Source organism: Azotobacter armeniacus (assembly GCF_054779355.1).
The window spans coordinates 1-50,708 of record NZ_BAAGYK010000045.1; the positions used below are offsets into that span (position 1 = coordinate 1).

A 50,708-nucleotide genomic window follows, 5' to 3' on the forward strand; every position below is an offset into this window, starting at 1 on the left:
TGGAGGGCGTGGTGGTCGATTGCCCGACCATCGGAGTTTCGTTTGCATTTCATGGAGGTATTGTCTCTCAATATGACAATACTTTCGATAGGCTTAGTAAGTGACACTAATTCGGCGTACCGAAAATCTAGCAAGCTACTGATTTTTATTGTCTTTTTCATTGGCTCTCTCATGAAAATCAAAGGCTTAGGTGAAGTCCTGACCTCATTCGTAATGAGAAGGTCGAGGGTTCGATTCCTTTCACCGGCACCAGTAAAATCAAGCACTTGGCGTTTTTCTCGATAGGTGCTTTAAGTCTCATGGGTGCATAGCGGGTGCAAACCAGCAGCACAGCAGACAAAGAAAAGCCCCGCCAGACTCACTCTGGCGGGGCTTATTGTTCCTGGCCATCTTCCGTTTCAAACGGAGGAAGTGAAAGGCGCTGCAGCCAGGGCTGCGGGCAGGAATACTCCGGTTTGAAGCCGGAGAACTCACTTAGCCCATTCAAACCAGCTCTAACCTTGGGCCATCATCGAACCATCGGTAGTGCACGTCGATCTTTTCACCTTCTGCCGGGATGAGATGCAGCACGCCATCCGGCACTACTTCGTTGATAATCCTCGTCCCATTACCCAGGACTATCTCTACCTCGATCCGCTCGCCGGTATCGTTGTTCAGCCGCCAATGCTTTCCTTCCACGATCTGGGTGAAGGTCGGTTTCTTCCTGGCCATATCAGCGCCCTTGTCTCTGCATTCCATACGAACGCTCAATGACAGTCCCTAGCCTGGAGTCACCGGAGGCGATGCCACCGACGAGACTGTCCTCGACTGCCTTGATGATCACTCGCAGCCGGCCGTCCTCTCCGAGCTGGGTCGTTACCTTGTCGTTGCCGTAGTTGTGGATCTCCACGTTCAGCCCGCTGCCTTGCATGTCCCTTGAGGCGCGGTCTAGCATCGCCGCGGTGTCCATGCGGCTCGTGACATTCGCCGGACCCTTGACGATCTCCGGACCCAGCTCGCCGACAATGCCCCACTGGCCAGAGCCGATCGATCCTCCGTTGTCGAAGAAGCCAGCGAACGCCAGACCCTGCGCCGTGGTGGTGGCGGCGGTCATGCCGGCAATGGCCGGGCCAGAGTTCGCACCGAAGGACGCCAGCGAGGCCATCGCCGCGGCCGGCGCGTAGGCGCTCGCCATGGCCGTGCCGGTCGTCGCCGCTCCGGTAATCGCCGATGTCTGGGAGCTCTTGCCGAGCACGAGCTGGACAGCCTGAAGGGCAACCCACTGAGCAGCCATCTGGCCAAGCGCGTTGATGACCGATTGGACGGTGTTCTGCGCGAGGTTTAGCAGCGCCTCGTCCAAATCCTTGGTACCGGTCAGCATGCCCTCGAAGGCGCTGCCAACGCCGGCGCCAAAGTTCTCGATAACACTGGCGGACAGTTCGTCGAAGCTGGTCAGGTTCTCTTCTGCCGCGACCAGCCATTCCTCCCAGAACGTGCCGGTGGTCTCGCCCAGCTCATCCAGTCGCTGGGTGAGTTGCGAGTCGAGCAGGCCCACGGCCTGGCTTGCCGCATCCTCGGTAATGACGCCAGCTAGAACCCCCTCGCGCAGCGTCTGCACCTTCTTCTGATACTCGTCCAGGACCCGCTGCTGATCCGTCCATGTCGACTCGACGACTCCAGCCACCTCTGCCGCCAGGGCGAGCTGGCTCCGGTATGACTCATCCCAAACCCGCTGGGCTTCACGCGCTGCGGCTTCGCGCTCGCGTTCGGCCTTGGCCGCCTCTTGCGCGGCCTTGGTAGCCTTCTCTGCCGCACCGGTATCGATGCCAAGTCCCTTGCCTCCATTGGCCGGAGGAGTCGTCGCTGGGGGCAAAACAGAAGCAGCCTTGGCGTTCCGCTCCATGCGCTCGTAGGCTTCGTCGAGTTGGGCCGAGACCTTCTCGAGCGACTGGGTGATGTTGTCGTAGACGGCAGTCCCTTCGCCGTAGCCCTGGGCGATCAGCTTCGCCTGAATGGATTGGAGCCGACTGCCTTCTTGCTCCAGGTGATCGATCGAGGCGGCATCCGCATCGCCGAAGGCCCGGCGCATCTCGGTTATCGCCCAGCCCACCGCCTTGGCGGTCGAGGCAATACCGTTCAGGGCGCCGATGACTCCCTGGGCCATAGCCTTTGCCGCTTCGGCGGTCGCAGGGTCTTTCAGCGTCTCGGTAAGATCCTTGAGGTGCGGAAGAAGCTCGGCAGCAACCTGCGTTCCCACGCCATCAACGACCCGGCCCAGCAGTCCCAGATCATCCGAGAATTGCTTGGCTGCTTGGATGGTCTCGTCGCTCAGGATCAGGCCGAAGCGCTCGGCTTCGTCGGCCGCTGCCTTCATGCCGGCGCCGCTATTGGCGAGCAGGGGGATCAGCTTCGACGAACCAGACGCCATGCCCTCCATGAGGAAGGTCAGTTCCTGGGTATTTGCCCCGGCCTTCTCAGCGCTTGAGTAAAAGAGCTCAAGGGCTTCGCGCCCACCCAGGCCCCGGAAGGCTTCTGCGGTAAGGCCGATCTTGGGCAGGACAACATCAAAGAAGTCCTTGAGCTCTCCGCCGCCAGTCGTGAAGAAGTCGCCCATCTTGTCGTTCACGTCGACGAAGATCTGCGACAGCTCATCACCGGCAATGCCGACCTTGTTCGCCCCGGCGGCAAACTTCTGGAACTCGGTGGTGGATACGCCTGCGGCCTGGGCAAGCTTTCCAAGTTCCGCTGCGGTATCGATGCTCGACTTGACCCACAGGGCCATGCCCCCCGCAGCAACGCCGGCCGCGGCAGCGACTGCCGTTCCTGCTGCGGCCATGCTCGAGGCAACCTGCCTGCGCCACTTCTCAGATGCGCGCTCGGCTTTTTCCAGAGGGTCAGTGAAGCTCCCCACCTGAGCGACGACGTCCAGCGTAAGCTGGCCTAACGATTTACTGGCCATGTCGGCCTCCTGTTAACTGTTAACGACTCCGGTTAACGGGGATTTAATGTCTACGTGAGGTCGGGCGCGGTCTAGAAAACATTGGCATGATAATTTCCAGATACCCCCCAGCCTTGGCTATTGCAGGCCGGCTCGCTCAGCTCCCGAAACCGCTGTCCTCGGTCGCAGTCTTAGCCGAGTGGCACGGCTTGCAGAGCCCCTGCCAGTTCGACTGGTCCCAGAACAACGTCATATCGCCACGGTGAGGGATGGCATGGTCGACTTCTGTCGCTTCCTCTACTCGTCCGGCCTTCTGGCAATGGACGCAGAGAGGATGTTTGGCCAGATACCCTGCTCGGGCCTGCTGCCACTTGTATCCGTAGCCGCGCTGGGTTGAGTTCAACCCGGAGCGCCAACTGTCTGCCGATACCTGCTTGAAGCGGTCATCCTTCAGCGGCTGAATCCTTGGCTTGAGAGTATTGAGTCTTGCCACTTCCGATTCTCCTGTTTTGTTGATTGGTGCCTGCCACCGCGCTTGCGATATCGCGCTTGAAATCGCTAGGAGGGCTGCGCGCGCAGGCTGTCGCGGTTGTTGTGGACACTCACGACTTGTCCGCTGAATTGCTGCTTTAGTGGTGCTGCTGATCGAGAGCGTCGAGCTTGACCACCATGAGGAAGGGGTCCGGATCCCCATCCAGTACAAGGACAACTAGCCGGTCCGGCTCCTCTTTCACGACTCGGACTTCTCCACACACGGCCCGAATCTCTGCGAGGCGCTGAGCAAGTGCAGGGGTCATCGCTTTTCCTCCACGCTGGCGAGAAGGTCGGTCAGCAGCTTGATGTCGCCCTCCAGGCGTTCGATGCGCCCAATGGATTTCGCCAAATGGGCGCAGATGATGCCGACGGCCGCAGTGGTATAGGCATCCTTGAGCCCTTCCTTCCTGAACTCGGCAGCCTCTTCGTCAATTCGCCGAAACAGCCTTTCGGCCATCGGCATGAAGTCGTCCGCAATGTGATGCTGCGAGCCGCTCATCACGCACCCCAGTTCACGCCAGTGAGGACAGCAACACTGCCGGCGCGCTGGACTTCCCAGTTGGCGGACATGATCGACTTGTAGCCGACCAGGTTACGCTGCCAGAGGCTGACCAGCACCGGGTCCGACTCCGGCGTGTCGCTCATGGCCAGGGTGGCGTGCTCGGCGCTTTCGAAGGTCAGGCCATCCGCGCCGTAGGCAATGCCGGTGGGGTCGATCAGCGCCAGTTGACCGCCGCTGGAATCGCGCGGCGAGGCGCGGCTGATCAGTAGGGGGATGCCCAGCACGGAACCACCGCGTGGGCTTGCATCGGGGAACAGCAGGCCGCCGGAGGGGTCGCGGGCTAGCGCCATCTCAGTCGCAACGCGAGCGTCGGTGACGAAGTAAGCGGCCCCCAGGTCGCCGCCGAACAGGTCGACCAGGACGGCGATGTCGGCGGCTGCGTCACTGGTGGCCGCATAGGATGGGGCGCCGTAGGTGAGGGAAGCGGGACGCTCACCGGCAACGCCGGCATTGCTGGCATCGAGCAGGGCGATATCGGTGGTATCCACCACGGCGCGCTCCAGGTCGCGCTGAAAACCATTCTCGGCGATGGCGCCCCCGGTCTTCAGTGCCTCATCAGTGGCCACGATCATCGCGCACACCTTCAGCGGCGGCAGGCTGGAGCCGTCGAGGGCCGGCTTGCTCAGCGGTACCGGATTGCTCTCGGCCACCCAGTAGCCGTTCGTTCCGGCGGTGATCTTGAGCATCCGGCGGTTGAAGGGGATACGGCGCAGACCGGCAAGGCGGCCGAGCAGCGTGCGCTCCATCACTAGGTTGAAGAACTCGACGGCCGCCTGATCGCCAACATCGCTTTGCATGATCGGCGCTACAGCGGACTTGGCGATCTGCTCGCCTTGGTACTGACCCCAACGGGTAGTCGCGATATCGCGCGCGGTTTCGTAGGTCATGTTCTTGGTGGTGGCGCGAAGGATCAGGGCGCGGGCCAGGGTCTGCCCTTTCGGGGCGATGGATACTTGGGGCATCAGGTTCTCCAGATGGGTTGACTCTGGGGGCCATGGTCCACTCCATGGACCGTAGGGGCGAGGTAGGTTCGGGAGGGTTCGGGAACTATCGGGAAGCGACGAACACGGCCAGGTCGCGAATCTCGTAGTAGGCCCGGCCATTCAGTCGGCGCACCGGAATCGGGCTGTCCACCGCCGCCCAGTTCGACAGGGTCTTCTCGGACCTGCCAAGGAAGGTGGCGGCGTCCGAGCGCCGAACGCAGTCACCGAGGAGGATCGGCACGCCGTTGTCCCGGCACCATGTCCGGATTGCATCGGCCTGGGCTTCGACAGGATCGATCGGCAGAGGCTGGCCACAGCAGGGGCACAGGGTCATGGCTGAACCTCCGCACCAGGCCAGATCCCGCAGGCATACTCCAGCGCCTCGGCGCGGGTGCATGGCTCGCCGATCATCCGGCGCACGCCGTAGCCAGGAATGAACACGTCCCAGGCTGCGCGGCGCTCCTGGCCATCGTTCGCCGCCAGTTCGGCCAGCAGCTCCAGGCGGTGGCTCTTGATGTACTGGCGAACATCCGGGGTCAGTTTCGAGGCAGGGGAGACAACGATGCGCTGACCGTTGGTCTTGGCGGTCAGTCCGTGAAGGCGAAGAAAATCGATAGCAGCACCCATCAGATTTCCTCCACGTCGGCTTCGTCGAAGGCTGGAAGCGCCACGAAGGTGCTCATCGATTCTCCGAAGGTGCTCACGTTTTCCCGAAGGTGCTCATCCTCTAGAGCGTGAGCATCTTCGAGATTCTTTGAGCACCTTCGGGACTCTTGAGCATCTTCGGCGACAAGCTCCCAAGACCATCCGCCATCCATTCCGCCTTTTTTGGCGCGGGCGCCAACGATCTTTTGAGCGCGCCGAACGGTTGCCCAGGACAAGCCGGCCCCGCTCGCGTCTGCCTTGAGCTGCTTGGTAGGCGCCGGGCCATCCTTGAGTGCGTCACGCAGGAAATCACATGCTTCATCGAGCTCGGTGCGCTGCTCGTCATCACCGGATCGCTCGACATCGGCCAGGATCTCCCTGGCGCTGCCCTCGATGAAGTCGCCCCACAGCACCCGGGTGGTTTCGATGCCGTCGCCGACCGTGCACTCCTCGATGCTGTAGGAGCATCCGCCGTTGTCGTTGGAGATATTCGACTTGGCGCGGGCCAGGACACGGACTTCCGAGTCCTCCTGCTTCGCAGCCACCAGCACGGTCCTGGCCAGCGCGCCGAAAGCCTGGCTGCCGATCACGCGATCCGCCGGAGAGGAGCCGCCGCTACCCTTGGAGAAGTGGCTGATGCCCAGGACGGCGCATTCGTGCTGCTCGGCGAAGTCCACCACGACTTGCAGGGAGCGGCGAACATCGTTCGCCTTGTGCATGTCGCCCTTCACCAGGTTGACCACCGGATCGAGGATCAACAGCGACACTCCGCCGATGGCCTCCACGGCTTCGCGCAGCAGATCGAAGTCGGTTGCCGGGTCGAAGGGCTCCCGCTCGCCCTCATGGTTTATCCGCCCCTCGATGATGTGAACGCGAGACAAGTCTGCTCCCGCTGCCATCAGCCGCGGCACCAGCGTATCGGCAGGATCGTCCTCGCTGGTCCAGATCAGGACATTGCCGCACTCGGTGCAGATACTGCCGTCAGGCCAGCGCCCGCCGCTGGTCAGGGTTGCCGCAAGCCCGATGGCCAGGGTGGTCTTGCCGGCGCCTCCCGCGCCGGCCAGTACAGTGAGTTTTCCCTTAGCAATCCAGGCCGGCCACAGCCAGCGGATAGCTATAGGCTTGATAGTTGAGGCCGGCGTTAGCACAGCACGCCACTTCGGCAAAGTCCGATTTTCCGACTTTTGAGGCTCGGCGAGTTGCCGCTCGATCTGCTCTATCCTCTCCTGCGCCAGCACCATCCTGGCGATATCGTCGCCGGACAGCTCCTGGCCGTTGGCTACCGTACCGTTCCCAGCCTCGATGATCAGGCGCTCGAAGTGACGCTCCTTCTCCAGCTTCTCGCGCCGGTACTGCTGGCGCTGCTCTGGGCTAAGACCGCCCGGGAAAAGGTCTTTCAGTTCCAGGCCGACCGCCGCCAGCACGTCGCGGGTTTCGCAGCCGGCATGGCAATGGACCAAGACGCGGCTGTCCTGGCCACGCGACAGGCTCAGGGAGGGCGACTTGTCCTTATGGGCCGGGCAGCGGGAGATATAGCGCTCGCCGTGCTTCTTCACGCCCTGCAGACGAGACAGCAGCAGTTCCAGCGGATCGCAATGACTGTTCATGCGGACCCCTTCGGCGGGGTAAACCGCTCGGCCAGGCGCTCCAGCTGCCGGGTCAGACGCTCCAGCTCGGTGATATCCCGCCCTTGGTCCCTCTCCTTGATGCACAGCTCGAAAAGGCCGATCAGGGTGTCGAGCAGTTGCGTATAGCTCCCGGAGTCGATGTGGGGCGGCTCCCCGCCGTTGCCGCCACGCTTGAACGGGAGGATGGTGGCTTTCTCTGGGCAAGCCGATCCCGTCGCCGCCTTCTGGCAGCGTTGAAAATTGCTCATGGGTTAAGCCCTCAGCTTGGCGTGTGGCAGTGGCTTGGCGTCTGATCCGAAGTAGCCAATGAGTCGAAGGAACTCATGGCCAGGACGATGCGTTCCGCGTAGGCGGATGACTAAATCCTTCACACGGTCGGACTTGCGCTCAGCGTCGGGAAAGTCATGCAGTTCGCGGAGTATGCGGCAGATGCTCAGTTTGCACTCAGGGAACTCGGGCGCGAGCATCCCGAGCAGCTCACCAGCAAGCGCTCCGCTGATAACGCCGGGCATCGTTCGCCGGAGGCCGTCAGGGAAATGGATGGCTACGTAAGCCTGAGCAAATCCCGCATGGGCGACTGTCACCAACTGGCCGCTACCGAGTCGGATTTGCTTCATGCTTCACCCCCTACGGCTTCCAGGGCAGCCAGAGCGCGGACCTTGGCCATGTGCTCGTTGTAGCGCTTGAGGCGGACGGACAGGGAGGAGTCGGCGCGCAGGGCGGCCAGGGCCATTGCTCGATGCGCGGCGGCGCGTGCTTTGGACGGATTGAGGGTAAGGGCGATGGGCTTGTTCATCGAGCGTTCTCCTTTGCCAAGCGATTCAGCCAGCTTTCCAGTTCCTTGATGAGGATCAGGCGGCGCTTGCCGGACTTGAACGAAACGAGGTCACCGCGAGCGATGGCCTCATAGACAGCGGAGCGGGAATGGCCAGTCATGCGGCCGGCTTCTTCTGGGCCGACAGCAAGCACAGCGCGGGATACGTCTTGGGTCATGGTTATCTCCCAGTGGCTAAAATCCACCCGTACTCAATCGGATGTTGTAAGCATCCTAGTTGTAAGTAACAATGCGAGAAAGCGTGTTTTTGAGCTTTCTAAATTGGCGCTTACCATGGCGCACAAAAATGGGAGGTAGGCGAGATGGCGAACAGATCAAAAAAGACCGTTCTTTCCGTGCGGATTTCACCGTTTTTCAAGAGTTCGCTAGATGTACTGGCAGCGCTTCAAAGCAGGAGCCTGCCTGACCTAGTGGAAGACCTGATCGATCAGGCCTTTGAGCGTCAAGAAGTGATGCCGCCGGCTTTTATCAAGCAGGAACGGCTGACAGAGCGTGGAACGGTTAGGCTTGCCGAACTGATGCGTTTTATTTGGATAGATGATGCGGTGTTGTTCAAGATTCGGCTCCACCTTTTGGCGCCTGATGCTTTGAGCGAGAGGGACCGGCTGATAACTGGGTCTGTTTTCAATAACCTTCAGATCTTTAAGGGAGAGGATCGGGTATTTGGTCGTGAGGCTTCAAGCTTCGTTATGGATAGCCCGAAAATACCTAAATTGAATTTGAAACTTATCTCGCTTTTCTGGCCTCTGCTGACCGACTATGCCAGATTTCTCAGCCTGAACGAGCTGAAGCTCAGCCTGCCTGATTACATGGATATGCTGAGGAAAAGCGGAGAGCTGGACGAAATCTATGATGTGCTCTAGATAAGCTCCACTGCCGCGGCCTTGCTGTCCGGCGCTAAGTGGGCATAGCGCAAGGTCATTTTGATATCGGTATGCCCAAGCAGCTCGCGCACAGTGTTGAGCGGGACACCAGCCATAACCAACTTCGACGCGAATGTGTGGCGCAGATCGTGCCACCTGAAGCTGGTTATCTTCGCCATCTTCAAAAGTCCATCCCAGGACTTGCGCACGTTATCCAGCCTGCTGCCATTTTTTCCGGGGAACACTAAGCGGGAATCGCCGCTTTGGCTCTTCCAACTGCTCAAAGCTTCCAAGGCTTCCCGGTTGATGGGGATATGCCGGGTCTGTCCAGACTTTGCCCCGTCTCCCTCAATAGTCAGAACTTTGTTCTTCAAGTCGACATCGGCCCAAGCTAGATTGAAAACTTCTCCCTGGCGCATTCCGGTATTAATCGACAACAGAACCAGTGGCTTGAGGTGATCGACGAATGCAACGGCGCGAAGATCCGGCAATAGCTCTTTCTTGCGATCGGCTCGCCACTGGTTGGCGCTGTCGCGCTCGATCCGGGCTTCCTCCTGCCGGCTGTTCAAGGCTTCGCGCAAGCGCTTTTCTTCGTCCAGTGAGAGGTAGCGCACCCGGCTTTTCGTGTCGGTCTTCAGCTGTTTCAGCTTGACCATGGGGTGGGCATCAAGGAATCCCCATTCCACAGCCCGACTGAAGACACCGCGGAGCGAGGCCATTTTCCTGTTCGCGCTTGAGTCTGCGAGTCCATTGGCCAGCCAGTTGACGCGCAGGCTCTCTAGATCCCGCTGGCCGATCTCATTCAGGCGGTAGTCGAGTAGGGGCTCGAAGCTGTGCTCGAGGGCGTGTTTATTCTTGTCGTGGCTCTTGTGGTGCGCCTTGCTCCAAGGGAGGTAGGTATCCTCGAGGAACTGGCGCAGGGTAGGGGAAGCGGCGCTTCTGCGGCCCTGAGAGACCGCCAGCGGCTCGCCGTGCTTCCTGGCCTCCGCGAGGTACTGCGTTGCCTCTTCGCGGGCTTGGTCGAGCGTCAGGATGCCTACGCGGCCCAATGTCTTCTTTTTGCCTCGGGCCCAAGTGCAGACGTAGGACTTAGCGCCAGCAGCCGTCACCCGGACGAACAGGCCGGGCACAGCGGTATCATGGATCTCGTATTCCTTGCCGGTTACTTCCAGGGCATTCAGGCGCCGCGCCGTCAGCTTCTCTTTCACGTCGTCCCCATGGGTGCATGGTGGGTGCAAAAGTGACTATATCGACATGAATAACCGGATTCAATGGGACTGTAAGCCCTTGTTTTTTAAGGTAAGTACTTGATGCGAAAGGAGCTGTTATCCCTTTCGTAATGAGAAGGTCGAGGGTTCGATTCCTTTCACCGGCACCACAAACATTATCCCGCCTTCGCCCGAGTTCTCCCGAGCAAGGCGGGAAACCCAGAGAAACCGGCCCTAGAGCCGGTTTTTTTGTGCCTGCGTTCTCCCGCCTTCGCCTGGATACCCCCAAGTTTTAGGGGTACATCGGTTCGATTTGGAAACGTACCCCTATGGCACGCACTGTCACCCCGCTGACCGACCCCAAATGCGAGGCCGCCAGGCCCCGCGACAAGGATTACAAGCTGTTCGATGGGCAGGGGCTTTTCCTGCTGATGAAGGCATCCGGCGTAAAAACGTGGCGGATGAAGTTCACCCGCACCGATGGCCGGGAAGGATTGGCCACCTTCGGCAACTATCCGGCGCTCGGCTTGAAAGCCGCCCGCGACCGTCGCGCCGAAGTCTTGGAACTGCTGGCCCACGGGCATGACCCCATCGAGGCCGCCAAGGTCGCCAAGATCGAAGCGGCGAACGCCAACGCCAACACCTTCGAGGCGCTGGCGCTGGAGTGGCACGCGGCCTGCGCCCGGAAATGGTCAGAGGGGCACGCGAGGACGGTAATGCGCCGACTGGAGACGCACCTGTTTCCCGCCCTTGGCGCCCGGCCTGTGGCCGATCTGAAAGCACGCGACCTGCTGGCGCCGCTCAAGGTTGCCGAGAAGCGCGATTCCCTGGAGCTGGCGGCAAGGCTGCGCCAGTACGAGGACGGCATCATGCGCTACGCCGTCCAGCACGGGCACATCGACAGCAACCCGGCCCGCGATCTGGTGGGCGCCACGGCAACAGGAAAGGTTCGGCACCGCCCGGCGCTGCCCCTGGAGCACCTGCCCGAGTTGGTGGGGCGCATCGATGCCGATGGCGGGCGCTCTCTCACCCACCTGGCCATACAGCTAACCCTCCTGGTGTTCATCCGCTCCAGCGAACTGCGCTTTGCCCGCTGGGAGGAAATCGACTTCGAGCGCGCCCTGTGGACGATCCCAGCCGAGCGCCAGCCCATCGAAGGCGTTCGCTACTCCCACCGGGGGGCCAAGATGGCCACGCCGCACCTTGTCCCCTGAGTCGTCAGGCGCTGGAGCTGCTGGCCGAGGTGCGCCAGCTGACGGGCCGCTTCGATCTGGTCTTTGCCGGCGACCACCACCATTGGAAGCCCATGTCCGAAAACACGGTAAACAAGGCGCTGCGCCGCATGGGGTACGACACACAGAAGGACGTATGCGGGCACGGCTTCCGGGCAATGGCCTGTTCCGCCCTGGTGGAGTCGGGGCTGTGGAGCCGTGACGCGGTAGAGCGGCAGATGAGCCACCAAGAGCGCAATGGCGTGCGGGCCGCCTACATCCACAAGGCCGAGCACATGGAGGAACGCCGGCTTATGTGCCAGTGGTGGGCGGACTATCTGGACGCCTGCCGGGAGCAATTCGTGCCCCCCTTCGAGTTTGCCCACCGGGGCGAGGATGCCGGCAACGTGGTGACGATCAAGCGCAAGGTTTGATCCGGTAGCACGGCAGATTCCCAACCTGTCCCAACACGGTGCAACCCATACGAAAAGTATGGGTATAATGCGCCATCACTGTTGATTCATACAGGAATCGAGTTTCCGGCCAGCCTAGCCCGACGGGGCGAAAAGCGGGTTCCCCATCCTCCCGGCTGGTCGATCTATTCAATGGGGAGCGCCTGGGGAGGCGAGGATGGGACTGCCAGCAGGCCGCATAGCACTGGACCGGATTGCCAACGAGTGGTCTGAGAATCAACCGCTGAACCCTCGCTTGCTGGCTGCCGAGGTAGCGGACGCCATCCGCTCCATGAGCCAGCCAGGAACGCCAGTTCCGCCTGACTGCGCCGTAATCGTTGGGGTTCTTGATGCCACTGCTGGCCTCAACAGCGTGACCATGTGGGCTGTGGCCGACTACTTCGATGGCATGAGCATGGGGCAGGCGCCTGCAACCATTGCCACCACGAACGGAGGGGCCCGCGCTGGCACCGTGCTGCTGGCACGCTACTGGATCGACAGGCTGGCTACAGAGGCGACCGAGCGAGCGGCTGTCGCAACTGGACTGGCGCAAGCCATCGAAACACCACCAACACGTTCCAATGGCAGAGCAGCACTGGCCTACATTGAGCCGGAGCCGCTATCTGGAAGCGATCCTGTGTGCCTGGCGATACGCCAGGAGCAGCAACGCCAAGAAGGTGCAAAAAACCTACTCGAGCAATTGGAGGCCGCGCAGGCAGCGCGCCAGTATGCTGAACAGGAAGCAGTAGGATTACGCGCTGAACGTGACGCACTTGCCGCACAGCTACAGTATTTCCAAGAAGAAACAGAGTTATGGCGCCGAACGGCAAACGAAGAACTCCGCGCCAAGCTTGCAGCTGAGGAGAGAATGCGCGAGGAGTGCGGCGCTAAGCTGCTGGCCGAAGAAAAGATCGAGAAATCAGAGAAACGAGCAGAAACCGCCGAGTCTGCTCTAGATGCTCTGCCGAGCAAATTTCCTGAGTTGGGGCGCCAGCTTGCTGAGGTATTGGCATTGTTCGGCAAAAAGCCGGCACAGCGGCGCACGCCATCAAGCAAGGTTCTGCTGTTGACTGTGGCGGGACTGCTGGAGCTGCTGCTAGACCGCCGAAGGCCGCCATACGATCAAGGTGCCGCCGCCGCCGCTATCGCCCTGAGAGGCTGGCGCGGCGCTGGAGCGCGCCAGGTGAACGACGTATTTGCAGAGGCCCGAAAGGAGGCGAAGGAGGCACGCAAAGAGGCCGTAACCAAGGCCATGGACATGCAAGACAACAACGCCACGCCACCAGACTGACCTGGAATTTTGCAATTGCAAAAATGGGTTTTGCAGTTGCAATGACCGGTGGCAGTTGCCCCCGTAACGTGCGTTCCACGGATCAACCGAGGAGCACACGACATGCCCCATACCAACCCCGCCGCAACGCCCTACAACACCCAGACGCCAGCCCTTCCCGAGCTGTGGACCATGGCCGAAGTAGCCGCCCGCCTGCGCCGCACCCGCTCCGGCGTGGACAAGCTGCGCGCCCGTGACCCGAATTTCCCGAAGCCCTTGAAGGACGGCGACAACCGTCGGAGTCGCATCTACTTCGTTCGATCGGAAATCGAGGCGTACCTGTCCGCCCGGCTGGAAGCGCGGGAGATTGCCTGAATGACGGACAAAAAGAAGGCCGACCAACAGGCCAGCCCCAAGAAATCACGCATCCATGATACCAACGCCGACGCCCAGCGCGCCCGACTGTTGGCGCGTCTGCAAGCCGGCCCGGTGGACACGATCACCGCCCGGCGCGAGCTGAACATCATGATGCCGGCAGCCCGAGTAAAGGAGCTGCGCGAGCTGGGGCACGCGATCAAGACCCACCGCACCACCCTGACCGACGATCACGGACGCATCCACCGAGGCGTGGCGCTGTACTACATCGGCACCTTGCCAGAAGAACGCCAGGAGGCCGCCGCATGACGACCTATACCGGACACCGCGTCGAGGACCATGAGGATTTCATCCTGGAACAGCTCCTGCCGCTGATCGTCGACTACGCCGGCGCCAGCGACACCCCCACAGAGGTAGTCACCTTCGCCGCGTTCCTGAGCCTGGCGACGATCCTGCAAGCCAAGGGGCTGGGCCGTGACGTGCTGATGCGTGCTATCGACGCAGCCCGCTTGCAGAGCCATGAAGCGCTGGAGGGTTTGCATTGATGCCGCTTGCCACCGTATGCCCCAGCCAGCGCCTGAACAATGAAAAACGCGGGGCCACGGCTGATCGCCGCCCCCGCGCTACTGGCTCAACCTGGACGGGAGCCAGATTCCTGCCGGCTGGTGCCGGTGACTACAGCGGTATATCCGTTGGCGCGTGCGTTTTCAACCAATCCGCCAGCGCGGCATCCATCCGCGTCTGCCAGCCGGGGCCAGACGCCCTGAAGGCGCCCAGAACATCGGTCGATAATGTCAGCCGGATAGGTATTTTCCGGCTTTGGGGATACCGGCCCCGCGGTCGTGAGCGGCTCCGCAGCCTGGCGGCTTTCATCTGGCGGGCAGACTCCAGCAGGTCAGCGTGGTACCACCTCTGCTCGTCATCCATGCCCGATGCCCTATGCCGGACGGGCAGGTACAAGCTCGGCGTGGAGCTTGATGCCCAGCGCTCCCATCACCTTCATGATGGTGGCCAGGCTGGGATTGCCGTCTGCGGACAGCGCTTTGTACAGCCCCTCGCGGGTCAAGCCGGTGTCACGGGCGAGCTGGGCCATGCCGCGGGCACGGGCAATATCGCCCAGCGCAGCGGCCAGCAGCGCGGGGTCGTTCTCTTCGAGGCAGGCCTCCAAGTACAGGGCCATGTCCTCTTCGGTCGCCAGGTGGTCAACGGCGTCCCATTGGGTCAGCGTGGTTTTCGTCATGGTGTCCTCCTACAGGTCACGCGCCAGCTTGATGGCTGTCTTGATGTCTTTGTCCTGGCTGGACTTGTCGCCGCCTGCCAGCAGGATGACCAGCTCATGGCCACGCTGGACGAAATACACCCGGTAACCTGGGCCGTAGTCGATCCGCAATTCCGACACGCCTTCGCCCACCGGTTTGCAGTCACCCAACGCGCCAAGTCCGACCCGGCGCAGCCTGGCGTTTATACGGGCTCGCGCTCGCGCATCCCGCAAGGCAGAGAACCATTTGCTGTAGGTGTCGGTTTGAATGAGTATGGGCATAGGCAAACTGTAAACCACAGTTCACGATTCATCAATCTGAAACCGGGGGTTGCACCGGCAAGTCCCCGGCGCTACTCTGCGCCCGTCACGGTAAGTCCCGTGGCCGGGCGTGAGAACCCGTTGAGCAAAAGGCGCAACAGCGCCCCAACCGATGCAGGCGCTTTTTTTGTGCCCAGCATCCGGCTATATGGCGGCTGTGCGTGGGCAGGTTTCGGCCTGGCCGGGTTCCTTTTGCCCCGGTTTCTCACCCCGCGTACAGTCCGCCACCAGTCGCGTGAGAACGACTCTGGCGGTTCCCCAGCAAAAGGAGAACCACCCCATGACCCAGCGACACACCCTTACCCTCAATCCGTCCAAAGCACGCGCTGCTGCCCACCGCGCCATGGCCCTGGCCGCCCTGCGCGCCGACTCCTCCCTGTCCGTCCGCCTCAAGCGCTACAACGACCAGATGGCCAAGGCCCGCGCCCTGGAAGCGGAGGTGCTGGCATGAGCGTCATCATCCGCACCGCCGACACCATCGCAGACGAAGCCGTCGAAACCCTCGGCTATGGCCGCGAACAATCGACCTGGCTTTCCGCCCTGATGGTCGCCATCCGCCTTGATGCCGAGCACAACAAAGGCCGCCGCGTGGCCGATCTGGCTACCTTGGGGCAGCACCTGGCCAGCGACTGCGCCAACTACCTGGACACGCAAGCCAGCGACCTTCGCCGCGAGCTGGACGCGCAGGAGGTGGCGAAATGTTCCGCTCCGACTGGAATGCCCTGCTTCCGAACCACGAAGCCATCGTGGCCATGCCCCCGGAGAAGCTGGCAGCCGCCGGCCAAGCCGCCGACAACTACGGCATGAACATCGGCTTCGGCATCGCCGCCATCGGCAACCTGCTGGCCGGCACGGCGCTGAACGAAGATCACGGCCTAGACCCTGACGCCATAGCCGACCTGGGCTGGCTGCTGGAGTCGCTGGGCAAACTGTCCGCCAAGCTGGCCGACACCGGCAGCGGTATCGCCATCGAGCGCAAACGCCGCCGCACCAAGCGCGAGGGATAACCCATGACCCACTCGAAAAGCTGCCGTAAGGCGGCAGTGGCCCCGTTCGGCCTCAAGAAAGCCGTCGCCTACCTGGAGGGCAGCCCGGTTGCCGTCCTGATCCTCGCGCACCTGCTGATGCTGGTCGCCCTGGTGCTGGTGGAGGTGGCCCGCCATGCCTGACGCCCACCTGATCCCATTCACCGACGACCAGCTGGTGAAGGTCCGCACTGCCGGGCAGGCATTCCGCCGCCTGTCCGGCATGACCGCCGAGTCACCCGACTGGAGTCGCGCCTATGCCGAGTGGCAGGCGCAGGCCGAGGAAGTGGCCGTGCTGCTGATCGCCAAGACCGAGGAGGACCGCCCATGACCGTTGTCCCGTTCAAGCGTGGCGGCAGTGGCGGAGAACCGCCCCACATCGACGCCGAAAGCTACACGCAACTGCTCGATACCCTGATGGGCCTTTTCGAGCTGTGCATCAAGGAAGGCGACCAAGGTCGGAGCATCACCGAGCTGGAACGCCTTACCCGGCAACTGGAACGTCTGGTCGAGCGGTTCACCCCGCCCAAGGGGGCCGCATGACTATCAGCTTCGATATCGAGCAAGTAGCGCGGCACCTGCTGGGCGAGCCTAACGCCAACATGAGCAAGCCGACCGAGCTTCGATTCGGCACTCGCGGCTCGCTCGCCGTGGACCTGGACAAAGGCACTTGGTTTTCCCATGAGGAGCACGTCGGCGGAGGCGTCCTTGATCTGATCGCCAGGGAGACCGGTATCACCGCCCGCGCCGAGCAATTGGCGTGGCTGGAATCGCAGGGGCTGCGAGAACAGAAGCCGACTCAATGTCCTGCAAGTCCTAATGTCCTGGTCAAACCCAAGATCGACACCACCTACGCCTACAAGAACGAGAAAGGCCGTCTGCTGTTCGAGGTGGTCCGCTTCGAGCCGAAGGACTTCCGCCAACGCAAGCCGGACGGCAAAGGCGGCTGGATCTGGTCCGTGAAGGACGTGCGGCAGGTTCCCTACCACCTGCCGCAACTGCTGACCGCCGATCCCGGTGCGTGGGTGTTCATCGTCGAGGGTGAAAAGGACGTGCTCCGCCTGGAGTCGGTCGGCCTGGTCGCCACCTGCAACGCGGGAGGCGCCGGCAAGTGGCCCTCCGAGCTGTGCAAGCACTTCGCCGGCCGCCGCGTGGTCATCCTGCCCGACAATGACGAGCCGGGGCGCCAGCACGCCGACAAGGTGCGCTCCGGGCTGTCCGGCGTGGCTGCCGAGGTGCGCGCGCTCTGCCTGCCCGGCCTGCCGCCCAAGGGCGACGTGTCGGACTGGCTGGACACGGGCGGCACCGCCGAGCGCCTGATGGAACTGGTCAACGCTCCCTGCAACGGATTGCCCGAAGATCCGCAGCCGCAGGAGGAAACCTTCGCCCCTGGCGACGATGAAGACGACGAGAAGCAGAGCCAGGCGTCCCTGCTGGTCAAGTTCGTCGAGCAGCGCTTCGAATTGTTCCACGACACCAACAAGGACGTGTTTGCCCGCGACCGGAAAACCGGCGAGGTGCGCAACCTGGCCGGTCGGCAGTTCCGCGACTGCCTGCTGGCCGGCTTCTACACCGACACCGGCAAGGCCCCGCGTGACCAGTCGCTGCGCGAGGCGCTGGCGACCCTGGCCGGGCTTGGCCGGTTCCATGGCGAGTGCCTGGCCGTTCAACTGCGCACGGCGGGCGCCGCCGGCGAGTATTTCCTCGACCTGGCCGTGCCCGGCAGCAGTCGTGCCGTCCGCATCCGCGCCGGCGCCTGGGAGATCGTCGAGTCGCCCGACGCGATGTTCGTCCGCCCCGAATCGATGCAAGCGCTCCCCGAGCCGATCCCCGGCGGATCGATCGAATCGGTCTGGCGCGTGGCGAACATCCCGCCTGGATCGCGGCTGCTGGCGCTGGCCTGGCTGGTCGAGTGCCTGCGCCCCGACACGCCCTATCCGGTGCTGGAGCTGCTGGGCGAGCAGGGCAGCGCCAAGAGCACGACGCAGACGGCGCTCCGCCGGCTGATCGACCCGAACGCCTGCGACCTGCGCGGCTCGCCAAAGTCGGTGGAGGACATCTTCGTCTCGGCGGGCGCCTGCTGCCTGGTGAGCTACGAGAACGTCTCGCACCTGCCGGCGCCCATGCAGGACGCGCTGTGCGTACTGGCGACCGGGGGCGGCTTCGCCAAGCGCAAGCTGTACTCCGACAGCGAGGAGAGCGTCATCAGCGTCAAGCGGCCCATCGTGCTGAACGGGATTTCCGCCGCAGTCACGGCGCAGGATCTGGTAGACCGGACGATCACCATCGAGACGCCGGTCATCGGCGAGCGCCTGGAAGTCACGGCGCTATGGCAGGCGTTCGAGGCCGAGCGTGGGCGACTGCTGGGCGCGCTGCTGGACATCGCGGCGAAGGCGCTGGCGCTGCTGCCGCAGATGCACATCCCCGCCGACGACCGCCCCCGCCTGGTCGAGTTCGCCCGCCTGGGCATGGCCGTGGCCGCCGCCGTCCGCCAGGAGCCGGAGGACTTCATGCGGGAGTTCAACGCCTGCCGACAGGAAAGCCTATCGCGCACCATCGACGCCAGCCCGGTCGCCGCCGCCGTGGTGGACATGATCGAGGCCCGCCCCAGCGGCATGACCGCACCGGCAAAGGAAATCTTGCTTGTGCTGGAGCAGTACCGCCCAACCGGCTGCGACTCGTGGCCGAAGTCTCCGAAGGGATTGGGGGATGCCCTGCGCCGTGCCGCTCCCGCCCTTCGCCAGATCGGCATCGACTGCAAGTGCCTGGGCAAGATCGGCAGCACCGTTAAGTGGGAGATAAAAAGAAACTTCCCGACCCAATGTCGTGAAAGTCGTGAAGTTGTGCAAAACGATCAAAAAATAGCCAATCAGCACGACATTACGACATTCACGACTTCGAGTCGGGAAGTTTCCTCCGCCGACTCCGCCCAAGACTGGGAGGACTTCTGACCATGGCCGCCCTGGACTACCTACGCCGGGCCGGCCTGGTCGCCGAGATCAATGGCGACGGTCTGCGCCTGCGCCCCGTCGAGCGGATCACCGATGCCGTGCGCCAGTTCGTGCGCGATCACCGCGCCGAGCTGCTGGCCGAGCTGATCGCCGCCAACGACTCGCAGCCCGCCCCGGAGCCGCCACAAGCGACGACAGCAGCACCGGCAGTACCAACCCCAGCGCCAGCAGCGGAACGCCCGGCAGAGGCCCGCCGCAACGCCTGGACGATCACCCGAGGCGGCAAGCCGATCTGCACCATGGTCGGCGAGCTGTCCACCCGTACCGAAGCCTTGGCCGAAGCGCGCTGGCGCTGGCCGGATGCCGACATTCTGGAGAACTGACCCAATGACCATGAGCCACCCGCAAGCCGTTCTGATCCTGGCCGGCATCGCGCAGAAGCCGGGCACCACCAAGCGCGACAGCCTGACCATTGCCCGCCGTGTGCTGCGCCGTGTCTGCGCCTACCGCGAAGCCATCCACGACGAGCGCCGCGCCCTGCGAAGGGAGGCGGCCCTGCTTCGCCAGTTCGAGCCGTTCACCAAGCAACAGGCCGATGCCCTGGAGCAGCAGGCGCGGGACTATGGTGCCGCCCAGCTGGAAGCTGTCCGCCCGGTGCTGCTGGCCTATGGCGGCGACCTGATCCGCGACCATTCCGGCTATATGGAAGCCCTGGGCTTCGACGGGGTGTGCGATCTGCCCTGATCTTTGTTCGCAACCTGGAGGACAGTGCCAGCCATCGGGGAGAGGACTGCAAGCGCGGCCCGCTGTTCGAGGCGTGTTTCGCTGCCATGGGGCACTTCATCCGCACCGCGCCCAAGGGCACGCTGCCCGATCCGTTCTGCCCTGGTGGCCCGCTGTACGGCGCCCCGGTCCGCATGGTCCGGCCGGACGGCACCGTGACCGTCAAGCGCCCCGATCTGACCGTGCATGACGCCAGCGGCTCCCGCGTGGTGAAGCGCTGAACCCTGCCGGCTGCCGGGGTTCGCCCTGGTAGCCAGTCACAACGATGGAGCAGACATCATGAGCGAATCGAAAGACAACCTGGCGCTAAGGGTGTCGCAGAAGGAAGGCGAGACACCCGAACAGGCGATGGCCCGCGCCCGCGTCATGCCGGAGAACCTGGCGGCGTCCATGCTGGTTTGCACCAAGCTGGTAGACGCCCCCGTCACCGATCTAGCCCGCGAACTACGCCAGCAGACGGCGGCGATCAACAGCGGCGACCTGACCCGCGCCGAGAACATGCTGATGGCTCAAGCGCACACCCTGGATGCCCTGTTTGCCAACCTGACGGCACGGGCCATGAATGCCAAGCACATGGACAACCTGGAGGCATTCATGCGGCTGGCCTTCAAGGCGCAGAATCAAGCCCGCGCCACGTTGCAGACCCTGGGAGAGCTGAAGGCGCCCAAGCATGTTGCCTTCGTGAAGCAGGCGAACATCGGCCAGAACGTGCAAGTGAACAACGGCACGACCGGGCAACCCACGCGCACGCGGAAAGCGAAGAAGGCGCAGAACGAACTATTGGAGGTGGAGCATGGCGAACGGCTGGACGCCCGAGCGGCGGGCACGGCAGGCGGCGTTGATCCGGCAATGGCGACCGTGGGAGAGCAGCACCGGCCCATGCACAGCAGAGGGTAAGGCCACGGCATCGCGCAACGCCTGGCAAGGCGGCTTCCGGCCATTCGTGCGTGACCTGGCAAAGCGGCTTCGAGAACAGGACAAGGCCCGCCGTTCACTCACTTAGAATGGTCCGCCCCTACCCTGTAAGCCATCGCTTACAACAGATCGAGAGTTCTCCCAATTTGCTCAAGGCGGCTGTCCCGGTAGATTGGCTCCCACAAAGACGTCGAAGGATCGACGTAGGCTGACCAGGATGGCGGCCAGGGACAGTCGCAGGATAGCGACCTCATCAGGATGATGACCCCGAGGACGTGGTGGTGACACAAAGCGGCGAGGCTAACCCCTCGCTGTTTTTGTTGTGCCGAAGAAAGGCACTTCAGCAATCTCTCGCAGTGGCCGCCGTTCCTCGCGAGCAAAGTCCGAAAATCTGACATTATCCAGCGTCAACCGTGGGCCTGATGATCCAGAACTGGATCATGCCAGGAGAGCCGGGAGATCGGCCCAAAACTCGGCCGATTCGGCCTGGAGGACAAACCGACTCGGTTCCGGCTGGGGGTTCTCCGGTTTCAAACCGGAGTATTCCCACCTGCGGACGCGCTGGGCTGACTGTCCGAAAACTGGACTTTGAGCCCGCCTCGGCGCTAGCACATACCCGGAAAGCCGGGAATGATCGCTGGCCAAAGGTGTCTCCGAGACGGAGATTCCCGGCGCTGCGAAAACACCCCATGCAAGCCACCTGTAAAGCGCGTTTACAGTCATGCCCTGGCTTTGCGAAAACAAACCCCATGCAATCCCTGCGTCAAGCCCCTGGAGGGCATCTAAAGTAGACCCGAGTAGATCGCCCGCAAGGCCCCTAGAAAGCAGCACAGCAGGCGCCAGCGATCCGGCAGCCAATGGCCCGGCCTGATCCTGTTCGAACCTGGTGCTGGTGCTGGTGCTGGTGCTGGTGCTGATGCTGGCGGGAGGGGGGACTGTTGAAATTCGGGAGGCGCCGAAATGTAGACCGCACCAGACCGCACGCGCAGATTATTTCCCCGTTAACGAAATCGGTTTACTTAACACCTTACCGGGCAGGGGGTAGGGGGTAGGCAAAAACTCCAAGCCCATGCCGAACTAGACCGCGCCCGAAGTCTTTTTTCCGCTTCCCCAAAATTCGCATTCCGAAAAATCACCAGCAACCGAGGAAGGGAAGACCGCCCCCGCCTTGCCTTTGCATCGCTAACTGCCGAAACGAGCCGCCGGAGCACACGCACGACTGCCACGCACCCGAGACAAGATGGCCTCCCGCCAGTTCTGGCGTTTGAAACGGATCAACCTGCCCGACTTTCCGCAGCAGTACGCGCACGCACGCGAGGGGCCGGGGGAAAAGGGGAAATTTCTCCCCTTTTGGTGAAGCCAGTACGCGCACGTGCCGGGGGCCGGGGAATCACCGCCTCCTTGGTTGCCCCCCTGGGGCCGATCACCGCATCACCACCAGCGGTGGAAACGTCATCCCCCACCGGGGGAGCACTACCCCGAGGCGAGGGGCTGACGACGATCACCAGCGCTAGCAGTGCGTCATCCTGGCAGGCTGGGATGGGGGTACTTTCCTGTTTAGGGGTACGTTTAGGGGTACGCCTGCGACTTTGAAATGCTGGAAGCTAGTATTTATGCGGCCTGTGCTGGTGGTGTTCGATTCCTTTCACCGCACCAATGAAATCAAGGCTCGCAGCGATGCGGGCCTTTTTCGTTTTTTAGCTGGGGTTACGCCGGGGTTACGTTTCTTATCGTGATCTTCTGCCCCAGCTCATGTTGTGCCCGCCGAAGCCAGCGCCTTTGATAGCGACCTGCCAGAGCAAGGCTGTTCGAGTCTCAGTCTCAACGGGTAGGCTTGCACCTCTGCTTTTTCCCGCCAAGGATCTGTTTCGTGAATACGGAGAACCACTCCCAGACTGCCGCCTTCCTCTGGTCGATTGCCGACCTGCTGCGCGGTGACTTCAAGCAGTCGCAGTACGGCCGCATCATCCTGCCATTCACCCTGCTGCGGCGCATGGAATGCGTGTTGGCGCCGACCAGGGAGGCGGTGATCAGTGAGTCCTGTGCCCAGGAAGGGCGGCCTGATCTGGTGCGCGAGAGGTTGTTGCTGCGCGCCGCCGCCGGGCAGCAGTTCTTCAACGCCTCGAAGCTGTCATTGGCAACGCTGTCCGACCAGCAGACCGCCGCCGACCTGATGAGCTATGTGCAGTCGTTCAGCAGGGACGCCCGCGAGATCTTCGAGCATTTCCACTTCGAGGACTTCGTGCAGCAGCTGGCTTCCGCCGACCTGCTCTACCAGGTGGTGCAGCGCTTTGCCGCCACCGACCTGAGCCCGGAGCGGATCAGCAACTTCGGCATGGGGATCATCTTCGAGGAGCTGATCCGCAAGTTCGCGGAAAGCTCCAACGAAACCGCCGGGGAGCACTTCACCCCGCGCGACATCGTGCACCTGACCACCTCGCTGGTGATCACCGGCCAGGACGCCAAGCTCAAGCCCAACAGCATCGTCACCATCTACGACCCGACCGCCGGAACGGGCGGCTTCCTGTCCGAGGGCGACGAGTACATCCAGTCGATCAGCGAGAAGGTCACCGTCTCCCTGCACGGCCAGGAGCTCAACCCCGAGTCCTTCGCCATCTGCAAGGCCGACATGCTGATCAAGGGCCAGGAGGTCGGCAACGTCAAGCTCGGCAACACCCTGTCCGACGACCAGCTGGCCGACAGCAAATTCGACTTCATGCTCAGCAACCCGCCGTTCGGCGTGGAGTGGAAGAAGGTCCAGAAGCAAATCACCGACGAGCACGCCAAGAAGGGCTTCGACGGCCGCTTCGGCCCCGGACTGCCGCGGGTGTCCGATGGTTCGCTGCTGTTCCTGCTGCACCTGGTCAGCAAGATGCGCGACCCGCGCGACGGCGGCTCGCGGATCGGCATCATCCTCAACGGCTCGCCGCTGTTCACCGGCGGCGCCGGCAGCGGCGAGTCGGAGATCCGCCGCTATCTGCTGCAGAACGATCTGGTCGAGGCCATCGTCGCGCTGCCCACCGACATGTTCTACAACACCGGCATCGCCACCTATGTCTGGCTGCTATCCAACCACAAGCCCGCCGAGCGCAAGGGCAAGGTTCAGCTGATCGACGGCACCCAGCACTTCAGCAAGATGCGCAAGTCGCTGGGCAGCAAGCGCCAATTCATCACCGACGAGCAGATCGAGGAGCTGGTGCGCCTGTATGGCCGCTTCGAGGCAACCCCGCAGAGCCAGATCTTCCCGGTCGAGGCCTTCGGCTACCGGCGCGTCACCGTCGAGCGTCCGCTGCGCCTGGCCTTCCAGACTACCCCCGAACACATCGAGCGGGTGCTGGAGGAAAAGGCTATCCAGAAGCTCGACAGCGCCGCCCGCCAGAACCTCGCCGCCGCGCTGCAGGCGATGGATGCCGGCATTGTCCAGCGCAATCGCGAGCAGTTCGCCAAGCTGCTGAAGAAATCCCTGACCGCACACGGCATCAGCCTCAGCGCGGTGGAGCAGAGGGCCGTACTCAACGCCCTCGGCGAGCGCGACCCCGAGGCCGATATCTGCATGACCAAGGGCCAGCCGGAGCCGGACAGCGGCCTGCGCGATTACGAGAACGTGCCGCTCGGCGAGTCGGTGTACGCCTACTTCGAGCGCGAGGTGAAACCCCACGTGCCGGATGCCTGGATCGACGAAAACAAGCGCGACGAACAGGACGGCGAGGTCGGCATCGTCGGCTTCGAAATCCCCTTCAATCGCCACTTCTACGTGTTCCAGCCGCCGCGCCCGCTGGAAGAGATCGACCGCGATCTCAAGGCCTGCACCGAGCGTATCAAGCGGATGATCGAGGCGCTGTCGGCATGAGTGGGTTCTGCGAATGCCGTGGCGAGGAGAGAGTCTCACCACTGGCGCGACAATTACCGGACGCGGACGAGAAAATGTCAGCACTGCCGACACAATTGACAGGCTCAGAGGAAATAGTCTCATCACTGCCGAAACAATTTCTCCGGCCCCATCACGCGCCCCTCGGTCCGAGCAAACACCCGGAAGAGTGCAGTGTGCTCAACCCGGCAAAAGTGACACCGCTGGTGGCACAAACTCACTCCGCCGCGCTGGAACTGTTCGCCCTCAACCGCAGCCTGTCGCCGGCGCTGATCGCCGAATACCAGACCCGCCTGCCGGACAAGGCGCTGCTGCAGGCCAAGCTGCACGAGTTCTATGCCCTGAATACGGCGCAAGGAGAGGAGCCATGAGCCAGTTCAAGCCGTACCCGGCGTACAAGGATTCCGGGGTGGAGTGGTTGGGGGAGGTGCCGGAGCATTGGGTGGTTTTTTCTCTGAAACGCTCGGTGGATGGTTGTGCCAACGGCCTTTGGGGTGATGAACCAGACGGAGAGCATGATATAGCGGTCATTCGGGTTGCGGATTTTGATCGTGGCACATCCCGAGTCGGGCTCGATAAGCTTACCTATCGCAGCATTACGCAGAAGGAACGTGCTTCACGACTTCTTGAGCCTGGGGACTTGCTGATCGAGAAATCCGGTGGTGGTGAAAAGACACTGGTTGGTTGTGTCGTTCTGTTTGAACATGAGTTTCAGGCTATAACCTCAAACTTTGTTGCGCGGATGCGCCCGCTGACGGAATTCGATAGCGGCTTTCTCTGCTACGCCTTCGATAGTCTTTATCAAGGGAAGGTTAATTACCCTGCGATCAAGCAGACCACAGGCATCCAGAATCTTGACTCTGAGGCCTATCTGCAAGAGCGATTCTGCTTCCCACGGCGAGCCGAGCAAACCCAAATCGCCCGCTTCCTCGACCACGAAACCGCCCGCATCGACGCACTGATCGAGGAGCAGCAGCGGCTGATCGAGCTGCTCAAGGAAAAGCGCCAGGCGGTGATCTCCCATGCCGTGACCAAAGGCCTCGACCCGACGGTGCCGATGAAGGATTCGGGGGTGGATTGGCTGGGGGAGGTGCCTGCGCATTGGGAGATGACCCGGATAGGGTGGCAATGCTTGGTCGGCAATGGCTGCACCCCATCGAGAGACAATCACTCATATTGGGATGATGGAAATTACCCTTGGCTCAACAGCTCAAAAGTAAATTTGGAAAGAGTTCTTGAGGCAGACCAATTCGTTACAAGCAAGGCGCTAAAAGAATGTGCGCTTCCAGTTGTTAAACCAGGCAGTGTTTTGATGGCGATCACGGGTGAAGGTAAAACCCGTGGCATGGTGACGATTACTGAAATTGAAGTGACGATCAATCAGCATGTTGCTTTTATCCAGCCCAGGGATGCTGGCTTGTCTCCGAAATACCTTCACGACTGGTTGAGTGCAAATTACTTGAGAATACGCCACGAGTCAGCAGATTGGGGTAGCACCAAGGCGGCTATTACTTGCAGTGATATACGGGCTTATCCACTTCCGCTCCCTTCGATTAATGAGCAGAAAGACATTTGCCGGTTCGTCAGTTCGAAGTCGTCATTTATTGATAGGCTAATTTCCTCTGTCCAAGAAAATGTAACCCTTCTCCAAGAGCGCCGCTCCGCCCTGATCTCCGCCGCCGTCACCGGCAAGATCGACGTGCGCAACTGGCAAGCCCCGGCCTCGTCCGCTTCGTCACAGCAGAAGGCAGGAAGTGAGGCAGTGGCATGAACCAGGGCCGCAGCATCCGCCTGTTTCTGGTCGACGGTTCGCCCAACGGGTTGCTGACCGCCGAGATCATGAACTGGACCGGCCATGTGCTGACCGGCCCGCGCAGCAGGCTCTCGGAACTGGTCCAGCGTCCCGAATGCAGCCGCACGGGCGTCTATTTTCTGGTGGGGCCGGACCCGGAGAACAGCCTTCGCCCCCTGGTCTACATCGGGGAAACCGACGATGTGGCCAACCGCCTCAAGCAGCACAACCGCCCGGAGAACCAGGGCGGAGTCGGCGGCAAGGATTTCTGGGAGCGGGTCTGCCTGGTCACCAGCAAGGACCAGAACCTCACCAAGGCCCATGTGAAGTACCTGGAGAGCCTGCTGATCAGGCACGCCACCGAGGCCGGCCGCTGCAAGCTGGTCAACGGCACCGCCCACGACTACATCAATCTGCCCGAGTCGGACCGGGCGGACATGGCCTTCTTCCTGGAGCAGATTCGAACCGTCCTGCCGGTGCTGGGGTTCGATTTCCTGCGCGAGCGTCCGTCGCCTTCGACGCGACAGCCCGATATGCCGACTGCCGAGACGTCGAAATCCTCCCGCTTCGTCGCCGAAGTGCCGCGTTTCGGCGTCAAGGCGTACGGACAGGAGATCGACGGAGAGTTCTTCGTCCTCGCGGGATCGCTGGCGCGCGGGGAATGGAAAGGCATCGAGGGCGGTTACCAGAGCCTCTACCAGCAGCTCTGCGACGATGGTGTCCTGGTGCTGAAGGAGGAGGGGTTGCGTTGCTTTGCGAGCGATTACGCCTTTACCAGCCCCAGTGCGGCCGCCGCCGTGGTATCCGGGCGCAGCGCCAACGGACGCGAGCAATGGAAGGTCGAGGCGACGGGCCAGAGCTACGGTGCCTGGCAAGATCAGCAGGTCAGTGCTGTCACTTTGCTATTACTCGGTGACGAGAGCGCATAATCGGCACGACATGAAGCGTCGAGCGGGTATTCCGGGCCAACGCCGGGGTAGCCGTCGTTTTACTCGAAGGGGGAAGAGCGGGAATGGCCGACAGCCGGGAATCACAGTTTCAGCAGGACATCATCACCGCCATGACCGCCCAGGGCTGGCTGACCGGGCCAGCCAGCGGCTACGACCGGCGCACGGCGCTGTATACCGAAGACCTGCTGGCGTACTTCAAGGAAGCCTGGCCGGAGCGCTGGGACAAGTTCGCCAAGGCTAATCCCAACGACCCGGAAACCGTGCTGGTGCAGAAGGTGGTGCGCGCGCTGGAGCAGGACGGCACCCTGGATGCGCTGCGCCACGGCTTCAAGCTGCCGGGGGTGAAGGTCGAGCTGTGCAGCTTCCAGCCCGACCATGGCATGAACCCGGACACCCTGCGCCGTTACCAGTGCAACCGCCTGCGGGTGGTGCCGGAGGTGTCCTATTCGGCGCATTTGCGCGAGGGCGGCAGCTCCTCGCAAAGCTATAACCCGCGCCTCGACCTGGTGCTGTTCGTCAACGGCATTCCCACCGCGACGCTGGAGCTGAAAAGCGAGTTCAAGCAGTCGGTCGAGAACGCCAAGCGCCAGTACCGCCACGACCGCCCGGTCAAGGACCCGCTGACCCGCAAGCCCGAGCCGCTGTTGACCTTCAAGCGCGGCGCGCTGGTGCATTTCGCCGTCAGCCAGCAGGAAGTGGCGATGACCACGAAGCTGGCCGGCAAGGACACCTTCTTCCTGCCGTTCAACATGGGCAGCGAGGAGGGCGGTGCCGGCAACCCGCTGCCGGAGGACGACAGCCAGTACGCCACCGGCTACCTGTGGCAGCGGTTGTTCCAGCCGGATGCCTGGCTCAGGGTGCTGGGCCGCTTCCTGCACCTGGAGAGGAAAACCTCGGAAGGTTTCGACGGCACGCTGACCACCCGGGAAAGCATGATCTTCCCGCGCTTTCACCAGTGGGAAGTGGTCAACAAGCTGATCGAGGCCACCAGGCAGGAGGGCGCCGGCCGGCGCTACCTGATCCAGCACAGCGCCGGCTCCGGCAAGTCCAACTCGATCGCCTGGAGCGCCCACCAGCTCGCCTCGCTGTACGACGGCGAGGGCCAGAAGCTGTTCAGCTCGGTGATCGTGGTCACCGACCGCACCGTGCTGGACAGCCAGTTGCAGAACACCATCTACCAGTTCGAGCACGCCCAGGGCGTGGTGCGGCCGATCAGCCGCGACATCGGCAACCAGAGCAAGTCCGAGCAGCTCGCCGAGGCGCTGGCCGAGCAGACGCGGATCATCATCGTCACCATCCAGACCTTCCCGGCGCTGTTCGAGGCGCTGGACAAGTACCCCAGGCTGGCGTCCGGGCGCTATGCGGTGATCGCCGACGAGGCGCATTCCTCGCAGACCGGCTCGTCGGCCGGCAAGCTCAAGGCGATTCTCGGCAGCGACCTGCCGGAAGGAGAGGAAGTCAGCGCCGAAGAGCTGCTGGATGCCGCCGTGGCGGCGCGCCGGCCGAATGAGCGAATCAGCTACTATGCCTTCACCGCCACGCCCAAGGCCAAGACCCTGGAGCTGTTCGGCCGCCCCGCCAACCCGGCGCTGTCGCCGGGCAAGGACAACAAGCCCGAAGCCTTCCATCTGTACTCGATGCGCCAGGCCATCGAGGAGGGTTTCATCCTCGATGTGCTGCAGAACTACACCACCTATGGCGCCGCCTGGAAGATCGCCCACCCTGACGGCGGCGACGAGGAAGTCGACTCGAAGAAGGCGCGCAGCAAGCTGGCCCGCTGGGTACGCCTGCATCCCTACAACATCGGCCAGAAGGTCGAGGTGATTGTCGAGCACTTCCGCGAGCACATCCGCCACCTGCTGGACGGCCAGGCCAAGGCCATGGTGGTGACCAGCAGCCGCCAGGAAGCGGTGCGCTACCAGCTGGCGGTCAAGGAATACGTCAGGCAGCAGGGCTATGCTGACGTGCACCCGCTGGTGGCCTTCTCCGGCAGCGTGCTACCCGATGAGGTGATCCCCGAGGAAGTGACCGAAAGCAGCAGCCTGCTGAATGCCGGCGTCAATGGCCGCGACCTGGCGGAGGCGCTGGACAGCCCGGACTTCAACGTGATGATCGCCGCCAACAAGTACCAGACCGGCTTCGATCAGCCCAAGCTGTGCGCCATGTACGTGGACAAGAAGCTGCAGGGCGTGGACTGCGTGCAGACCCTGTCGCGCCTGAACCGCACCTTCCCCGGCAAGCAGACCTTCATCCTTGATTTCTTCAACGAGCCGCAGGACATCCTCGACGCCTTCCTGCCGTACTACAGCAGGGCCGAGCTGACCGACGTGACCGATCCGCAGATCATCTACGACCTGCAGAAGAGGCTGGATGCCGAGGGCATTTACCACTGGCAGGAAGTCGAGGCGTTCGCCCTGGCCTTCTTCGATCCCAAGGCCGCGGCCAGCAAGCTCAGCTACTACTGCCAGCCGGCCAGGGAGCGCTTCGCCAGGCGCTACCAGCTCGCCGGGGAAGCGCGCCGGCAGGCCAGGGACTTCAAGCGCACCGCCGAAGCCAATGGCGACGGCGCCGGTTTGAAAAAGGCCGAGCACGCGCTCAAGGAGGCCGGCGAGCAGGTCGACCAGCTCGACCTGTTCAGGAAGAACCTGCAGAGCTTCGTGCGTCTGTACGAGTTCCTCTCGCAGATCGTGCCCTACGAGGACCGCGAGCTGGAGCAGCTGTGCGTCTACGCCAAGCACCTGCACCCGCTGCTGCGCATCGACCGCCTGCAGGAGGACGATATCGACGTTTCCGAGCTGCAACTGACCCACTACCGCCTGACCAAGCGCGCCGAGCATAAGCTGCGCCTGAGCGAGGAGGAGGGTGAGTATGGCCTGGAGCCTGCCAGCGCGGTCGGCACCGGCAAGGCCCACGATCCGCAGAAGAAGCGCCTGTCGGAAATCATCGAGGCGCTGAACGGCATCTTCGGCGCGGAAACCAGCGACGAGGACCAGTTGCATTTCCTCACTGGCATCGCCCAGCGCATCCGCCGCCAGGAAGACGTGATGGCCCAGGTCAACAGCCAGCCGGCCGATCAGGTGATGCACGGCCTGTTGCCCAAGCGGGTGCTGGATACCGTGCTGGACGCCATGACCGACCACGAGAAACTGTCGCTGGAGGTGCTGGACAACGAGGCGAAGAGCCGGGCGTTCGCCATGGTGATTTACAAGATGCTGACGACCATGGAGGAGCAGGCAGTTTGATGTCTTGATTGGTTATAGCTGTCGGGTGGAGCGCCTGATCAAGCAGCGCATAAGGTTGTACTTCAGGGAGATACAGCAAGGAATGTCGACATACCAAGCGGATCTGTTCGAAACCGAGGCGGCACGTTCGCTGCTGGATCAACTGCTGGAGGATTCACGCCTCTATCACGGCAGTAAGGACTATCGGCAGTTACTGGGCTTTGTCGTAAAGCTCAGGAACTTCGCGCCGCTCAATGCGATGTTGTTGCAAATCCAGAAGCCTGGTCTGAGCTACGCCGCTTCGGCATTCGATTGGAGAGAGCGCTTCAACCGCCGGCCGAAACGAGATACCCGCCCTCTGCTGATCTTGTGGCCCTTCGGGCCGGTGGCTTTGGTTTATGACGTAGACGATACGGAAGGAGATGATCTGCCGCCTGACGTCAAATGCTTTCAGGCAAGCGGTGAAATCACCGAGGAGCGCATGAAGCGCTTTCTGCCTCTGATGGAGCGCAAGGGTATTGGCCACCATTTTTTCGATGGCGGTGACCAGAAAGCTGGCTCCATTGAAGTTGTGCGACGACCGTCCATACAAAAGAACAAGAAAGCCAAAGAGAAAGGCTATGTCTGAGTTAGCTGTTGCAACAGGCTAAGCTGGTCATGACGTCTCCACATGTGGGAGGTGGATCATGAAAGCGAGTCAGTTCAACCACTGGATCGCTCAGCTTTCCAGTCTCACCCCGGAGCAGCGTGAGCAGTTGAAGGCATGCCTGTCGGCACCAGGCCCCCTTCCACAGGACATGATCACTACGCCAAGTCGCTGCCCATTGCCGCTCCGGTGAGTTACGACCGTGGGGTTCCAGTGGCGGTCTGCCGCGGTATCGCTGCCAGTCCTGCAGTAAAACCAGCAACCCGCTGACCGGCACACCGATGGCACGACTGCGAAAGCGTCATCCCTGGCAAGCCTATGCCGAGGCGCTGACCCAGAGCCTGACCGTACGCAGGGCGGCGAAACACTGCGGTGTCAGCAAGAACACGGCCTTCCTGTGGCGACACCGGTTCCTGTCTCGGATTGCCGACCATCAGGCCCAGCATGAATCCGGCATCGTCGAGGCCGACGAGACCTTCTGCCTGGAGTCGTTCAAGGGACGACGAGACTTGCCGCGCCCGCCTCGCAAACGCGGAGGAAGCGCGAAGCGACGTGGTTTGTCCGCCGAGCAGATTCCTGTCCGGGTGGTGCGGGATCGCAGCGGCCAACAGGCCGACTTTCAGTTGGAGAAGCTCAATGCGCTGCATGTCGGGGAGCGGCTACGGCCTCTGATCGATGCCGATGCGATTCTTTGCACCGACAGTGCTGCCGTTTATTCCCGCTTTGCCAAGGCGCAAGGCATCGCCCACCAACCGGTCAATTCGAGCCAGAAGCGCAGGGTCGACGGGCCCTTCCACATTCAGAACGTGAATGCCTGCGACAGCCGGCTGAAGCGCTGGATGATCCCCTTTCATGGTGTGGCCACCCAGTACCTGGCCCATTATCTGGGTTGGCGCCGCATGCTCGAGCGCTACAAGACGCAGCTCGATCCATTGATTTGCCTGAGGGAATCGCTGGGGAGCTCTGCCATACAACAGCTAACTCAGACATAGCCTATTATTTTCCCCCGAAAAAATCGGTGATTCATCAGGCTTCAATCTACCGCTTTTGAGTGCCGAGATAAGCGCAGACAAAGCGGCTTGAAAATGTGGGTCCTTGCTGGATGGATGATCGCCGAATGAATCGGCCGCAAGGTAAACGCCATCCGTTATGTTCTTATCGAGAACCGATGATGGCCTATCGCCAACGATCAGGGCAGCAGCATCGGGCAATGTCAGTGACTCACATAGCCGTCAGTAGTCCAGCTCCTCCAAATCAAGCCCTCCCGGGCATTTATCCACTTTGGATAGGTCAGCGCCAGGCGGGCGGATAGTCCGCTTTTCGCCCCGTCAGGCTAAGTGCTCGAAGAAGAAAATCCGATATTTTTCCCCTGCATTGCCCGCGCAAGCCTCTGAAATACAGGGGCTGGCCTGGTTCGGAGCAGCAGAAAATCCGGGAAAATTTCGTTCGTGTACTTAGTGCAGTTTCGTAGGTGTAGTTGTGGAAAGTAGGCATCGGGCGATACATGTAACCCATGAAAGCACCTTTATTCGTTCGCCCTTTGAGTGCCCAGGAGCGGCAGGCCCTGCAAGCAGCCCCGCCATTTGAACAGGATGTTGGTTGAAGCTGCACTAGGCTGGCTGAAACTCGGTTTCAGCACGGCGACTGCTTCGGGGAGAACGGAGGCGGCACCTCCTCGGCGATCCGCTCGACTCGGCTTCCTGCTGGCTAATGATCGCCGTCGCCCTTGGGCGCATGAGCGTTGTCGTGGTGCGGCTTATCGTTCGCCAGGATGTAACGCTACCCGGTCTTTCTCCAACTCGCCAGCAGCGCAGAGCAGGCGTTCGCCGGCGACCCCAGCACCACGCTGATCAAGCTGCGCCAGCTCGGTGAGGCGCTGGCTTGGGGCCTGGCCTGTACGCGCCCAGCACCAGCCAGGCCGATCTGCTGCACCGCCTCAGCGGTGAGATCCAGCTCGACGGCAGAGCATTCGCAACCTGTTTCACACCCTGCGCATCGAGGGCAACAAGGCCACCCACGGCTTCTGCACCCGACATCGCGAGGCCATGGATGGGCTCAATTGGCGAACGCGGTGTGCAAGAGTTGGAGGGTCTGCATGGGTACGGGGTCATCGGTCAGTTTGGCGACAATCAACCTGCCCGCCCACGCAGGCATCTTCAAGTCCTATCACATTGATTTTTCGGGAAAATTTCTGAGGATCAGTCAAGTTCAGGCCCTATGATCTCAGTGGGACCAAAACGCCTGCTCTGAGCAGCACCAAATTGTGGCATTTTTACTATACATGCCTACCACTCATCACTTCGCTACTATATTCATCACTGCCGCTCCCGAATCGTCGCCTACCCTTTTGTAAGACGTTTCGCTGCATGTCTAGCGAATTGAAAAGGAGTAAAGGAGTAAAGGAGTAAAGGAGAAAAGAGAAAGGAGAAAGGAGCAATGACGCTTCAAGACCTCGCTGCCCGCTCTATAAGCTTTGGTATGCGCCTTCGCAGCCTGCAAAGCACCTCAGAACCGGATTGGGAAAGGATGAGGATTGCCGAAGAGGATCGGCTCGTCCTTCTCCGGAAAATGCATCGGGATTCTGTCCTTTGGCTTTATGGCTACGTCGCCGCGCTAGCAGACAAAAAGCTGATTGACATGGGTAACGCCGAGCAGATGCATTATGAAATTCTGGGCATAAGAGACACCTTGAGAGACAAGCTGTAAACTAATTTTGCTCATGGAAGACCCCGGTTTAGTGCCGGGGTTTTAAATGCCTGCACAAGGTGGGGCGGGGACAATTCCATTTGTTCCCGCCCAGCATGCCGTTTTCGAAGTGGCTGAGGCTCTCGAGCAGACAAGATGAGGCTAATTAATTTAGAACATTTTAGCTAGTTGACTATTGGAGGATTGTTAGGATCCAATTGATTTTTTTAATACAGACTCCTCTACTAGCGTTTCGAGGAAAGCGTTAGCACGGACTTTTTCGTAGTAGGCTTTATTTTTGAAAAACTTCGCTGTAGCACTATTGACGTCTTCGTCACGTAGCGAGTTGGCTGTATCGCGATAAACATGTGCCAACTCCAAGCGCCGATAGGCGCAGCGCGCAAGCCCATTCATTTTTTGTTATCTCCACAGTATGTTATTTAAATGGTTTTGCCGATTATGCTTGTTTCTTGATAATGAAGTATTAAAGAATAGTATTGTTTTCCCTTGTCGGTGAATTTTGCGACGAACGGTCAGATACTGAGAGGCTGTGAAATTTTCGATAATTTCATGAGTAGAGGAGGCAGTTTCGCCATTGCCTGCGCCATTCGGGATTCGAGCGCAGAACGGCAAATTGCATTATTCGGCCGCCCCGCGTCATGCCGGGCGCAGGCATAGCCGTAGGGGCGAGTTTGTCACAGCCCCTTGCGGCGCTTTTAGCTCAGTCCCCCTACCAAACCTGGCGCCAGCTCGACCATCCGCATCAGGTTGTGGGCCAGTGCATACCACAACAGCACGCTGCGGGCCTTGTCGAGGCCTCGCACGCCGAAGCGCTGCAATGCGGGCGATGGCGTTGACACATTCAGCGGTGGCCGCACGCTCCTTGTAGATGGTCTTGGCCTCCTCGGTACCCATCCGCTGTCGCCAGGCAGCGGCTCATGCGGGTCGCGCGCGCTGTCCTTGGGCTGTTGCACCGGCGCGTACACCGTGGTGCTCGCGGCCAGTTGTTCGATGGCCTCGCGCTTGGCAAAGCCACCATCGACCAGCATCTCTCGTGGGGTTTGCGCATAACGCGCCCGCAACTGCTCGACCATCGGCGCCCGTTGCCCTCGGTCGCTGCCGCTGTTCACCAAAGCGACTCACTCTGGTTCGACGCCTGAATGAGCGCAGTGGAAATGCCCTTAGACGGGCGAGGGCGTCAATCCTCTTCGGCCTGACTCTGCTGGTTGTGATGCTGTCTAAATGATATTAATGGAGATGGGACAGTGCTCTGGCAATGGACACTGCATTTCGACAGGAGTTTGCATGCCCAGGTTTTATGCCCACTCAACGGGTTCACTCGATCGTTCCGATTGGCAGCGTCTGGACGAGCATCTCACTTCTGTCGGCAGGCTGGCCGCACAAAGCGCCGGTTTCTTCTCTGCCGAAGCCTTGGCCAGAACCGCAGGGCTTCTGCACGATCTGGGCAAATATACCGACGAGTTCCAGAGGAGACTCAACGGCGACTACGGGCGGGTCGATCACTCCACCTGGGGCGCGCGGATTGCCTGCGAGCGTTATGGCCCGCTCGGCAAGCTGCTGGCTTATGGCATCGCCGGCCACCACGCCGGTCTGGCCAATGGGCGCGATCCGGGCGAGCGTTCGGCACTGAGCGACCGATTGTGTGCGGATTTGCCAGATCTGTTCCCGGACTGGCGCAATGAGCTGGATCTGCCGGCGGAAAAATCCCTCGTTCCGCCAGTCGGTTTCCGGGCCTGCAAGGAGCGTGGTCAGTTCCAGCTGGCCTTTCTCGGACGAATGATCTTTTCCTGCCTGGTGGACGCCGACTTTCTCGATACCGAGGCGTTTTACAATCGGGTCGAGAAGCGCAAGGCCCTGCGCAGCGGGCCGCAGCCCAGCCTGGCGGAGCTTCGCGAGCGCCTGGATGCCTATCTCGCAGGCTTTAAGGCGGACTCCGCGGTCAACTGCCTACGTGGTGAAATTCTGACCGAGGTGCGCAACCGTGCGGCGCTGACGCCCGGCCTGTTCTCGCTGACCGTCCCCACCGGCGGCGGCAAGACCCTGGCCTCCCTGGCGTTCGCCCTCGATCACGCCATTGCCCACGGCTTGCGGCGGATCGTCTACGTCATCCCCTTTACCAGCATCGTCGAACAGAATGCGGCCGTTTTTCGCCGTGCCCTGGGCGATCTGGGCGAGGCTGTGCTAGAGCACCACAGCGCATTCGCCGATGACGGGAGTCGGAGCCTCCAATCCCGTGAGAAGATCCGGCTGGCCATGGAGAACTGGGATGTGCCTATCGTGGTGACCACCTCGGTGCAGTTCTTCGAAAGCCTATTCGCCGCCCGGCCATCCGCCTGCCGCAAGCTGCACAATATTACGGGCAGCGTGGTGATACTGGACGAGGCGCAGACACTGCCGCTCAAGCTGTTGCGGCCCTGCGTGGCGGCCATCGACGAACTGGCGCTGAATTACAAGGCCAGCGTCGTCCTGTGCACGGCCACGCAACCAGCCCTGGAGGCGCCGGATTTCGTCGGCGGTCTGCGGGAGGTTCGCGAACTGGCCCCCGAGCCTGCCCGCCTGTTCGAATCCCTCAAGCGCGTCCGGGTGCACCACATGGGGAGCCTGAGCGACGAGGCCTTGTCGGCGCAGCTGATCGAGCGCGAGCAGGTACTGTGCATCGTCAACAACCGCCGGCATGCCCGGGCGCTGTACGAGTCCATCGCCGACAGCCCGGGCGCACGCCACCTGACCACCTTGATGTGTGCCAAGCATCGAAGCGCTGTGTTGGCCGAAATTCGCCGGCGGCTCGACGAGGGTAAGCCCTGTCGTCTGGTCGCCACCTCTCTGATCGAGGCCGGAGTCGATGTCGATTTCCCCGCCGTGCTGCGCGCCGAGGCCGGGCTAGACTCCATCGCCCAGGCGGCCGGGCGTTGCAACCGGGAAGGCAGGCGTTCCCCGGAGGACAGCGAAGTGTCGATCTTCGCCACCGGGAATCCAGACTGGGCGCCGCCGCCCGAGCTCAAGCAGTTTGCCCAGGCTGCGCGGGAAGTGCTGCGCCAGCATGGCGCCGACCCGCTGGGCCTGGCTGCCATCCGACGTTATTTCAGTCTGTTGTACTGGCAGAAGGGCCCGGAGGAGCTGGATGCACACAACCTGCTGGGAATGATCGAGAACGGCAAGCTGGACGGCTTGCCCTACGAGACGCTGGCAAGCCAGTTCCGCATGATCGACAGCACGCAGATGCCGGTGATCGTTCCCTTCGACGAAGAGGCGCAATCAGCCCTGCGCGAGCTGGAGTTCGCCGAGGGCTGTGCGGGCATCGCCCGGCGCCTGCAGCCCTATCTGGTGCAGGTGCCGCGCCAGGCCTTCGCCGAGCTGCAGCAGGTCGGTGCCATCCAGGCGGTCGCCGAGGAGCGTTACGGCCAGCAGTTCATGGCACTGGTCAACCCTGACCTGTATCACCCCCGCTTCGGCCTGCACTGGGACAATCCGGCATTCATCGACAGCGAGAAACTGCTCTGGTGAATGAAGTAAAAATTACATGAATGCTGTTTTTGTCAGGGGTATTTTTCTCCCGCCAACTGAAGCGGGAGCGTGTGCTGTGCAGGAATCACCCCAAAGCTCTAAGTGGACCTTTCTGTGCAAATTGCAGAATGGTCGTTTGGATTTTGATTTGCGCGGTCGGGGCTTACGTTTGAGCTGGTTTGTCGTTCTGTTTGGCGGCACCTCCTTTGCTGGGCTGTGCGTTTGGCTAAGCAGAAACGCGGGTTGAAACAAGTAATTTTTACTTAATGGCAATAGCTTCGCCCTGGTTATCCGGGGCGCGGTTTAAGCAAGGATGGATAATATGAGCTACGGAATTCGACTGCTGGTCTGGGGCGAGCGCGCCTGCTTCACCAGGCCGGAAATGAAGGTCGAGCGCGTTTCCTACGATGTGATCACGCCATCCGCCGCACGCGGCATTCTCGAAGCCATCCACTGGAAACCCTCGATCCGCTGGGTGGTGGACCGCATTCGGGTACTCAAGCCGATCCGCTTCGAGTCGCTTCGGCGCAACGAGGTCGGCGGCAAACTGTCGACGGCCAGCATCGGCAAGGCGATGAAGGCCGGGCGCACGGACGGGCTGGTCGCCTTCGTCGACGAGGACCGCCAGCAGCGGGCGGCGACCATCCTGCGCGACGTGGCCTATGTCATCGAGGCGCACTTCGAGCTGACTGTCCAGGCCGATGCCAGCGACTCCGAGGGCAAGCACCTGGACATCTTCAACCGGCGGGCGCGTAGGGGGCAGTATTTTCATGCGCCTTGCCTCGGTGTTCGCGAATTTCCCGCCAGCTTCCAACTGCTGGAAGCCGATGCCGAAGAGCCGTCTGTCGACGAAGCGCTCAAGGGCGAGCGCGATCTGGGCTGGATGCTGCACGACATCGATTTCGCCAATGGCATGACGCCACATTTCTTCCGGGCGCTGATGAGCGATGGCCTGATCGAGGTGCCGCCGTTCGGGGCGGGGGAGGTTAGGGCATGATCCTCGCGGCGCTCAACGAGTACTATTGGCGCCTGGCGGAGCGTGGTGCGGAAGGCATTTCACCGCTAGGGTACAGCCAGGAAAAGATCAGCTACATCTTATTGCTGTCTCCAAATGGCGATGTCGTTGATATACAGCCAAATTTGGATACGAATGGGAAAAAGCCAGTCGCCAAGTCTATGGCTGTCCCGGCATCTTTCAAAAGACCTGGTACAACTCCTAAGCCTTTTTTTCTTTGGGATAAATCGAGTTATGCCCTTGGCGTCGCCCGAGAAGGCAAAGAAAGTATCGCTCTGAGTCCAAAACCACACGAAGCATTCAAGGTATTCCATCGTCAGGTTCTGAACGGTTTAGACGATGTAGGGCTCATGGCGTTCTTGGCATTTCTTGATAAGTGGATGCCGGAGCGCTTCTATTCCCCACCCTTCACTCAAGAAATGCTAGATGCCAATTTTGCTTTCCGCTTGGATGGCGAGTTGGGTTATCTACATGATCGCCCTGCCGCGCAAAAGTTATGGACCAAAATGCAAGCTGAAGGCGAGACAAAAGAAGGCGCTTGTTTGGTGACAGGTGAGGTTCAGCCCCTGGCGCGCCTGCATCCGGCGATCAAGGGGGTGAACGGGGCGCAGACTGCAGGCGCTTCCATCGTTTCCTTCAACCTGGAGTCCTTCGGTTCTTACGGCAAGAGCCAGGGCGAGAACGCCCCGGTCTCCGAGGCTGCCGCCTTCGCCTACACCACCGTCCTCAACCATCTGTTGCGTCGCGACGAACACAACCGCCAGCGCCTGCAGATCGGCGATGCCAGCGTGGTGTTCTGGGCGCTAGCCGAAACAGCCGAGGCGAGCGAGCAGGCCGAGCTGCTGTTCGCCGAGCTGCTCGATCCGCCCGCCGACGACGCCGGCGAGGCCGCCAAGCTGCGCTCGGTGCTGGAAGCCGTGGCCGCAGGTCGCCCTCTGCGGGAGCTGGACCCCCGGCTGGACGGGGCGACCCGGCTGTTCGTCCTGGGCCTGGCGCCGAATGCCTCGCGCCTGTCGATCCGCTTCTGGCAGACCGGCAGCCTGGACTTCTTTGCCCGGCGGCTGGCCGAGCACTATCGGGACCTGCATATCGAGCCGTTGCCCTGGAAAGCCGAGCCGGCTATCTGGCGCCTGCTCTACGCCACCGCGCCCAGCCGCGACGGCAGGGCCAAGGCCGAGGACATTCCGCCGCAACTGGCCGGGGAAATGACCCGGGCCATCCTGACCGGCAGCCGCTATCCACGCAGTCTGCTGAGCAACGTGATCATGCGCCTGCGCGCCGACGGGGACATCTCCGGGGTGCGCGTGGCGCTGTGCAAGGCCGTTCTGACGCGCGATCTGCGCCAGGACGTCAAGGGAATCGATGAGGAGATACCTGTGAGTCTCGACAAGGAAGCCGGCAATCCCGGCTATCGCCTGGGCCGGCTGTTCGCCGTACTGGAGGATGCCCAGCGCAATGCGCTGGGTACGGTCAACGCCAGCATCCGCGACCGCTACTACGGTGCGGCGTCGGCGACGCCCGCCACCATCTTCCCGGTGCTGCTGCGCAACACCCAGAACCATCTGGCCAAGCTGCGCAAGGAAAAGCCCGGTCTGGCCCACACCATTGAGCGCGAGATCGGCGAGATCGTCGACGGGCTGGCCAGCCAGTTCCCGCGCAGCCTGCGCCTCGAGGATCAGGGCCGCTTCGCCATCGGCTATTACCACCAGTCCCAGGCCCGTTTCACCCGCAATCCCGCAGTTGACAAGGCGGAAGCCGATACCGAGCAAGGAGCAGAAGCATGAGCGCCATCGCCAACCGTTACGAGTTCGTCTACCTCTTCGATGTCACCAACGGCAATCCCAATGGCGATCCGGATGCCGGCAACCTGCCACGCCTCGACCCGGAAACCAACCAGGGCCTGGTCACCGACGTCTGCCTGAAGCGCAAGATCCGCAACTACGTCAGCCTTGAGCAGGAAGGCGCGCCCGGTTACGCCATCTACATGCAGGAGAAGGCCGTCTTGAACAACCAGCACGAGCTGGCGTGGAAGGCCAGGGGCATCGAGCCGGATGCCAAGGACGGCTACAAGAAGCTGCCCAAGGATGCGGCCAAGGCCAAGGAGCTGACCGACTGGATGTGCGCCAATTTCTTCGACGTGCGCACCTTCGGCGCGGTAATGACGACCGGCGTCAACTGTGGACAAGTGCGCGGACCGATCCAGATGGCCTTCGCCTCCTCGATCGATCCGGTGGTGCCGATGGAGATTTCCATCACCCGCATGGCGGTAACCACCCAGAAAGAGGCGGACGAGCAAAGCGGCGACAACCGCACCATGGGCCGCAAGCACATCATTCCCTACGGACTCTATCGCGCCCATGGCTTCATCTCGGCCAAGCTGGCCGAGCGTACCGGCTTCTCCGAGGCCGACCTCGAGCTGCTCTGGCGCAGCCTGATCAACATGTTCGAGCACGATCGCTCGGCCGCCCGCGGCGAAATGGCCGCGCGCAGGCTAATCGTGTTCAAGCATGAGAACCCCATGGGCAACGCGCCGGCCCATCTACTGTTCGACAGCGTGAAGGTAGAGCGCGTACAGGGCGAGGCCGACACCCCGGCTCGCAGCTTCGACGACTACCGGGTCTCGGTGGATGCCGAGCGCCTGCCGCAGGGCGTCAGCGTGCGCGAGCTGATCTGACGGGGCTGGGCAGTCATGGACGAAGACGACCTGATCCCGCTGTCCGCTCTGCAGCACTACATCTATTGCCCCCGGCAGTGCGCCTTGATCCATGTCGAGCGACTTTGGGCGGAGAATCGGCATACCGCCGAAGGGCGCCTGTTGCACGAGCGGGCCGACCAGCCGCAAACCGAGCAGCGGCATGGCGTGCGCACCGCCACCGCCATGCCGCTGGTCAGCCAGGGGCTCGGCATCGCGGGTGTCGCCGACGTGGTGGAGTTCCACGAGGGCGAGAGGGGCGAGCGCATCCTGCCGGTGGAGTACAAGCGCGGTCGGCCCAAGAAACACCGGGCCGACGAGGTTCAGCTGTGCGCCCAGGGGCTGTGTCTGGAGAAGATGCTGGGGCGGCCGGTGAGCGAGGGCGCCCTGTTCTACGGCAAGACTCGGCGGCGCAAGAGCGTGCCTTTCGATCAGGCGCTACGGACCCTGACACTGGAAACCATCGAGGCGACCCGCGCGCTGATCGACTCGCGTCGCACGCCAACGGCGGAGTATCAGGCGGCCCGCTGCGATGCCTGCTCATTGATCGAGCTCTGCCAGCCCCGCCTGCTGAGCCGCAAAGGCTCGGTCAATGCCTGGCTGGCCAGACAACTCAAGGAGTGAAACATGCGTCGTCAACTCAACACCCTATACGTCACCACCGAAGGCGCCTGGCTCAGAAAAGATGGCGCCAACATCGTCATGGAAGTGGAGGGCGAGATCAAAGGGCGGCTGCCGGCGCATATGCTCGAGAGCCTGGTCTGCATCGGCCGCGTACTGGTTTCCCCGCCGTTGCTGGGGTATTGCTCGGAGCAGGGCATCAGCGTCTGCTACCTGACCCCGAACGGCAAGTTTCTCGCCCGGGTGGAAGGGCCGGTTTCCGGCAATGTGCTGTTGCGTCGCGAGCAGTACCGCCGCAGCGATGACCCCAAGGGCTGTGCCGACATCGTCCGCAACCTGCTGGCCGGCAAGCTGTATAACCAGCGTGCGGTGCTGGGGCGCGCGCTGCGCGATCACCGCGACAAGTTCACGGATGAAGCCGCCAATGCGATCGAGCATGCCTGCAAGCGCCTGAAGCGGATCGCCGGCAAACTCCCGAGCGAGCCGGATACCAATGTGCAGCGCGGTCTGGAGGGCGAGGCCGCGCAGGCCTACTTCGGTGTGTTCGACCATCTGATCCGGGCGAGCGATCCGGCGTTGTGCTTCTCCGGACGCAGCCGGCGCCCGCCGCTGGATGCGGTCAATGCCTTGCTGTCGTTTCTCTACACCCTGCTGACCCACGACTGTCGTTCGGCATTGGAAAGCGTTGGGCTTGATCCTGCCGTGGGTTTCCTCCATCGGGACCGACCGGGACGGCCCAGCCTGGCGCTGGATCTGGTCGAAGAGTTCCGTCCGGTGCTGGCGGATCGCCTGGCACTTTCCCTGCTGAACCGCAAGCAGCTCGACGGACGGGATTTTCGGCAGATGGACAATGGCGCAGTCTTTCTGCGCGACGAGGCGCGCAAGACCGTGCTGGTCGCCTATCAGGAACGCAAGCGAGAGGAACTGCAGCATGCCTTCCTCGAAGAAAAGGCGCCTCTTGGACTATTCCTGGCCATCCAGGCGCAACTGCTGGCCCGCCATCTGCGCGGTGACCTGGATGCCTACCCGCCGTTCCTGTGGAAGTGAGGTCGAGCCATGATGATTCTGGTCAGCTATGACGTCAGCACCACGGAGGCCGGCGGTTCCCGGCGTCTTCGCCGGCTGGCGAAGGCCTGCCGGGATTACGGGCAGCGGGTCCAGTATTCCGTGTTCGAGATCGAAGTGGATGCCGCCCAGTGGACGTTTCTCAAGCAGCGGCTCTGCGACCTGATCGACCCGGAACAGGACAGCCTGCGCTTCTACTATCTGGGCAGGAATTGGCAAAGCAAGGTCGAGCATATCGGCGCAAAGGCCGTACTGGACCTGAACGGCCCGTTGATCCTCTAGCCCGAGTGCGAACCCCAAGCGACCGGCCAAACCCCGGCAGGTTCGCGGCTCTTTAACATATTGAATTTATTGGTTTTCTATAAGGCCTTGAGCCTTGATAGCCATTCCCTGTGTACCGATCGCCAGGGTTCGCGAAACTCTGGTGTTTCGCTCAAGCGAGACGCTGGGTTATAAGGATGGGGTCGCGCCCCACGCGGGCGCGCGGATTGAAACCATGGCGATCAGGGGGCGTTCAGCGGTCATACTTGTCGCGCCCCACGCGGGCGCGCGGATTGAAACGCCGCGATCACTCGGGCGATTTCCGCCTCGATGGCGTCGCGCCCCACGCGGGCGCGCGGATTGAAACATCACAATGCAGTAGTGCTGCTCGCCGTCGATGGTCGCGCCCCACGCGGGCGCGCGGATTGAAACAAATGAGCCGCCTGGACGCCATAGGCGCCGCAGATGTCGCGCCCCACGCGGGCGCGCGGATTGAAACGCCGTCTCGTCGCTACCTAGGCCGCCGACCACGCGTCGCGCCCCACGCGGGCGCGCGGATTGAAACGAGTGCTTCACGCCCGATGAGCTGGCACGGACGGTCGCGCCCCACGCGGGCGCGCGGATTGAAACCATGGTGATGCCTCGATTCGGAATATTGGGCGCGTCGCGCCCCACGCGGGCGCGCGGATTGAAACTGCTTACCCCTTTGCTTGCTCGCTTCGGCCTGCAGTCGCGCCCCACGCGGGCGCGCGGATTGAAACTGTTGGTGGCGGTAGAGCCTGTCGAGCTGGGCGAGTCGCGCCCCACGCGGGCGCGCGGATTGAAACGAGCGGGACGAGGAGGCGCGAGCCGAGCGGCTCGTCGCGCCCCACGCGGGCGCGCGGATTGAAACTCGACAAGGCCTTGCAGGGCTACCAGCAGGTCAATGTCGCGCCCCACGCGGGCGCGCGGATTGAAACATAGGCGCGGGCTTTGTTGGAACCGTGGTAGATGGTCGCGCCCCACGCGGGCGCGCGGATTGAAACCGCATCCTCGCGCAGCGCCTCGACCTCGGCTCGCAGGTCGCGCCCCACGCGGGCGCGCGGATTGAAACGCTTTGATCGTGTGGCGGATGCCGTTGCTGCGAAGTCGCGCCCCACGCGGGCGCGCGGATTGAAACAGCTCAGCCATATGCCGCTCTGCAGCGCCGGCGGTCGCGCCCCACGCGGGCGCGCGGATTGAAACTTCTGCCCTGTCTTGAGGAAGACGACGAGTCATGGTCGCGCCCCACGCGGGCGCGCGGATTGAAACACGACAGAGCCGACGTCGGGCTGCGTGATGCGATGTCGCGCCCCACGCGGGCGCGCGGATTGAAACCTCGCCCAGCCGGGCGCGCTTGCCTGCGGCTTTGGGTCGCGCCCCACGCGGGCGCGCGGATTGAAACTCAAAGGCTCGGGCAAGCCGCTGCCTGTCCGCCTCGTCGCGCCCCACGCGGGCGCGCGGATTGAAACCACTCCAAGCGGCGATGCCGTAGCCAACCTGGCCGTCGCGCCCCACGCGGGCGCGCGGATTGAAACTGGCCGAGCGGCGGGCGCTGGATAGCCCGCGATCTGTCGCGCCCCACGCGGGCGCGCGGATTGAAACGTCTGCTTTGGGTTGGACGAAGCAGGCGATCAGCTCGTCGCGCCCCACGCGGGCGCGCGGATTGAAACCCATCATCTCGGCCATGTTCACTGTGTTCTTGAAGTCGCGCCCCACGCGGGCGCGCGGATTGAAACCTGTCGGTTGCGCTGCGCCACGTCGAGATCGTCGGTCGCGCCCCACGCGGGCGCGCGGATTGAAACCTTGACGCCATCTGGGCGTTGACCGGCGGGGCTCGGTCGCGCCCCACGTGGGCGCGCGGATTGAAACACCGATGTACGGGTCGAGCTGTTCGAGATAGATCGTCGCGCCCCACGCGGGCGCGCGGATTGAAACTTCTCCAGGGCGAGCTGGTCGCGCTGGTTGTGGGCGTCGCGCCCCACGCGGGCGCGCGGATTGAAACTGCGGTCTGCTCCGAGTCGAGCCAATGCTGCGGGTCGCGCCCCACGCGGGCGCGCGGATTGAAACAAGCTCCATGCGTATCTGCTCCAGCAACTCCCGCGTCGCGCCCCACGCGGGCGCGCGGATTGAAACCATTTCCGGCCCTTTGGTGTCGGACGCCACCATCACGTCGCGCCCCACGCGGGCGCGCGGATTGAAACGTCGCCTACCGCCTCCTGATCCAGGCCATCGCCGGTCGCGCCCCACGCGGGCGCGCGGATTGAAACTGCGCGGGACCTAGCAGTCTTCGCCCGGAACGGGGTCGCGCCCCACGCGGGCGCGCGGATTGAAACCGCGACAAGCCGGCGGATCAATCCAGATAAGTGGTCGCGCCCCACGCGGGCGCGCGGATTGAAACCCTGTATCGATAGAAAACGTCACCTATTTGAAGAGTCGCGCCCCACGCGGGCGCGCGGATTGAAACACCGCGGCGGCGCGGACGCTGCTGGCGGCGGCAGTCGCGCCCCACGCGGGCGCGCGGATTGAAACAGCTCAGCCATATGCCGCTCTGCAGCGCCGGCGGTCGCGCCCCACGCGGGCGCGCGGATTGAAACATGTTCCTGGTCAGCGTGACCGCCGCCAACGCTGCCGGTCGCGCCCCACGCGGGCGCGCGGATTGAAACGCGTTCCAGGACATCGCAGTGACCCGCGCAGGAGGTCGCGCCCCACGCGGGCGCGCGGATTGAAACCTGATCTGAATAGCCGACTCGGACAGCCGCCATCGTCGCGCCCCACGCGGGCGCGCGGATTGAAACGGAATACCGGTACTCCCGGCAGCCTTGGCACTGGGTCGCGCCCCACGCGGGCGCGCGGATTGAAACGTCTCGGCCCTGGCCTGGCGTCTGGCCTCCGAAGTTGTCGCGCCCCACGCGGGCGCGCGGATTGAAACGCCATCGGCGCGGCTACCGACTAACGGGGGCCGTGTCGCGCCCCACGCGGGCGCGCGGATTGAAACTACGCCGATCGCCTCGGCCAGCTGCGCCAGTCGTGGAGCGTCGCGCCCCACGCGGGCGCGCGGATTGAAACCTTGTAGTCGCCGCCGGTCTTTCTCTCCTTCAGGATCGTCGCGCCCCACGCGGGCGCGCGGATTGAAACGCTGTAGTCGTCGAATAGTTCGCCATGAACGCGCGTCGCGCCCCACGCGGGCGCGCGGATTGAAACACTGCTGTCGATGTCGTCGGCGTAGTCCATGCGTAGTCGCGCCCCACGCGGGCGCGCGGATTGAAACGCCACCACGCCGGACATTGAGCGCCCCGGCACCCTCGTCGCGCCCCACGCGGGCGCGCGGATTGAAACACGTTCCAGAACACCGATGGAACTACCATGGGCGGTCGCGCCCCACGCGGGCGCGCGGATTGAAACGCCAGCGGTCCAGGCTTTCCTGGGAACGGATGCCGTCGCGCCCCACGCGGGCGCGCGGATTGAAACGGGATAGTCCTGGCATCCAGGCCGCGGCGGAAGCGGTCGCGCCCCACGCGGGCGCGCGGATTGAAACCAGCGCTCAACGATCAGGCTGCGAAGGGTCGAATGTCGCGCCCCACGCGGGCGCGCGGATTGAAACAACAGCGGCTACCTGAGCTACTGCGCGGTCGGAGGTCGCGCCCCACGCGGGCGCGCGGATTGAAACAGGTAGCGGGCGGCGAACACATAATCCTTACCGTTGGTCGCGCCCCACGCGGGCGCGCGGATTGAAACCTCGTAGTCGTCAAGCGTGTTGGCGTCGGCGCTGTCGCGCCCCACGCGGGCGCGCGGATTGAAACGCCTCCAGAATTCGGGAGGTAATCGACGAAAAAAGTCGCGCCCCACGCGGGCGCGTGGATTGAAACCTCAAAACATTCTGGTCATGCGTTCGGCTGTCTGATCTGCAGGCAGCCTGTCAGCTGGAAGCTATTCCGTGTCGGTGACGGTGGCTGCTGTGCCGACATCGACCAGTCGTTTTCAGGGGACCGTCACAGAATCAAGCCAACCACCGCCCCCGTCATCAGGGTTACCAGTGTTCCGGCGTAGAGGGCGCGCAGCCCGAGTGCCACGATTTCGCCGCGTCGTTCCGGCGCCAGCGCACCCAGGCCGCCGATCAGAATGCCCAGGCTGCCGATGTTGGAAAATCCGCACAGCGAATAGGTCATGATCAGACGGCTGCGTTCGCTCAGCGCGCCTTCCGGCAAGCCGGCGAGCTGAAGGTAGGCGATGAACTCGTTCAATACCGTCTTGACGCCCATCAGTGCCCCGGCGGTCATGGACTCGGCCCAGGAAATGCCGGTCAACCAGACGATGGGGGCCATTACCCAGCCGAGCAGGCGCTCCAGCGTCAGCGGCGCTCCATCGACTTCCGGCAGCCGGGCCAGCCCCAGGTTGACCAGATGCACCAGAGCGACCAGCACCAGCAGCATGGCGATGATGTTGAGCCAGAGCTGCAGGCCATCCAGGGTGCCCCGGGTCACAGCATCCATGGCGCTCTGGTAACGGATCTGTTCCGCAGGCGGTAAAGGGGATGCCTGCCGTTCTGCCGAGCCCTGCTCGGGAGGAATCATCACATGGGCGATCAGCAGGGCCGCTGGCGCGCTGATCAGCGAAGCGATCAGCAGATGCCGGACCGGATCGGGAATGGTGCCCTCCAGAAAGGTGGCGTAAAGCACCATCACGGTTCCGGCAATGGTGGCCATGCCGGTGACCATGACGGCGAACAGTTCGCTGCGCGACATGCCCGACAGGTAGGGGCGGATCAGCAAGGGGGCTTCGGTCATGCCCACGAAGACATTGGCGGCACTGACGAATCCCACGGCCCCGCTGATGCCGAAGGCCTTCTGCAGCAGCCAGGAGAGTCCCCTGACGACCAGCGGCAGGATTCGCCAGTGAAACAGCAGCGCCGACAGGGCGCTGATCACCAGTACCAGCGGCAGGGCCTGGAACGCCAGGACAAAACCGTTGGGCGGGCTGGTGACGGTATAAGGCGTCACGCCGCCACCGATGAAACCGAAGACAAAGGCGCTGCCGGCTGCGGTGGCCTGTTGCAGGGCCTGCACCAGAGCGGTCAGGGGCTCGAACAACTGGCTGGCACCGGGAAACTTCAGTAACACGGCCGCCAGTCCGAACTGGCACAAGAGCCCGGCAACGATCACTCTGGGACGCACCAGCGAGCGTCGTTCGCTGATTATCCAGGCCAGCAGAATCATGACGGCCAGCCCCAAAAGCCCTTGGAATATGGTGAACATGCGGTCGCTCTCCCGGTGATCGATCTCCCCGTTGTCTGTGGGGGGCGCCAGTGTATCCGTGGTGCGGGCTCGCTGCTCACCCGGCTGCGGTTGCGGAGCGATGCCGGGGCTGATCCATCCTTCCCGAATGCGGGACAATACGGACCCCGGGCCGAACGGCCGGCAGCCTCACGACAACGGAGATACCCATGAAACAGAGCGATCAGACGGACGCGGTATGGACGCAGATGTGCCAGGCCGCCGGGCTGGGCCCGGCGCGGCTGGCGATCCTGCAAAGCGCCGAGGCGCAGGACTGCACGGTCTACCGGCCGGATGAGCGCGACCCGGAGGCCGAAGAGGAGGACCTGGGCGATGCCAAGATCCTGTTCACCGGGCCGTTCCAGGCGCCGGAGGAGTGGGACGAGCAGATGCGCGCCGACTACTTTGATGAGACCGATCCGACGCTGTTCGTCACCGCCTTCGTCGAGTGCGAGGCCGCGCCGGCGTCGCGCGGCTTCTTCGCGGCCGAGCCCGGCGACTACCTGGCGGCCACGCTGGAAACGGGCGAGGTGGTGATGTTCTACGTGTACGACTGCAGCGAGGACGAGCAGGGCCGACGCTGCGTGCTGGTCCGCGATGACGAGGCGCTGTTCTGAGCGGCTGCCGCGAGCCGTCGATTTTTCGGAAGAATCCATGCACGACCACGACAAGACCTCCCGCGCCGACTACCACAGTACCCACCAGGCGTGCGCGGTGGCGGAGGCCGAGCGGCTCCTGGCCGAGCGCGAGCGCCTCGGCGGGCGCTGGCTGAGCTGGGTGGCGGGGGAGCCGTATGCCTTGAGTCCGCCGCAGTTCGCCAGCATGGTGCGGCGGGAATTGCAGCGCCGGCAGGAGGGTGGCTAGTTGGCTGGGCTGTAGGAGCAGCTTCATCTGCGACTTGGCGTTGCAGCCATCGCAAATAAATTTGCTCCTACAGCAGTGTCGACTCACCTCGTCAGCCCCACCGCCTCGCCGCAGCTTTCGCTCAGACCGAAGCGGCCCTTGGCGTCGCGGGTCAGGCGGCCCATGGCGATCCTGGGGTCGTGAGTGAAGACCAGGCGGCCGTTTCGGGTCAGCAGGTCTTCCAGCAGCGCGGTCTTTTCCTCGATCAGGCCTTCGGGGAAGCGGTCGTAGCCCATGGTTATCGGCAGGTGCACCCAGGGCGCGCCGGGGACCAGATCGCCGGCGAAGAGCACTGGGCCGCCGGGCATCGCCACCTCGGGCAGCAGCTGGCCAGGGGTGTGGCCGTCGCTGACGTGGAAGCGCCAGTCCGGGCCGAGGATCGCCGAGCTCTGGCCGTCGTCGAGCAGTTCCAGGCGGCCGCTGGCTTCCAGCAGCTCCAGTAGTTCGGGGATGTAGGAGGCGCGGTCGCGGGCGTGGGGCTGGAGGGCGCGCTGCCACTGGCGGCGGCCAGTGATGAAGCGCGCGTTGGGGAAGAGCAGGCGCGGCGACTGGCCTTCGGCCCAGGGGGCGAGCAGGCCGCCGGCGTGGTCGAAGTGCAGGTGGGTGAGCACCACCACGTCGATGTCGGCGTCGGACAGGCCCTTCGCCTCGAGGTTGTCGAGCAGCACGTGGCGGCTTTCCTGCACGCCATAGCGCTCCTTCAGCTCGGGGCTGAAGAAGGCGCCGATGCCGGCTTCCACCAGGATGTTGCGCCTGTCCTCGCGCACCAGCAGGGCGCGGCAGCCGAGGTCGATGCGGTGCAGGGCGTCGGCCGGCATCCAGCGCTCCCACAGGGCGCGAGGGGCGTTGCCGAACATGGCTCCGCCGTCGAGTTTCTGGCTGTTGCCGAGCAGGGTGGTCAGGGTACGCATGGAAAGATCCCTCTTTGTTGTTGTGATCGGCCAGGTTCCGCCGCAGCGGGTTCGGTGTGCTCTACCGCCAAGGCTACCCCCGGGGCGTCGGCGACGCACAGGGCCGCCAGGCTCTTTCCGGCATCGCGGCGGATCATCTCCTGTGGCAGGGGCAAGGATGTGGCCGACGGCGGGCCGGCCAGCGCACCCTGGAAGCAGCCGATGGCGGTGCGGGCTGCTGTTGCGATAACGACCTCCTGCGTGAGGTGTTTCTGAATAAAAAGGCGCGGTGCCCGTAGGCAGCCGCGCAAGGGGCATGGGGTGGGATCGGCTAGCCCCATGCCGAAGGGAACCAGACAGGTACGCTGCAGTCATTTCACTGCCCCTCAGCGCTGGATCGGGCAGCCGGTGGCTTCCAGCAGCGCCTCGAAAGTCACGCCGTCGGCCAGTTCCACCAGCTTCAGGCCCTGTTCGGTGACATCGAGCACTGCCAGGTCGGTGATGATGCGGTCGACCACCCCGACGCCGGTCAGCGGCAGGTTGCAAT

The 50,708-nt window shown here is 62.7% G+C and carries 49 protein-coding genes, 5 pseudogenes and 1 CRISPR repeat array; of the genes and pseudogenes, 34 read left to right on the top strand and 20 right to left on the bottom strand.

Going from position 1 to position 50,708, the window contains the following annotated elements; genetic code table 11:
* Nucleotides 1–483: 483 nt before the first annotated feature.
* The 12 genes from ACYVD0_RS09775 to ACYVD0_RS09830 all read right to left on the bottom strand — a co-directional run bounded on the left by ACYVD0_RS09775 (nt 484) and on the right by ACYVD0_RS09830 (nt 8,262).
* Nucleotides 484–711 (bottom strand): hypothetical protein, encoded by a 228-nt coding sequence (locus ACYVD0_RS09775; protein ID WP_460426648.1) that lies wholly within the window; start codon nt 709–711, stop codon nt 484–486.
* 1 nt (nt 712) lies between these two features.
* Entirely contained in the window at nt 713–2,938 is a 2,226-nt protein-coding gene (locus ACYVD0_RS09780; protein ID WP_460426649.1) for a hypothetical protein, read from the bottom strand.
* 136 nt (nt 2,939–3,074) lie between these two features.
* Complete coding sequence (locus ACYVD0_RS09785; protein WP_460426650.1) at nt 3,075–3,410, bottom strand: HNH endonuclease; 336 nt, start codon at nt 3,408–3,410, stop codon at nt 3,075–3,077.
* Between the two features lie 300 nt (nt 3,411–3,710).
* Entirely contained in the window at nt 3,711–3,950 is a 240-nt protein-coding gene (locus ACYVD0_RS09790; RefSeq protein ID WP_460426651.1) for a hypothetical protein, read from the bottom strand.
* Nucleotides 3,950–4,975: a phage major capsid protein gene (locus tag ACYVD0_RS09795; protein WP_460426652.1), complete on the bottom strand. Its 1,026-nt coding sequence runs from the start codon at nt 4,973–4,975 to the stop codon at nt 3,950–3,952. The genes ACYVD0_RS09790 and ACYVD0_RS09795 overlap by 1 nt, the downstream gene beginning before the upstream one ends.
* An 85-nt stretch (nt 4,976–5,060) precedes the next feature.
* Complete coding sequence (locus ACYVD0_RS09800; RefSeq protein ID WP_460426653.1) at nt 5,061–5,330, bottom strand: hypothetical protein; 270 nt, start codon at nt 5,328–5,330, stop codon at nt 5,061–5,063.
* The gene (locus tag ACYVD0_RS09805; protein ID WP_460426654.1) at nt 5,327–5,623 is read right to left on the bottom strand and encodes a hypothetical protein; all 297 of its coding nucleotides are present in this window, start codon (nt 5,621–5,623) and stop codon (nt 5,327–5,329) included. Before ACYVD0_RS09805 ends, ACYVD0_RS09800 begins: the two co-directional genes overlap by 4 nt.
* Complete coding sequence (locus tag ACYVD0_RS09810) at nt 5,623–7,248, bottom strand: AAA family ATPase (RefSeq protein ID WP_460426655.1); 1,626 nt, start codon at nt 7,246–7,248, stop codon at nt 5,623–5,625. The genes ACYVD0_RS09805 and ACYVD0_RS09810 overlap by 1 nt, the downstream gene beginning before the upstream one ends.
* Nucleotides 7,245–7,517, bottom strand: a complete 273-nt coding sequence (locus tag ACYVD0_RS09815; RefSeq protein ID WP_460426656.1) for a hypothetical protein — start codon at nt 7,515–7,517, stop codon at nt 7,245–7,247. Before ACYVD0_RS09815 ends, ACYVD0_RS09810 begins: the two co-directional genes overlap by 4 nt.
* A 3-nt stretch (nt 7,518–7,520) precedes the next feature.
* A complete protein-coding gene (locus tag ACYVD0_RS09820; RefSeq protein WP_460426657.1) occupies nt 7,521–7,886 on the bottom strand; it encodes a hypothetical protein in 366 nt (121 codons plus the stop codon).
* Nucleotides 7,883–8,065: a hypothetical protein gene (locus ACYVD0_RS09825; RefSeq protein WP_460426658.1), complete on the bottom strand. Its 183-nt coding sequence runs from the start codon at nt 8,063–8,065 to the stop codon at nt 7,883–7,885. Before ACYVD0_RS09825 ends, ACYVD0_RS09820 begins: the two co-directional genes overlap by 4 nt.
* The gene (locus ACYVD0_RS09830; protein ID WP_460426659.1) at nt 8,062–8,262 is read right to left on the bottom strand and encodes a helix-turn-helix domain-containing protein; all 201 of its coding nucleotides are present in this window, start codon (nt 8,260–8,262) and stop codon (nt 8,062–8,064) included. Before ACYVD0_RS09830 ends, ACYVD0_RS09825 begins: the two co-directional genes overlap by 4 nt.
* A 144-nt stretch (nt 8,263–8,406) precedes the next feature.
* Here ACYVD0_RS09830 and ACYVD0_RS09835 point away from each other — a divergent pair, with 144 nt between their 5' ends.
* Nucleotides 8,407–8,967: a hypothetical protein gene (locus ACYVD0_RS09835; RefSeq protein WP_460426660.1), complete on the top strand. Its 561-nt coding sequence runs from the start codon at nt 8,407–8,409 to the stop codon at nt 8,965–8,967.
* Here ACYVD0_RS09835 and ACYVD0_RS09840 read toward each other — a convergent pair.
* Nucleotides 8,964–10,175 (bottom strand): tyrosine-type recombinase/integrase, encoded by a 1,212-nt coding sequence (locus tag ACYVD0_RS09840; RefSeq protein ID WP_460426661.1) that lies wholly within the window; start codon nt 10,173–10,175, stop codon nt 8,964–8,966. The genes ACYVD0_RS09835 and ACYVD0_RS09840 overlap by 4 nt on opposite strands.
* Nucleotides 10,176–10,504: 329 nt before the next feature.
* Between ACYVD0_RS09840 and ACYVD0_RS09845 the strand changes: the two are divergent.
* The 5 genes and pseudogenes from ACYVD0_RS09845 (at nt 10,505) to ACYVD0_RS09865 (ending at nt 14,028) form a co-directional block, all read left to right on the top strand.
* Nucleotides 10,505–11,820: pseudogene (locus tag ACYVD0_RS09845) on the top strand (tyrosine-type recombinase/integrase).
* Between the two features lie 196 nt (nt 11,821–12,016).
* Nucleotides 12,017–13,129, top strand: coding sequence for a hypothetical protein (locus ACYVD0_RS09850; protein WP_460426662.1), 1,113 nt, complete (start codon nt 12,017–12,019; stop codon nt 13,127–13,129).
* Between the two features lie 102 nt (nt 13,130–13,231).
* Nucleotides 13,232–13,483: a helix-turn-helix transcriptional regulator gene (locus ACYVD0_RS09855; protein WP_460426663.1), complete on the top strand. Its 252-nt coding sequence runs from the start codon at nt 13,232–13,234 to the stop codon at nt 13,481–13,483.
* Nucleotides 13,484–13,792, top strand: coding sequence for a helix-turn-helix domain-containing protein (locus ACYVD0_RS09860; RefSeq protein WP_460426664.1), 309 nt, complete (start codon nt 13,484–13,486; stop codon nt 13,790–13,792).
* Nucleotides 13,789–14,028 carry a hypothetical protein gene (locus tag ACYVD0_RS09865; RefSeq protein WP_460426665.1) on the top strand — a complete coding sequence of 80 codons (240 nt, stop codon included), beginning with the start codon at nt 13,789–13,791 and terminating at the stop codon, nt 14,026–14,028. Before ACYVD0_RS09860 ends, ACYVD0_RS09865 begins: the two co-directional genes overlap by 4 nt.
* Nucleotides 14,029–14,158: 130 nt before the next feature.
* Here the strand turns inward: ACYVD0_RS09865 and ACYVD0_RS09870 are convergent, their stop codons facing one another.
* Genes ACYVD0_RS09870 through ACYVD0_RS09880 form a run of 3 tightly spaced genes read right to left on the bottom strand, consistent with a single transcriptional unit; the run spans nt 14,159 to nt 15,023 of the window.
* Nucleotides 14,159–14,410: a BrnA antitoxin family protein gene (locus ACYVD0_RS09870; protein ID WP_460426666.1), complete on the bottom strand. Its 252-nt coding sequence runs from the start codon at nt 14,408–14,410 to the stop codon at nt 14,159–14,161.
* Nucleotides 14,411–14,420: 10 nt separating this feature from the next.
* Nucleotides 14,421–14,723, bottom strand: a complete 303-nt coding sequence (locus ACYVD0_RS09875) for a helix-turn-helix domain-containing transcriptional regulator (protein WP_460426667.1) — start codon at nt 14,721–14,723, stop codon at nt 14,421–14,423.
* Between the two features lie 9 nt (nt 14,724–14,732).
* Complete coding sequence (locus ACYVD0_RS09880) at nt 14,733–15,023, bottom strand: type II toxin-antitoxin system RelE/ParE family toxin (RefSeq protein WP_460426668.1); 291 nt, start codon at nt 15,021–15,023, stop codon at nt 14,733–14,735.
* A gap of 319 nt (nt 15,024–15,342) precedes the next feature.
* On the opposite strand from ACYVD0_RS09880, the gene ACYVD0_RS09885 reads away from it, so the two are divergent.
* The 19 genes and pseudogenes from ACYVD0_RS09885 (at nt 15,343) to ACYVD0_RS09975 (ending at nt 33,919) form a co-directional block, all read left to right on the top strand.
* Nucleotides 15,343–15,513, top strand: a complete 171-nt coding sequence (locus tag ACYVD0_RS09885) for a hypothetical protein (RefSeq protein ID WP_460426669.1) — start codon at nt 15,343–15,345, stop codon at nt 15,511–15,513.
* Nucleotides 15,510–15,869, top strand: a complete 360-nt coding sequence (locus tag ACYVD0_RS09890) for a hypothetical protein (RefSeq protein WP_460426670.1) — start codon at nt 15,510–15,512, stop codon at nt 15,867–15,869. The genes ACYVD0_RS09885 and ACYVD0_RS09890 overlap by 4 nt, the downstream gene beginning before the upstream one ends.
* Nucleotides 15,866–16,069 (top strand): hypothetical protein, encoded by a 204-nt coding sequence (locus tag ACYVD0_RS09895; protein ID WP_460426671.1) that lies wholly within the window; start codon nt 15,866–15,868, stop codon nt 16,067–16,069. The genes ACYVD0_RS09890 and ACYVD0_RS09895 overlap by 4 nt, the downstream gene beginning before the upstream one ends.
* Before the next feature lie 3 nt (nt 16,070–16,072).
* On the top strand, nt 16,073–16,231 hold the full coding sequence (locus ACYVD0_RS09900; RefSeq protein ID WP_460426672.1) for a hypothetical protein: 159 nt from the start codon (nt 16,073–16,075) through the stop codon (nt 16,229–16,231).
* Entirely contained in the window at nt 16,224–16,418 is a 195-nt protein-coding gene (locus tag ACYVD0_RS09905; RefSeq protein WP_460426673.1) for a hypothetical protein, read from the top strand. The genes ACYVD0_RS09900 and ACYVD0_RS09905 overlap by 8 nt, the downstream gene beginning before the upstream one ends.
* Nucleotides 16,415–16,630 (top strand): hypothetical protein, encoded by a 216-nt coding sequence (locus tag ACYVD0_RS09910; protein ID WP_460426674.1) that lies wholly within the window; start codon nt 16,415–16,417, stop codon nt 16,628–16,630. The genes ACYVD0_RS09905 and ACYVD0_RS09910 overlap by 4 nt, the downstream gene beginning before the upstream one ends.
* Nucleotides 16,627–19,038, top strand: coding sequence for a toprim domain-containing protein (locus ACYVD0_RS09915; protein ID WP_460426675.1), 2,412 nt, complete (start codon nt 16,627–16,629; stop codon nt 19,036–19,038). The genes ACYVD0_RS09910 and ACYVD0_RS09915 overlap by 4 nt, the downstream gene beginning before the upstream one ends.
* A gap of 2 nt (nt 19,039–19,040) precedes the next feature.
* Nucleotides 19,041–19,421, top strand: coding sequence for a hypothetical protein (locus ACYVD0_RS09920; RefSeq protein ID WP_460426676.1), 381 nt, complete (start codon nt 19,041–19,043; stop codon nt 19,419–19,421).
* Nucleotides 19,422–19,425: 4 nt separating this feature from the next.
* Nucleotides 19,426–19,782, top strand: a complete 357-nt coding sequence (locus ACYVD0_RS09925) for a hypothetical protein (RefSeq protein ID WP_460426677.1) — start codon at nt 19,426–19,428, stop codon at nt 19,780–19,782.
* A complete protein-coding gene (locus ACYVD0_RS09930; protein WP_460426678.1) occupies nt 19,767–20,042 on the top strand; it encodes a hypothetical protein in 276 nt (91 codons plus the stop codon). The genes ACYVD0_RS09925 and ACYVD0_RS09930 overlap by 16 nt, the downstream gene beginning before the upstream one ends.
* 58 nt (nt 20,043–20,100) lie before the next feature.
* Nucleotides 20,101–20,718 carry a hypothetical protein gene (locus ACYVD0_RS09935; RefSeq protein WP_460426679.1) on the top strand — a complete coding sequence of 206 codons (618 nt, stop codon included), beginning with the start codon at nt 20,101–20,103 and terminating at the stop codon, nt 20,716–20,718.
* A gap of 1,888 nt (nt 20,719–22,606) precedes the next feature.
* The gene (locus ACYVD0_RS09940; RefSeq protein WP_460426680.1) at nt 22,607–24,586 is read left to right on the top strand and encodes a type I restriction-modification system subunit M; all 1,980 of its coding nucleotides are present in this window, start codon (nt 22,607–22,609) and stop codon (nt 24,584–24,586) included.
* A gap of 257 nt (nt 24,587–24,843) precedes the next feature.
* Nucleotides 24,844–24,975, top strand: a pseudogene (locus tag ACYVD0_RS09945) (PDDEXK nuclease domain-containing protein); the annotation flags it as partial.
* Entirely contained in the window at nt 24,972–26,375 is a 1,404-nt protein-coding gene (locus ACYVD0_RS09950) for a restriction endonuclease subunit S (protein ID WP_460426681.1), read from the top strand. The pseudogene ACYVD0_RS09945 and the gene ACYVD0_RS09950, both read left to right, overlap by 4 nt.
* Complete coding sequence (locus ACYVD0_RS09955; protein ID WP_460426682.1) at nt 26,372–27,325, top strand: GIY-YIG nuclease family protein; 954 nt, start codon at nt 26,372–26,374, stop codon at nt 27,323–27,325. The genes ACYVD0_RS09950 and ACYVD0_RS09955 overlap by 4 nt, the downstream gene beginning before the upstream one ends.
* Nucleotides 27,326–27,408: 83 nt before the next feature.
* Nucleotides 27,409–30,588, top strand: coding sequence for a type I restriction endonuclease subunit R (locus tag ACYVD0_RS09960; RefSeq protein WP_460426683.1), 3,180 nt, complete (start codon nt 27,409–27,411; stop codon nt 30,586–30,588).
* 25 nt (nt 30,589–30,613) lie between these two features.
* Nucleotides 30,614–31,195 carry a hypothetical protein gene (locus ACYVD0_RS09965; RefSeq protein ID WP_460426684.1) on the top strand — a complete coding sequence of 194 codons (582 nt, stop codon included), beginning with the start codon at nt 30,614–30,616 and terminating at the stop codon, nt 31,193–31,195.
* Between the two features lie 58 nt (nt 31,196–31,253).
* Nucleotides 31,254–32,205: pseudogene (locus ACYVD0_RS09970) on the top strand (IS1595 family transposase).
* 1,444 nt (nt 32,206–33,649) lie between these two features.
* Nucleotides 33,650–33,919, top strand: a complete 270-nt coding sequence (locus ACYVD0_RS09975) for a hypothetical protein (protein WP_460426685.1) — start codon at nt 33,650–33,652, stop codon at nt 33,917–33,919.
* Nucleotides 33,920–34,614: 695 nt separating this feature from the next.
* Here ACYVD0_RS09975 and ACYVD0_RS09980 read toward each other — a convergent pair.
* Nucleotides 34,615–35,037, bottom strand: a pseudogene (locus tag ACYVD0_RS09980) (transposase); the annotation flags it as partial.
* A gap of 166 nt (nt 35,038–35,203) precedes the next feature.
* Here ACYVD0_RS09980 and ACYVD0_RS09985 point away from each other — a divergent pair.
* From ACYVD0_RS09985 to cas2, 7 genes are all read left to right on the top strand, one after another.
* Nucleotides 35,204–37,423: a CRISPR-associated endonuclease Cas3'' gene (locus ACYVD0_RS09985; protein ID WP_460426686.1), complete on the top strand. Its 2,220-nt coding sequence runs from the start codon at nt 35,204–35,206 to the stop codon at nt 37,421–37,423.
* Between the two features lie 322 nt (nt 37,424–37,745).
* Nucleotides 37,746–38,420 carry a CRISPR-associated protein Cas5 gene (cas5c, locus tag ACYVD0_RS09990; protein WP_460426687.1) on the top strand — a complete coding sequence of 225 codons (675 nt, stop codon included), beginning with the start codon at nt 37,746–37,748 and terminating at the stop codon, nt 38,418–38,420.
* The gene (gene cas8c, locus ACYVD0_RS09995) at nt 38,417–40,222 is read left to right on the top strand and encodes a type I-C CRISPR-associated protein Cas8c/Csd1 (protein ID WP_460426688.1); all 1,806 of its coding nucleotides are present in this window, start codon (nt 38,417–38,419) and stop codon (nt 40,220–40,222) included. The genes cas5c and cas8c overlap by 4 nt, the downstream gene beginning before the upstream one ends.
* The gene (gene cas7c / locus ACYVD0_RS10000) at nt 40,219–41,112 is read left to right on the top strand and encodes a type I-C CRISPR-associated protein Cas7/Csd2 (protein ID WP_460426689.1); all 894 of its coding nucleotides are present in this window, start codon (nt 40,219–40,221) and stop codon (nt 41,110–41,112) included. The genes cas8c and cas7c overlap by 4 nt, the downstream gene beginning before the upstream one ends.
* Nucleotides 41,113–41,127: 15 nt before the next feature.
* A complete protein-coding gene (gene cas4, locus ACYVD0_RS10005) occupies nt 41,128–41,754 on the top strand; it encodes a CRISPR-associated protein Cas4 (protein ID WP_460426690.1) in 627 nt (208 codons plus the stop codon).
* Nucleotides 41,755–41,757: 3 nt separating this feature from the next.
* The gene (gene cas1c, locus ACYVD0_RS10010; RefSeq protein ID WP_460426691.1) at nt 41,758–42,798 is read left to right on the top strand and encodes a type I-C CRISPR-associated endonuclease Cas1; all 1,041 of its coding nucleotides are present in this window, start codon (nt 41,758–41,760) and stop codon (nt 42,796–42,798) included.
* 9 nt (nt 42,799–42,807) lie between these two features.
* Entirely contained in the window at nt 42,808–43,098 is a 291-nt protein-coding gene (cas2, locus tag ACYVD0_RS10015; protein WP_460426692.1) for a CRISPR-associated endonuclease Cas2, read from the top strand.
* A 181-nt stretch (nt 43,099–43,279) separates the two neighbouring features.
* Nucleotides 43,280–46,964: direct repeats of the CRISPR family, unit length 32 nt; unit sequence GTCGCGCCCCACGCGGGCGCGCGGATTGAAAC.
* A 123-nt stretch (nt 46,965–47,087) separates the two neighbouring features.
* Here the strand turns inward: cas2 and ACYVD0_RS10020 are convergent.
* Complete coding sequence (locus ACYVD0_RS10020) at nt 47,088–48,350, bottom strand: NupC/NupG family nucleoside CNT transporter (protein WP_460426693.1); 1,263 nt, start codon at nt 48,348–48,350, stop codon at nt 47,088–47,090.
* A 227-nt stretch (nt 48,351–48,577) separates the two neighbouring features.
* On the opposite strand from ACYVD0_RS10020, the gene ACYVD0_RS10025 reads away from it, so the two are divergent.
* Both ACYVD0_RS10025 and ACYVD0_RS10030 read left to right on the top strand, forming a co-directional pair.
* On the top strand, nt 48,578–48,985 hold the full coding sequence (locus ACYVD0_RS10025) for a hypothetical protein (RefSeq protein ID WP_460426696.1): 408 nt from the start codon (nt 48,578–48,580) through the stop codon (nt 48,983–48,985).
* 37 nt (nt 48,986–49,022) lie between these two features.
* Complete coding sequence (locus tag ACYVD0_RS10030; RefSeq protein ID WP_460426694.1) at nt 49,023–49,232, top strand: hypothetical protein; 210 nt, start codon at nt 49,023–49,025, stop codon at nt 49,230–49,232.
* A gap of 83 nt (nt 49,233–49,315) precedes the next feature.
* On the opposite strand, the gene ACYVD0_RS10035 is transcribed toward ACYVD0_RS10030, so the two are convergent.
* On the bottom strand, nt 49,316–50,182 hold the full coding sequence (locus tag ACYVD0_RS10035) for an MBL fold metallo-hydrolase (RefSeq protein WP_460426695.1): 867 nt from the start codon (nt 50,180–50,182) through the stop codon (nt 49,316–49,318).
* 365 nt (nt 50,183–50,547) lie between these two features.
* Nucleotides 50,548–50,708 (bottom strand): annotated as a pseudogene (locus ACYVD0_RS10040) (succinyl-CoA--3-ketoacid-CoA transferase); the annotation flags it as partial.

Coding starts and splice junctions, on each gene's coding strand:
- ACYVD0_RS09900 (WP_460426672.1), top strand. CDS start 16,073: ATGACCCACTCGAAAAGCTGCCGTAAGGCGGCAGTGGCCCCGTTCGGC.
- ACYVD0_RS10025 (WP_460426696.1), top strand. CDS start 48,578: ATGTGCCAGGCCGCCGGGCTGGGCCCGGCGCGGCTGGCGATCCTGCAA.
- ACYVD0_RS09805 (WP_460426654.1), bottom strand. CDS start 5,623: ATGGGTGCTGCTATCGATTTTCTTCGCCTTCACGGACTGACCGCCAAG.
- ACYVD0_RS09815 (WP_460426656.1), bottom strand. CDS start 7,517: ATGAGCAATTTTCAACGCTGCCAGAAGGCGGCGACGGGATCGGCTTGC.
- ACYVD0_RS09880 (WP_460426668.1), bottom strand. CDS start 15,023: ATGCCCATACTCATTCAAACCGACACCTACAGCAAATGGTTCTCTGCC.
- ACYVD0_RS09895 (WP_460426671.1), top strand. CDS start 15,866: ATGAACATCGGCTTCGGCATCGCCGCCATCGGCAACCTGCTGGCCGGC.
- cas2 (WP_460426692.1), top strand. CDS start 42,808: ATGATGATTCTGGTCAGCTATGACGTCAGCACCACGGAGGCCGGCGGT.
- cas1c (WP_460426691.1), top strand. CDS start 41,758: ATGCGTCGTCAACTCAACACCCTATACGTCACCACCGAAGGCGCCTGG.
- ACYVD0_RS09925 (WP_460426677.1), top strand. CDS start 19,426: ATGACCATGAGCCACCCGCAAGCCGTTCTGATCCTGGCCGGCATCGCG.
- ACYVD0_RS10030 (WP_460426694.1), top strand. CDS start 49,023: ATGCACGACCACGACAAGACCTCCCGCGCCGACTACCACAGTACCCAC.
- ACYVD0_RS09905 (WP_460426673.1), top strand. CDS start 16,224: ATGCCTGACGCCCACCTGATCCCATTCACCGACGACCAGCTGGTGAAG.
- ACYVD0_RS09985 (WP_460426686.1), top strand. CDS start 35,204: ATGCCCAGGTTTTATGCCCACTCAACGGGTTCACTCGATCGTTCCGAT.
- ACYVD0_RS09960 (WP_460426683.1), top strand. CDS start 27,409: ATGGCCGACAGCCGGGAATCACAGTTTCAGCAGGACATCATCACCGCC.
- ACYVD0_RS09875 (WP_460426667.1), bottom strand. CDS start 14,723: ATGACGAAAACCACGCTGACCCAATGGGACGCCGTTGACCACCTGGCG.
- ACYVD0_RS09920 (WP_460426676.1), top strand. CDS start 19,041: ATGGCCGCCCTGGACTACCTACGCCGGGCCGGCCTGGTCGCCGAGATC.
- ACYVD0_RS09775 (WP_460426648.1), bottom strand. CDS start 711: ATGGCCAGGAAGAAACCGACCTTCACCCAGATCGTGGAAGGAAAGCAT.
- ACYVD0_RS09890 (WP_460426670.1), top strand. CDS start 15,510: ATGAGCGTCATCATCCGCACCGCCGACACCATCGCAGACGAAGCCGTC.
- ACYVD0_RS09790 (WP_460426651.1), bottom strand. CDS start 3,950: ATGAGCGGCTCGCAGCATCACATTGCGGACGACTTCATGCCGATGGCC.
- ACYVD0_RS10035 (WP_460426695.1), bottom strand. CDS start 50,182: ATGCGTACCCTGACCACCCTGCTCGGCAACAGCCAGAAACTCGACGGC.
- ACYVD0_RS09870 (WP_460426666.1), bottom strand. CDS start 14,410: ATGGATGACGAGCAGAGGTGGTACCACGCTGACCTGCTGGAGTCTGCC.
- ACYVD0_RS09975 (WP_460426685.1), top strand. CDS start 33,650: ATGACGCTTCAAGACCTCGCTGCCCGCTCTATAAGCTTTGGTATGCGC.
- ACYVD0_RS09935 (WP_460426679.1), top strand. CDS start 20,101: ATGAGCGAATCGAAAGACAACCTGGCGCTAAGGGTGTCGCAGAAGGAA.
- ACYVD0_RS09800 (WP_460426653.1), bottom strand. CDS start 5,330: ATGACCCTGTGCCCCTGCTGTGGCCAGCCTCTGCCGATCGATCCTGTC.
- ACYVD0_RS09830 (WP_460426659.1), bottom strand. CDS start 8,262: ATGACCCAAGACGTATCCCGCGCTGTGCTTGCTGTCGGCCCAGAAGAA.
- ACYVD0_RS09855 (WP_460426663.1), top strand. CDS start 13,232: ATGCCCCATACCAACCCCGCCGCAACGCCCTACAACACCCAGACGCCA.
- ACYVD0_RS09860 (WP_460426664.1), top strand. CDS start 13,484: ATGACGGACAAAAAGAAGGCCGACCAACAGGCCAGCCCCAAGAAATCA.
- ACYVD0_RS09820 (WP_460426657.1), bottom strand. CDS start 7,886: ATGAAGCAAATCCGACTCGGTAGCGGCCAGTTGGTGACAGTCGCCCAT.
- ACYVD0_RS09825 (WP_460426658.1), bottom strand. CDS start 8,065: ATGAACAAGCCCATCGCCCTTACCCTCAATCCGTCCAAAGCACGCGCC.
- cas5c (WP_460426687.1), top strand. CDS start 37,746: ATGAGCTACGGAATTCGACTGCTGGTCTGGGGCGAGCGCGCCTGCTTC.
- ACYVD0_RS09915 (WP_460426675.1), top strand. CDS start 16,627: ATGACTATCAGCTTCGATATCGAGCAAGTAGCGCGGCACCTGCTGGGC.
- cas4 (WP_460426690.1), top strand. CDS start 41,128: ATGGACGAAGACGACCTGATCCCGCTGTCCGCTCTGCAGCACTACATC.
- cas7c (WP_460426689.1), top strand. CDS start 40,219: ATGAGCGCCATCGCCAACCGTTACGAGTTCGTCTACCTCTTCGATGTC.
- ACYVD0_RS09910 (WP_460426674.1), top strand. CDS start 16,415: ATGACCGTTGTCCCGTTCAAGCGTGGCGGCAGTGGCGGAGAACCGCCC.
- ACYVD0_RS09835 (WP_460426660.1), top strand. CDS start 8,407: ATGGCGAACAGATCAAAAAAGACCGTTCTTTCCGTGCGGATTTCACCG.
- ACYVD0_RS09950 (WP_460426681.1), top strand. CDS start 24,972: ATGAGCCAGTTCAAGCCGTACCCGGCGTACAAGGATTCCGGGGTGGAG.
- ACYVD0_RS09795 (WP_460426652.1), bottom strand. CDS start 4,975: ATGCCCCAAGTATCCATCGCCCCGAAAGGGCAGACCCTGGCCCGCGCC.
- ACYVD0_RS10020 (WP_460426693.1), bottom strand. CDS start 48,350: ATGTTCACCATATTCCAAGGGCTTTTGGGGCTGGCCGTCATGATTCTG.
- ACYVD0_RS09865 (WP_460426665.1), top strand. CDS start 13,789: ATGACGACCTATACCGGACACCGCGTCGAGGACCATGAGGATTTCATC.
- ACYVD0_RS09955 (WP_460426682.1), top strand. CDS start 26,372: ATGAACCAGGGCCGCAGCATCCGCCTGTTTCTGGTCGACGGTTCGCCC.
- ACYVD0_RS09850 (WP_460426662.1), top strand. CDS start 12,017: ATGGGACTGCCAGCAGGCCGCATAGCACTGGACCGGATTGCCAACGAG.
- ACYVD0_RS09810 (WP_460426655.1), bottom strand. CDS start 7,248: ATGAACAGTCATTGCGATCCGCTGGAACTGCTGCTGTCTCGTCTGCAG.
- ACYVD0_RS09885 (WP_460426669.1), top strand. CDS start 15,343: ATGACCCAGCGACACACCCTTACCCTCAATCCGTCCAAAGCACGCGCT.
- cas8c (WP_460426688.1), top strand. CDS start 38,417: ATGATCCTCGCGGCGCTCAACGAGTACTATTGGCGCCTGGCGGAGCGT.
- ACYVD0_RS09780 (WP_460426649.1), bottom strand. CDS start 2,938: ATGGCCAGTAAATCGTTAGGCCAGCTTACGCTGGACGTCGTCGCTCAG.